A 54,930-nucleotide genomic window follows, 5' to 3' on the forward strand; every position below is an offset into this window, starting at 1 on the left:
ACCCATGGAAGATGCGGCCGAAGACGCCGATCCGCTTTTTCGCGGAGCCTTCATCCTGTCCGACGGGGCCCGGTTCTACACGGTCGTCCCGGTGGTGCCTGCCGACGGGCGCCTGCCGATCCTGCTGTTTCCCGAAAACATGCCGCCCGCCAATCGCGAGATGACGATCGTGCAGGCCAGCCAGCGTATCCTGCCGCCGGTGGGGGAGACCCTGCCGGCGGTGATCTGCTTCACGCCGGGCACGCGGATCCGTACCGAAAACGGCGATATGACCATCGAGGATCTGGGCCCCGGCGACAGGGTGCTGACCCGGGATGACGGCCCGCAGGAGGTGCTCTGGTCCGGCCATCGGCGCATGTCGGGCGCGCGGCTTTTCGCAATGCCGGAGCAGCGGCCGATCCGGATGCGCGTGGGCGCGCTTGGCGTGGATCGTCCCGATGACGATCTGATCGTCTCCCCCGAACATCGGGTTCTGGTCAAGGGCCGTGCCGCGCAGGACCTCTGGGGCGAGCCCGAGGTTCTGGTGCGCGCCGCCGATCTTGTCGGGGACCGGTTCATCACTGTCGATCATTCGCTGCGCGAAACCCATTATGTGCATCTGATGCTGGACCGGCATCAGGTGATCTGGGCCAACGGGCTGGAGGTCGAGACCTTTCATCCCGGCTTCATGGGGTTGGATCATCTGGAACCCCGGCAGCGGGATCTGCTGATCGAGATGCGCCCCGACCTGTTGCAGGATCCCCACAATTACGGCCCCTCGGCCCGGCGGATGGTCAGCCGGGCGGAGGCTGCGATCCTGATGCATACCACGCGAGGGCATTGACACCGCTCCGGCATTGAGTAAAAGCACCCATTCCCGGCGGTCACCTGCCGGGGTTTTCATTGGTGTTGGTGGTCCCCGCAAGGGGAGACCTGTCAGGCTTCTGCCAGAGGACAACGCCCTTCATAGCCGCCATCGGGCGGCGCATCGGAAGGAGACCAGCCGTGACCAAACGCACGTCTGCCAAGTACAAAATCGACCGCCGGATGGGCGAAAACATCTGGGGTCGTCCGAAATCCCCGGTCAACCGCCGCGAATATGGCCCCGGCCAGCACGGTCAGCGCCGCAAGGGTAAGCTGTCCGACTTCGGCATCCAGCTTCGCGCCAAGCAAAAGCTGAAGGGCTACTATGGCGATCTGACCGAAAAGCAGTTCCGCCGCATCTATGCCGAGGCCGAGCGGGTCAAGGGCGATACCGGTGAAAACCTGATCGGCCTGCTGGAGCGCCGTCTGGACGCCGTGGTCTACCGCGCGAAATTCGTGCCGACCGTCTTTGCCGCGCGTCAGTTCGTGAACCACGGCCATGTGCTGGTGAACGGCGAGCGCGTCAACATCCCCTCCTACCGCGTGAAAGAGGGCGACGTGATCGAGGTGCGCGAGAAGTCCAAGCAGATGGCCGCGATTCTGGAGGCCACTCAATTGGCCGAGCGCGATGTGCCCGACTATATCGACGTCGACCACAACAAGCTGACCGCCAGCTTCGTGCGGACCCCGACCCTCGGCGATGTGCCCTATCCGGTGCATATGGAGCCGAATCTGGTCGTGGAATACTACGCCAAGAACTGAGCGTTTCGACGCCGGAGGATCAGGGGCCGCGCCATGCCATGCGCGGCCCTTTTGCTTTGGTCATGGGAGTGCGCGCCCGCGCCGCCCGGTCGGGCGGCTTCGGGGCGACGGGCGCGTGATCAGATGATCTCGTCCTCGTCGAACAGCGGATCTTCTTCCAGCTGGCTGGCCAGATCGTCGATCGCGGCTTCGGCGACATCGACGGATTTCACCGTCGCGATATGGAACAGGGCATCGCCCTCATGCACGATGGGCATGACCGCCCGGCCGACGATGATGCCGCTGTATTCCGCCGCCACCTCTGTTTCGACTTCGCCGAACGGGTCCGCGATGGCGGCGATTATCTCGCCTTCCTTGATCACATCGCCTTCGCTTTTGAACATGCGCAGCAGGCCGCCGACGGGCGCGCGCATCCAGTGGCTGTCCGAACACAAAACCGACCGGGCGCTGGCCTTTGCAATGCCTTTCGGCGGCAGCATCTCAAGGCTCTTCAGAACCCTCAGGATGCCGGCAACACCGGCGCGGACGGACATTTCATCGAACCGCATCCCTTCGCCCGCCTCGTAAAGCAGCATGTCGACGCCAAGCTTCTGCGCCTCGGCCCGCAAGCTGCCGGGGCGCAGGCTGCTGGTCAGGATCACCGGCGCGCCGAACACCTGCGCCAGTTGCAAGGCATTGCGATTTCGGGCGGATACACGGATCTGCGGCAGGTTGGTCCGGTGGATCGCCGCCGAATGCAGATCGATCCCGAGCGAACAGTGCGAGACGATTTCCTTCAGGAAGATATGCGCCAGCCGTGACGCAAGCGACCCGTGGGGCGAACCGGGGAAACAGCGGTTGAGATCCCGCCGGTCAGGCAGATAGCGCGAATGGTTGAGAAAGCCGAAAGTGTTCACGATCGGCACAACGATCAGGGTGCCGCGCAAGGATTTGAGGGTTCGGGCCCGCAGCAGCCGGCGCACGATCTCGACACCGATCACCTCGTCCCCGTGAATGCCCGCGCTGACAAAGACCGTCGGGCCTTCGCGGCGACCATGGATGACATGGGCCGAGATGGCGACCGGCGTATGATCGGACAGCGTGCTGACCGGAAGCTGTACCGTCTTTCGGCTTCCGGCGTCGATGATCTCGCCGGCGATCCCGAAGCTTGCGCGTCTGATCATCCCTTGCCTTTGGTCTTCGTGGCGCCGGGTTTGGCATTCTTCTCGATGTATTCGATGATCTTGCCGGCCACGTCCAGCCCGGTGGCCTTTTCCACGCCTTCCAGCCCGGGGGAGGAGTTCACCTCCATCACCACCGGCCCGTGATTGGCGCGCAACATGTCGACGCCGCAGACATTGAGACCCATCGCCCGGGCCGCGCGGACAGCGGTCGAGCGTTCCTCCGGCGACAGTTTGATAAGCTCCGCCGAGCCGCCCCGGTGCAGGTTCGAGCGGAAGTCCCCCGCTGCGCCCGTGCGTTTCATCGCGGCGATGACCCTGCCGCCCACCACTATGGCGCGGATATCGGTGCCGCCAGCTTCCTTGATGAACTCCTGCAGCAGGATGTTCACACCCGCGCCGCGAAACGCCTCCACCACCGATTTGGCCGATCGTTTGGTATCGGCCAGAACCACCCCGATGCCCTGTGTGCCTTCGAGCAGCTTGATCACCACGGGCGCGCCGCCCGCAAGCTCCAGCACCTCTTCGGTCTGCTTCGGATCATGGGCGAATGTGGTCACCGGAAGGCCGATCCCGTCCCGCGCCAGAAGCTGCATGGATCGCAGCTTGTCCCGGGAGCGCCCGATGGCGACACTTTCGTTCAGCGGATAGACGCCCTGCATCTCGAACTGCCGCAGGACGGCCATTCCGTAAAAGGTGACCGATGCGCCGATCCGCGGGATGACGGCGTCATACCCCACAAGCTTCTCGCCATTGTAGAAAACCTCGGGCCTCCGCGAGGCGATGTTCATGTAGCACCGCAAAGTGTTTATGATATCGAGCGAATGGCCCCGTGCTTCCGCTGCTTCCGCCAGACGCCGGTGAGAGTAAAGCGTGGGGTTTCTGGCAAGCATGGCGATTTTCATAGGTGTGTTCCTTTGAAACGGGGTTTCGAGCTGACGAGGTAGGATCGACCGGGATGAACCGCGATATTGTGCCCGCGAAGCGCCCGCCGCCCGAGAATAAGCGGAAATCGCATGGAGCCGCGATCGGCCAGGGAAATGTCTATATGCCACTTCCGCCGCGCAATCACCATCGGTGTGTGGATCACGATCCGGGTCTCGGGCACGCCGCTGGTATTTGTGATGTCCCGGATCGTATGGATCGGGCATTCGACCTGAGCGGGGGTCAGCCCATTGACCTCCGGCGGCTGAAACCTGACCCAATCACGGCCATCTCTGCGAAACGTCTCGATATCGGATGCGTGGAGCGCCGTTGTCTTGGCCCCGGTATCGACCTTGACGGCGAAGTTTCTCAACCCAAGCTCCGGCAGGCTTATGCATTCGTGCCAGCCGATCACCATCAGGGCACGCGATGATTTTGAAGGCGTTTGGGTCATTCAGGTCAGATCCGTCGAACAGTGCAGATGGAGGACCCTATCGTGATCCCCGGGCGGGATACCAGTTGTCTCGGGCTCTTGGCGCGGCTTTTCCGCACCGGGTGCGCGGATTGCGCCCGGGTGTCATCCGCGCCAGTTTGCAACGACAGGTCTCTGCGCGTATGAGCACCGCAAACCAAGTCAGCCCGGAGCCCGCGCCCCATGTCCCATCCCGTTTATGCCCGCATCGATGGCCCGATCCTGATGATCGGTTTCGGTTCCATCGGCAAAGGCACGCTGCCGCTGATCCAGCGCCATTTCGACCATGACGCCGACAAGCTGACGGTGATCGAGCCGTCCGCCGACGCCGCGCTGTTTCTCAAACAGCACCGGATCGCGCATCGGCAAGTGGCGCTGACCCGTGAGAACTACCGGGAAATCCTGGGTGAGATGCTGGAGCCGGGCAAGGGCTTCGTCGTCAACCTTTCCGTCGACACCTCGTCGCTGGATCTGATGAAGTTCTGCCGCGAACTTCGAGTGCCCTATATCGACACGGTGGTCGAACCCTGGGCGGGGTTCTACTTCGAAACGAGCGACAATGCGCAGCGGACGAATTACGCGCTGAGGCAGGCGGTGCGCGACGAAAAGGCAGCCAATCCCGGCGGCTCGACCGCGGTAAGCTGCTGTGGCGCCAATCCCGGCATGGTCAGCTGGTTCGTGAAAGAAGCGCTTTTGACCCTTGCGCGGGACACCGGCCAGGACGCGACCGTGCCTTCGGACCGTGCCGGGTGGGGGCGGCTGATGCAGGGGCTTGGCGTTCAGGGCATTCATATCGCCGAGCGGGATACGCAGGTCCGTCCCAAGCCGCGGCCCCGGAATGTGTTCGTCAACACCTGGTCTGTGGAAGGGTTCATTGCCGAAGGCTTCCAGCCCGCAGAACTGGGCTGGGGCACACATGAACCCTGGTTCCCCGAAAACGGGTACCGGCATGAAACCGGCTGCCAGGCGGGCATCTGGCTGGACCGTCCGGGCGCGATCACGCGCGTTCATACCTGGTGCCCCACACCGGGCCCGCAATTCGGCTTCCTCGTCACCCATAACGAGGCGATTTCCATCGCCGACTATTACACGGTGGGCGCGGGGGCATCGCCCGAGTTCCGCCCGACCTGCCATTACGCCTATCATCCCTGCGACGACGCGGTCCTTTCGCTGCATGAGATGTTCGGTGCCGGCCGTCAGCAGAGCAAACATGAAATCCTCGATGTGGACGAGATCGTCGGCGGCATCGACGAGCTGGGCGTACTGCTTTACGGCCACGCCAAGAACGCGCTCTGGTTCGGCTCGCGGCTGTCGAATGCGGAAACCCGCGACCTTGCGCCGTTTCAGAACGCGACCGGGCTGCAGGTTACCTCCGCCGTTCTGGCGGGCATGGTCTGGGCGCTGGAGAACCCCGATGCAGGCATCGTGGAGACCGACGAGATGGACCACGCCCGCTGCCTTGAGGTGCAGCGCCCGTATCTGGGCCCGGTGGAGGCTCACTACACGGACTGGACCCCGCTTCAGGATCGTTGGGAGCATTTCCCCGAGGATATTGATCCGACCATGCCCTGGGCGTTTCGCAACGTGTTGGCGACCTGACAGCAGGCTGACAAGGGGCGGGGCCCGGACTCAGCCCTGCCCGGGCTGCTGTCAGGTCGCCAACGGGTGCGAAAGCTACGCTATGGCCTCAGATCGCGCGGGCAAGGTACCCGCGGCTGGTGCGCGACGGCGGGCCTGCGGGAAAGTCGTAGATGTCGTCCAGCGCCCATCCGGCCCGTTCCAGCATCAGGGCGACCTCCGATGGCTCGAAGGTCCGATGCCGCCATTGCAGCCAGATGATCGCGTTGCACCAATGGGGTTTGGAGGCGACCAGCCAGAGCCGCGCGCCCGTCCGGACAAGCCCGCGCATATCCGCCAGCGCTGCGCCCGGATCGGGGCAATGCTCGATCACATGGGCCGCAAGCAGATGGTCGAACGGAGCGGGCGGCTGGTAGCTTTCCAGTATCCCTTGCGCCGGTTCCGCCCGAAGGCCGCGCCGCGCAAGTACGGCTTCCGCCCGGGCCAGCATCGGGGCGGACGGGTCCAGCAAGGTGATATCGACCCCGCTCCCGTGGATCGCCGCCCAGGCCTCGGCAAAGGCTCCGCTGCCGCAGCCGATATCCAGAATGCGCGCCTCAGATCCGGGCCGCGGCAATTGCGAGGAAAGAAACCCGAGATAGGCGTCGTAATAGCCGAGGCTTCGCATCTTGTCGCGCCAGACGCCGGCAAGCCGGTCGTAGCGGTCGGTCAGATGGGTGTTATCGCGGGTCTCGGCCTGGCTCATGGCTCAATCTGACATATCCGGCCCCCCGGGAGAAGTGTCTCGGCGGGGAACCCGATTTGATGCGGTGCGTCCGCCTGGTGCTCAGGAAGATCCGATCCTCACCGCGACCGGCCGGGCGGCGGCTTGGGGCCTTTGGCTCTCGCCAAACCGGCCCGACAGGCGTAAAGCCAAGCCCATGGCGCTTGGCGATACCTTCAACACCCTGACGCTTGAACAGGCGAAATCGCTGCCGCGATGGCGGCGCCCGCAGGCATTGCTGTTCCTGATGGCCTTCGCGATGCCGATCGCCTTTGCCACATGGTCCGCCCTGCTCAACAACTTCGTGGTCGAAATGGCCGGGTTCGACGGCGCCGATATCGGCTGGCTGCACACGGTGCGCGAGATCCCGGGGTTTCTGGCCATCGGTGTGATCGCGTTGATCATCTTCATCCGCGAGCAGGTTCTGGGGCTGATCTCGCTTATGCTGCTTGGCGTGGCCACCGCGATGACGGCGCAGTTCCCCTCGCTAGGCGGGCTTCTCTTTGTCACGCTGCTCAGCTCCATCGGGTTTCACTATTATGAAACGGTTAACCAGTCGCTGCAGTTGCAGTGGATCGACAAGAAGAAGGCGCCGCAGACCCTTGGGTGGCTGCTCTCCATGGGGTCGGCCGCGACGCTGGTAGCCTATGTGCTGATCGTGCTCACGTGGCGGGCCTATGATCTCAGCTATGATCTGGTCTACTGGCTGGCCGGCGGCACAACGGCGGCGATCGCGCTTTTTGCGTTTCTCGCCTATCCGCAGTTCGAAAGCCCCAACCCGCAGACCAAGAAGATGGTCCTTCGGAAACGCTACTGGCTTTATTATGCGCTGCAATTCATGTCCGGCGCGCGGCGGCAGATCTTTGTCGTCTTCGCGGGGTTCATGATGGTGGAGCGCTATGGCTACGAGGTTCACCAGATCACCGCATTGTTCATGGTGACGCTGCTGACCAACATGATCGTCGCACCGCTTCTGGGCCGGGCGGTATCGTTCTTTGGCGAACGGGCGGCGCTGGTCTTCGAATATGCCGGGCTGACGATGGTTTTCGTTCTCTATGCCGGCCTCTACCACTTTGACTGGGGCCCCTGGATGGCGGCCAGCCTCTATGTGATCAACCACATCTTCTTTTCGCTCGCGCTTGCCATCAAGACCTATTTCCAGAAAATCGCCGAGCCCGGGGATATCGCGCCGACCGCGGCCGTGGCCTTCACGATCAACCATATCGCGGCGGTGTTCCTGCCCGCGGCACTGGGGTATCTCTGGCTCACCTCCCCGATGGGGGTGTTCGTGCTGGCGGCCTGCATGGCGGTGGTGTCCCTTCTGCTCAGCCTGCTGATCCCCCGCCACCCCGAGGCCGGGCAGGAAACGGTTTTGGCCCGCCCCCTGCCGACCGCGGCAGAATAGGACTGCGCCGATGCCCACTTTTACCGCGTTGACCACCTTGCCGGGCAAGGCTGCCGCCGATGCACTGGGCGCGGCGCTGGAGGCGCTTGAGCCGACCGGGGTCGGTGTTTTCGAGATGGAGGACGGATCGGGGCTCTGGGAAGTCGGTGCCTACTTCGAGACCCGGCCCGATGCGGTGGCACTGGCGCTTCTGGCCGCGGCGCATGGGGCACGAGATTTCGCGGTGTCCGAATTGCCCGAAACCGATTGGGTGGCCGAGGTGCGGCGTGAATTGCACCCGGTCGTCGCGGGGCGGTTTTTCGTCTATGGCAGCCATGATGCGGACAACCTGCCCGATGATGCCGTGGGCCTTCTGATCGAGGCGGCGATGGCGTTCGGCACGGGCCATCACGGCACCACGCAGGGCTGCCTTGAGGCGCTGGACGCCCTGATCGATCAGGGCTTCGTGGCGCACAACACCGCCGATATCGGCTGCGGCACCGCCGTTCTGGCTCTGGCGGCCGCGAGGACTTGGGCGTCACCGGTTCTGGCCAGCGACATCGACGAGGTTGCCGTTGATGTGGCCCGCGCCAACGCCGCGGCCAACGGCCTGGCCGATCGCGTCATCTGTCTGGAGGCGGCCGGGTTCGATCATCCCGATCTAGCCGCAAAATCTCCTTTTGACCTCATTTTCGCCAATATCCTGAAGGGTCCGCTGATCGACCTTGCCCCGGACATGGCCCGGCATTCGGCCCGCGGCGGGCGCCTGATCCTGTCCGGCCTCCTTGTGGATCAGGCCGATGAGGTGATCGCGGTGTATGAAGGCGCCGGATTCGCACTGATCCGCCGGGCCGAGCTTGGTGACTGGGCGACCCTGACGCTAGGTCACTGAAAAATGTGGCGATATGTCACAAATTCTGCTAAATTGGATAAAGGTGGGGGCAACACGGTTCACGGGTTGCCGATATGAATCATCAAATTCGCCTTTTTAACAATCGGGTTAGCCGGATTGAACAGGCTTATGCGACGCGAATCCCGAATGCATATGCGATTACCTCCGATGGGCTTGTGGTGCCGCGCTCCCGTCGTCGGCTGCGCTTTCGCTTCCCGCTTCGGGCGCTGATTTACGGGTTCGCCTGCGCCGTTCTCCTGAAGGGGTTCCTGATCTATCACCTGGGGCAGGAAAGCTACAGCGCCCGCATCGACACGTTGCTGGCCGGCTCCACCTATGACCAGTTCGCAGCCCGGGTGTTGATGCCCGAACCGGCTTCCCTCTGGCTGGCGGAAAAATATGCCCTGGCGGTGAACTTCGTCCGTCAGCCCTGAGATCACCGACAGGGGGGTGACACGGATGGAAAAGGCCGCGCCGATCCCTCGAGCGCGGCCTTTGCCGTGATCTTTGATTGGGCCGTCTAGCGGCGGAACGTGCCTGCTGCGATGTCGTCGATATCACCACGGACAAGGCCCAGATCGTCCAGTTCGCGATCGCTGAGCCGCGACAGGCTGGTACGGGTCACACGGGCGTCGTTCCATGCGGTAATCTTTGCCACAAGACCGGCAATAAAGGTGATAGCGCTGAAACCAGCGCCAAGGGGGCGGTTTGCAATGAATGCCATCTGAGTCGTCCTTTCCGATCTCGTAAGATGTTCTCTACGAGCGTCCTGCTCTGAACCGCACCTAGGCCCCCTCCAACGCCCTCGCAAGCATCTTTTTTTGCATGGGACGCATGCAATTTCAGCATAGCTGGATTCCAGGTTAAAACCCTATAAATTATGGCAAAATTACGATTTCAGGACGTCGTTTTTGATGTCCGCAGTGGCGCTTTTCGACCACCTGTTCACCCCGGCTTCGAAAACCGACATTGCGCGGATGGTTTTCGACCTCGCGCTGGCCAATGTTCGCGTTTCGTGCTAGTGATGCGCAAAAGACGCAGAAACAGGCGGTAACGGGCGGTGATACGGGTAATCGGAATTGATCCGGGGCTTCGATGTCTTGGATGGGGTGTGATCGGGGTCGATGGCGCGCGACTCAGTCACATCGCAAACGGGCAATGCGTCAGTTCCGGTGGCGATCTGGCCGCCCGGCTTCTGTCCCTGCACCAGCAGCTCACCGCGGTTCTCATGGCGCATCGGCCCACGCATGCGGCGGTGGAGCAGACTTTCGTGAACCGCGACGGGGCGGGAACTCTGAAACTGGGTCAGGCCCGTGGCATCGCGATGCTGGTGCCCGCGCAGTTCGGACTGCCGGTTGCCGAATATGCCCCGAATGCCGTGAAGAAGGCGGTCGTCGGTGTGGGCCACGCGGACAAGCGCCAGATCGGGCATATGGTGCGGATGCAATTGCCCGGCGCCGTGCCTGCCGGCGACGATGCCGCCGATGCGCTGGCCATCGCCATCTGCCACGCTTTTCACGCGCAGACCGCCGGGCGTCTGGCCCGCGCGATCAAGGCCGCGTCATGATCGGGAAGCTGACAGGCCGGGTCGACCACCGTGCGGGCGATCACGTGCTCCTGGATGTGAACGGGGTGGGATACATCGTTTATTGCTCCGATCGGACATTGGCCGCGCTTCCGCCGGCAGGCCAGATGGCGGCACTTTACACCGAATTGCTGGTGCGGGAGGACCTGCTGCAACTGTTCGGCTTTCTCACGCTTTACGAGCGCGAATGGCACCGTTTGCTGATTTCGGTTCAGGGGATCGGCGCCAAGGCCTCCATGGCCATCCTCGGCACGCTTGGGGCCGAAGGCATCGCGCGGGCCATTGCCATCGGGGACTGGGCCTCAGTCAAGGCCGCCCCGGGTGTCGGGCCCAAGATTGCACAGCGCGTGGTCAATGAACTGAAGGACAAGGCGCCCGCCGTCATGGCGCTTGGCGGGACCGTTCATGAAGCGCTTGGCGATGCGCCCGTGGAGGTGATCGACACGACCACACCCGCAGATGCGCCGCGTGCACCCGTCCACAGCACTGCGTCCGCGCAGGCGGAGGCCCTGTCGGCATTGCAGAACCTGGGCTACGCGCCATCCGAAGCTGCCAGCGCCGTGGCGACCGCCGCGGGCGACGCGGGCGAGGCCGATACACCCGCCCTGATCCGCGCGGCCCTGCGGCTTCTGGCCCCGAGGGAATGAGCGGCCATGGGCAAGGCCGCCTCTGGCGGAATTTCCACGCCTCAGCCATAACCGATGCAGATGTCTGAACCCGATCCGACCCTCCGCCCCGACCGCCAACCCGGCGAGGACAGCCCCGACCGGGCGCTGCGCCCGCAGATATTGGCCGAGTTCATCGGGCAGGAGGAGGCGCGCGCCAATCTCGCGGTCTTCATCGAAAGCGCGAGGCGCCGGGGGGAGGCGATGGACCATGTGCTCTTTCACGGCCCCCCCGGGCTGGGCAAGACCACGCTGGCACAGATCATGGCGCGCGAACTGGGTGTGAATTTCCGCATGACATCCGGCCCGGTTCTGGCGCGCGCCGGAGATCTGGCCGCGATCCTGACAAATCTGGAACCGCGTGACGTGCTGTTCATCGACGAGATCCACCGGCTGAACCCGGCGGTGGAGGAGGTGCTGTATCCCGCGCTTGAGGATTTCGAGCTGGATCTGGTGATCGGCGAGGGCCCCGCCGCACGGACCGTGCGTATCGAGTTGCAGCCCTTCACTCTGGTGGGGGCGACCACGCGGCTTGGCCTGTTGACGACACCGCTGCGCGACCGGTTCGGCATTCCCACCCGGCTGCAATTCTACACCGTGGCGGAACTGCACGAGATCGTCACCCGGGGCGCGCGCCTGCTGGCGATTTCCACCGAAGCTGACGGGGCGCTTGAAATCGCCCGCCGGGCGCGGGGCACACCCCGGATCGCGGGGCGGCTTTTGCGGCGCGTCGTCGATTTCGCGCTGGTCGAAGGGGATGGCACGCTGACGCGGAGCATCGCCGACAGCGCGCTGACCCGGCTGGGGGTCGATCATCTGGGTCTGGACGGGGCCGACCGGCGGTATCTGCGGTTGATGGCGGAGAATTACGCGGGCGGACCTGTGGGGGTCGAAACGCTGTCGGCCGCCTTGTCGGAAAGCCGCGATGCGATCGAGGAGGTGATCGAGCCGTTCCTGCTGCAACAGGGGCTGATCGCCCGGACGCCGCGCGGGCGCATGCTGGCGCATAAAGGCTGGGCGCATCTGGGGCTTGAGGCCCCGAGACGCCCGGATCAGACCGATTTGTTCGAGGGATAGTTCGGATGCATCCGGCGTCGATATCGCAAAAGCAGGGAGACGGATATGTCCGGGGATCCTAGCGCGCCGACCGCCGAAGCCGTCAGGGCGCTTTTCACCCGGTCGGACGGGCAATATCTTTTCGCGCGGTGGGGCCGGCCGATCGCGCCCGTGGTTTTCGGTGTGGATGACGCCACAGTGGCGGTGTTCAAGGGCGCGGTCGAGGCGATCGTGACGCTGGCTAACCATCGGATGGCCGAAACCGACCCGGAACTGGGCGCCAATCTGATGGTGTTCTTTCTGCGTGAATGGGGTGAACTGACGGCGACCCCGAATCTGGACCGTCTGATCCCCGATCTGGGCCCGCTGGTGGCGCGGCTTGAAGAGGCCGATGCAAACCAGTACCGCAGTTTTCGCTTCGACGAGGGCGGGGCAATCAAGGCCGCCTTCGTCTTCATCCGGATGGACGCCGCAATGCGGGAGGCCGCCGCCGAAACCATCGCCTTGTCGCAGATGGTGCAGACCATCGTTTTGTGGTCGGATACCGCCTTTGTCGGAACATCGCCCCTTGCGATCCTGCGCCCGGGCGGCCCGGCATTGCTCAAACCCGGGATCGCCGGGGTGATCCGCGCAAGCTATGACCCGGTGATGCCACAGATGTCCGCCGATCCCTCTCACGCCCTGCGCCTTGCCGCGCGTATCGGAGCCGCCCAATGATCCATCGCTGGCCCATCCGCGTCTATTACGAAGACACCGATCTTGCGGGTCTGGTCTATTACGCCAATTACCTGAAATTCATCGAACGGGCCCGGTCCGAAATGGTGCGCGAGGCGGGGATCGACCAGGCGGAGATGAAGCGCGCGCAGGGTATCGTTTTCGCCGTGCGCCGGGTCGAGGCGGATTACCTTGCCGCCGCGCATTACGACGATGAACTCGTGGTCGAAACCACGCTCGACGGTGTGACCGGCGCTCGGTTCGACATGCCGCAGACTGTGCTGCGCGGCGATCAGCTGATCTTTCAGGCCCGGGTCAGCGTGGTCTGCATCGGACCTGCGGGGCGGGCGACGCGCCTCCCGGCGGATATTCGCCAAAAGCTTGAAACAATTTCAGTGCTCACGCGGGGGTGACGCACAATCATTGGTGTTCCCCCTTACAAGTTGTTAATGTGAGACCTTAATGAGGCGCAATCGACAACCGCGCCCGAACCGGGCTGGGGCAAGCAGGAAGACCAGGCAATGGAAACCGAGACGCTAAGCATGGCGCAGGAGGCGGATTTTACCCTTCTGGCGCTTTTCTTTCGTGCAACCTTGACCGTCCAACTCGTGATGGTGGCCCTGATGGTGGCCTCTGTCTGGGTTTGGGCGATTACCTTTTCCAAATACGCGCTGTACCGGAAGGCGCGCAGCAACGCCGCAGCGTTCGACGCGGCATTCTGGTCGGGGGAGCCGCTGGACGAGCTTTACGACCAAGTGGCCGACCAGCCGCGCAGCGCGTCGGAACGGGTGTTCGTGGCCGGGATGACGGAATGGCGCCGGTCCCTCCGGGACGATGGCGCGCTGATCCCCGGTGTTCAGCAGCGGGTGGATCGCTCGATGGATGTGGCCATCGCGCGGGAAAACGAACGCCTGACCTCGGGGCTGAACTTTCTGGCCACGACCGGGGCGACGGCACCTTTCGTGGGCCTGTTCGGCACGGTCTGGGGCATAATGCGGTCGTTTCAGGAGATTGCCATTTCGGGCAATACCTCGCTCGCCGTGGTCGCACCGGGCATCGCGGAGGCGCTTCTGGCGACGGGGCTTGGCCTTCTGGCGGCCATCCCGGCGGTCATTTTCTACAACAAGCTCTCGTCCGATGCGGACCGGCTGATCGGCGGCTACGAAGGCTTTGCCGATGAGTTCTCCACGCTTCTCTCACGGCAGTTGGATTGAGCCATGGGCGCGCATGTCGCAACGAAGGGATCGGGCGGGCGCAGGCGGGGCCGCCGGGGCGGCGGCTCGAAGCCGATGTCCGAGATCAACGTCACGCCTTTTGTGGACGTGATGCTGTGTTTGCTGATCATCTTCATGGTGGCGGCCCCCCTGATGACGGTCGGCGTCCCGGTCGAACTGCCGGAAACGGCGGCGGAGGCGTTGCCCGGCGATGAGGAGGAGCCGCTGTCGATCACGCTGGCCGCGGATGGCCGGGTGATGATCCAAACCACCGAGGTGCCGCTTGCGGATCTGATCCCGCGGCTGCAGGCGATTGCCGCGGAACGTGATGGCAATCAGGTCTTTCTTCGTGCCGACGGATCGATCCCCTATGAACAGGTGATGCAGGTCATGGGCGCGCTCAATGCCGGAGGTTTCCGCGAGATCGGGCTTGTCACCGATGCCGGTGGCCCCGCGCTCGACGGGTCGGGGGGGTGATGTGGCGATGCGCCGGTCCCTCTACGCCTCCGCTGGCATGCATATTGGCCTTATCGTCTGGGTGGCGATCGGCGGCATCGTGCGCGAAAGCGACCCTGTGGAGTTTCAGGTGACCGGTGTCAGCATCATCAGCACGTCGGAATTCGATGCGATGACACGCCCGCAAACCGCGCCTGCGGCCCCGGTGACCGATACGCCCGCCGCGCCCGAGGTGACGAGCCCGACGCCCACCCCCCGCCCGCCAGAGGCCGAAGCGCCGGCGCCCGAGGTGGCCCAACCCGCCGAAACCGCGCCGCCCGAGGCCGAGGCCACCCCGGATGTCGCAGATCTGCAGACGCCTCAGGCCGAGGTGACCGACGATATCGCCGCGCTGCCGAGCCCGCCGCAGGGCGACCCGACCGCCGCGCCCTCCGCCACGCCGACGCCGCAGGAGGCGCCGCGCGTCGCACCCACACCCGCGCCCGTGCCGGAGCCAGAGGTCGAAACGGCGCCCGACGTCGTGGAACAGCCGACAACGCCCGAGCCCTCCGATGCTCCGGTGGAGGAGGTCACGCCGAGCGCGCCCGAGGAGGCGACGACAGAGATCGTGACCGAGGCGGAAGAGCCTTCGGCGGGCAGCATCGCGCCGCAGGCCTCCGTCCGCCCCACGGCGCGGCCCGATCGCCCGGCCTCTGTCGAAACCGCCGCCCCCGCACCCGCCGAGACGGCCCCGCCCGTGGCCGAAGAAGATCCGCTTGCTGCCGCCATCGCCGATGCGGTGGCCGAGGCGGCCAGCGCACCCGCCCCGACAGGGTCTGCGCAGCCCGCCGGCCCGCCGCTGACCGCCGGTCAGCGCGACGGCTTCCGGATCGCGGTGCAGCAATGCTGGAATGTCGGCTCGCTGTCGTCCGACGCGTTGCAGACCACCGTGGTGGTTGGCGTCGACATGGCGCGCGACGGACGCCCGGAGACAGGCTCGATCCGTCTGATCGAGGCGACGGGCGGCACCAACTCGGGGGCCAATCAGGCGTTCGAGGCCGCGCGCCGGGCGATCATCCGCTGCGGGGCGAACGGATTTGATCTGCCGGAGGAAAGCTATGACCACTGGCGGAGCGTAGAAATGGTATTTAATCCTGAAGGAATGAGGTTGCGATGATCCGCTTTCTGATCACCTGTCTGGCCGTAGGTCTGGCACTTGCCACATCCGCCATGGCTCAGAGCAGCCCCGGCCCGCTGCGCATCGAAATCACCGAAGGCGTGATCGAACCGCTGCCCTTCGCGGCCCCGGTGTTCATCGCCGAAAACGCAGCTGCCGCCGACGTGGCGCAGGATATCACCCGTGTGATCTCCGCCGATCTGCGAGGCACCGGGCTGTTCCGGGAGATCCCGTCCAGCGCGTACATCTCCACCATCACCAGCTTCGACAGCCCGGTTCAATATGCGGACTGGAAGGCGATCAACGCGCAGGCGCTGATCACCGGATCTGTCGAACAGACCGCCAATGGGCAACTTATGGTGCGGTTCCGGCTGTTCGACGTGTTCGCCGACCAGCAACTGGGCGAGGGGCTGCAATTCGTGGGGTCCCCGGACAGCTGGCGGCGGATGGCCCATAACGTGGCCGATCAGGTCTATGAACGGATCACCGGCGAGGGTGGGTATTTCGACACCCGTGTCGCCTTCATTTCCGAAACCGGCCCCAAGAATGCCCGTCTGAAGCGGCTCGCGATCATGGATTACGATGGTGCGAATGTGCAGTATCTGACCGACAGCCGGAACATCGTGCTGGCCCCGCGCTTTTCGCCCAATGGCGACCGGGTGATCTTCACCAGCTACGAAAGCGGCTTTCCGCGCGTCTACCTGCTTGATGTGGCCACGGTGCAGCGCCGCCAGCTCGAAGGGCTGCCGGATACCATGTCGTTCGCCCCGCGCTTTTCTCCGGATGGCAACAGGATCGTCTATTCCGAGGAATCGGGCGGCAACACCGATATCTATCTCTACGATCTCAACACCGGCCAGCGAACGCGGCTGACCGAGGCGCCGTCGATCGAGACCGCGCCCAGCTTTTCCCCCGATGGCAGCCAGATCGTGTTCGAAAGCGACCGTTCGGGCCGCCAGCAGATCTATGTGATGCCCGCCAGCGGTGGCGAGGCGCGCCGGATCAGCCAGGGCCAGGTCGGGCGCTATGGCACACCCGTCTGGTCCCCGCGCGGGGATCTGATCGCATTCACTTTCCAGAACGCGGGCCGGTTCCATATCGGCGTGATGCGCACCGACGGGTCCGAGGAACGGTTGCTGACCGCGTCTTTCCTCGACGAAGGCCCGACCTGGGCGCCGAATGGCCGGGTGATCATGTTCACTCGCGAAACGGCCGGCGCCGATGGTGCGCCCGCGCTTTATTCCGTCGATATCTCGGGGCGCAACCTGCAAAGGGTGGCGACGCCGGGCATGGCCTCCGATCCGGCATGGTCGCCTCTTTTGCCCTAGCCGGCATGACCTGCCGGGCAGGTCGCCCAATCTGCTCTGCGGCGGTGACGGGGGGCATGCACGCCTGCTGAGTTGCCACCTTAGCCGTTGCCCAGCAACTCCATCAGCGTCAGCGCCATGACCTTGGCGCTGTCGGCCATGTCATCGATGCCGATCCATTCATCGGGTTGATGAGCCAGATCGAGAATACCGGGCCCGTATGCGATACAGTTTTTCAGCCGGCCGATCCGGTCGATATGTTTCTGGTCATACGTTCCGGGGGAAACCACGAACTCAGCCTGTTTCGACAGCACCTTTTCGATGGCGGCCTGCACGGTTCTGACCACCGGGGCATTTTCGTCCGTCATTGTCGGCTGGACCTCGAACAGGTCGCGGATCTCATAGCTGAACTTCGGACGTTCCGCCTTGATCTTCTCCAGCATTGCGGTGATTTCGGCTCTCACCTCCGAGATATCCTCTTCTATGAGGAAGCGGCGATCTATGGTGATCCGGCACCGATCCGGCACGCAGGGAGAGGGGAAGCCTGTGTAGCCTTCCTCCTGCACCGGCTCGCCGCCATGGATCGCATTGATGTTGAGCGTGGACTGCCGGGCCCCGTCCGGCACCACCGGCATCGCCGTGCGCTTGCTGGCCAGAAGCGGGAACAGATGCCGCTCCATCTCTTCGAGAACCGCGCCCATGTGGCGAACCGCGCAGTCGCCCAGAAACGGCATCGAGCCATGGGCGATCCGGCCATGGGTTTCGATCTCCGCCCACCAGACGCCCCGGTGGCCAAGGCAGATCCGATCCTTGTTGAGCGGCTCGGGGATAATCACATGCTGCACCCGTGACGGGTCGAAATATCCCTGTTCGGCCAGATACGCGACACCGCCGAAGCCGCCCGATTCCTCATCCGCCGTCGCGCTGATCTCGATGGCTCCGCGATAGTCCGGACAGGCCGCAATGAACGCCTCCGCGGCGATGATCGAGGTGGCGAGCCCGCCTTTCATGTCACAGGCGCCGCGCCCGTAGATCCGGCCATCCTTCATCTGGCCGCCAAAGGGTTCCATCGTCCAGCCATGGCCGATCTCGACCACGTCATGGTGGGAGTTGAAATGAACGCAGTCCCCGGGCGTTCGCCCCTCGTGGCGGGCGACGAGGTTCCAGCGCGGATGGGTTTCGCTATCCGCCGGCGCGCCGACGGCGCGGATCAGTTCGACGGCAAAGCCCGAACGGCTCAACCGCGCGGAGAGATAGTCGCAAATCTCCCGGTAGTTGCGACCGGGCGGGTTCAGCGTGGGAATGCGGATCAGATCCTGGGTCAGTGCGATCAGATCGTCACGGCGGGCGGCGATTTCGTCGAAAAGGCGGGTGCTGTCGGTCATTTTTGCAACTTGCGCTGATGAGACTTGCGCCGCAAGCCCTGCCAAAGCCCTTTCGGGCCCCCATATAAGGGGTTATGAAAACGCGCGAGACCGGGAGTGCCGCATGCTGAATATCGGCCGGATGGCGATCATCCTTATTGTTGTGCTGACATTGGTGTATGTCTGCGTGTTCCTCTACTGGCGTTCGGGCGTGCGCGAACGGCTTGAGGAAGACTGGGTGATGGAAGGTCGGCCGGGTGACCGGGATACATGGGTCGACGAGCGCGTGGCCCCCAAGGCGCGACGGATCAGCAGGTGGCTGATCCTCTTCGTCTACGTGCTGCCGATCACCGCGCTGAGCGTGTTTGTGTACGTTACCAATTGAACGAGGGGCACTGAGCCATGCGCTGGCCGCGAATAATCTTTCTGCTGATTTTGGCGCTGATCATCGGCGGCTTCATGCATTACACGCTACCGGGCCGTGACATCGCGCGGATCACCGACACGGAGATCATCCGGCAGGATTTTTCGGGCTGGAACAGGATTTTCTACGCCCAACCCGACAGCGGCAACGCCGATAGCGGCAATCGCGATCTGAGGCTGATCAACACGATCCGGGAAGACGGGTCGGTCATGGTCTATCGAAACGAGGATACCGGATTTGGCTGGCCGCCATATTTCAAGCTGGACAGTGCCGACCTGCAGGCCGAGGCCAGCAATCTGAGCTCGACGGCGGCTGACCCGCAATGGGTCGCCATCACCCACTACGGCTGGCGGTCGCGGTTTCTGTCCACCTATCCCAATGCCGTCGCGCTGAGACCGGTGGACGGCCCCGATGTCAGCCTGTTCCCGTGGCTCAATGTCATCATTCTGGCGCTTCTGGCGCTGCTCCTATTCTTCATCTGGCGCATGTGGGAACGGTTCGAGGACCGGGTGATCGAACCGACGGTGGATCGAACCGCCGTGCGCTGGGCAAAGCTGCGAGACTGGATGGCCGGGCGCCGGTGACGCAGGGCCGGGTACGACGGCTGGGCAGGGTTTCCATCGGTTCGCTGCGTCACGGATAGCCCGGCCGGAGATGGCCGTCCCGGCTGGGCAGGATTTCCGTCGCTCCGGTATCTTACTCGCCGTAGGGCACCCAGATCGTCTTGACCTCTGTGGCGGCCTGCAGGAAGCGCCTGCCTTCGCCCGATTTGCCCATCCAGTCGATCCCACGCCCGTCATGCACCCAGCTTCGTTTGAGATTGGAGGCGGAGGCTTTTTCGACGGCCTCGGCCCCGACATGGGGCGTGAAGGCCCAGATCGCGTCCACGTCCATGTGACCGGCAAGCGGTTCGGCCAGATCGGCTGGGTCGCCGGTCACGATGTTGACCACACCGCCGGGCAGATCCGACGTGTCGAGCACCTGATAGAGATCGGTGGCGGCAAGCGGGGCCGCATAGCTGGGCACCAGGACGATCCGGTTGCCCATGGCGATGGCGGGCGCGATAAGGGAAAGCGCCCCCAGAAGCGGCGCATCGTCGGGTGCCAGAGCGCCGATCACACCGACCGGTTCGGTCATCGCCAGCGCGATACCCCGGATCGGGACGGATTTCGCAGTGCCGTCGAACTTGTCGGCCCATGCCGCGTAGGTGAAGAGCCGGTCGATGGCCACATCCACCTCTGCGTCGGCGGTTTTAGCATTCACGCCGGTCAGGTCGCGGATGCGGGCCGCGAATTCCGCTGACCGTGCGGACAGGTTCTCGCCGATGTAATAGAGGATCTGCGCGCGAAGATGGCCCGTGGTTCGGGCCCATCCCGCCGCGCCGCGGGCGGCCTCCACCGCGTTGCGGATGTCCTTGCGATTGCCCAGCCCCATATGGCCAAGAAGCCTGCCCTTGGCGGACCAGACCGGTTGCGAATATCCGCCATCGGGCCGGGCCTGTTTGCCGCCGACATACATCTTGGCGGTGCGGTCGAGACCGGGGGCATCGGGCGTGTCCGGAGCCGGAACGGGATCGACCGGCTTCAACGGCTTCGTTTTCAGGGCAGGTTCGAGATAGGCCAGCAGCCCCTCCCATCCGCCTTCGCGGCCAAAGCCGCTTTCGCGCACACCGCCGAAGGGCGCGGCCGCGTCGAAGAGATTGGTGGCATTCACCCAGACCACGCCGGCGGCCAGTCTCGGCGCCACGTCAAGCGCGAGGTTCAGGTTTTCGGTCCAGACCGTGGCGGCCAGCCCGTAGCGGGTGTTGTTGGCAATCTCCACGGCTTCCGACGGGGTGCGGAAGGTGGTGGAGACCAGCACGGGGCCAAAGATTTCCTCCTGCATCAGCGGGGCGGCGGGCGACAGGCCGGTGATCAGCGTCGGCGGATAGAAACAGCCCTGTTCCGGCACCGGTGTGGCCGCGCGGTAGGTTTCGCCTTCGGTGTTGCGGTCGACCAGCCGGGTGATCGTGGCGTGTTGGACCGGATCCACAACCGCGCCCACATCGATGGATTTGTCCAGCGGATCGCCAAGGCGCAGCTTGTCCATCCTGGCCTTGAGCCTAGCATGGAAATCCGCGGCGATACCTTCTTGCACAAGAAGTCGGGATCCTGCGCAGCAGACCTGGCCCTGGTTGAACCAGATGGCATCCACCAGCCCCTCGATGGCGCTGTCGATATCTGCATCGTCGAAAACGATGTAAGGGGATTTCCCGCCCAGTTCGAGCGTCAGCGATTTGCCGGACCCCGCCGTGGCCTGCCTGATCCGGCGACCAACCTCGGTGGACCCGGTGAAGGCGACCTTGTTCACATCCGGGTGGGTGGTCAGCGCCTCGCCTGTTCGCCCATCGCCGGTCACGATGTTGACCACGCCTTTGGGCAGGCCGGCCTCCCGGCAGATATCGGCAAACAGCAACGCGGTGAGAGAGGTGTATTCAGCCGGTTTGAGAACGACCGTATTGCCGGCGGCCAGCGCCGGCGCAATCTTCCACGACAGCATGAGCAGCGGGAAGTTCCATGGGATGACCTGCCCGCAGACGCCAAGCGGGGCGTGGTCGGGCATTTCGTCGTCAAGCAGCTGGGCGAGACCGGCGTGGTAGTAGAAATGCCGCTGGGCCAGCGGCACGTCGATGTCGCGCGCCTCACGGATCGGCTTGCCGTTGTCGAGTGTTTCGAGCACGGCGAAAAGGCGCGCATGTTTTTGCAGAAGGCGCGCCAGTGCATAGAGGTGGCGGGCCCGCTGGTGGCCGCTGAGTTTCGACCATCCGGGAAAGGCCCGCCGCGCGGCGGCAACGGCTTTGTCCACGTCCTCGGTGGAGCTTTGGGTGATCCGGGCCAGTTCGGCGCCCGTGGCCGGGTTTCTGGTTGCGAATGTCTCGCCCGGTTTCGCGAAGACGCCATCGATGAACGCCCCGAAGGCAGGGCCCTTCCCGGCGATCCAGGCGCGGGCTTCGGTATCGGATTCGGGGGCGGGACCGTAGTCCATCGTCTCGAAGATTTCGCGGGTGGTCATGTCAGGGCCCCATGAAGAGGAAGATGAAAAGGACGGCGATCAGGATGACGATTGCGGCTGTCTTGCGGATGCGCGCGCGCTGCGCAAGGACGGCATGGGCGCGGATGTCATCGGCATACTCCTCCGGCGGGCGCCCGAAGGTATAGGCCTCGTTGAAGCGTTTCAGTTGCGCATCGTTCAGCGACGCGGCGGAGGTTTTTTCCTTGCGATACTCGGAAAACCCCATCCAGATCACGTAGAGTGTCAGCAGGATCAGGATGACCGTGTTGAAGCTGAACATCATGGCGGATCAGGCCATCGGATGCCGGTAGGACGCGGAATAGGCGCCGGTCGCGTGGTGTTCCAGCTGCCGCTCGATATCGCCCAGAAGGCTGCTTGCGCCGAAGCGGAAGAGGTCGGGCTGGAGCCAGCGGTTGCCCAGTTCCTCTTTCATCAGCGCCATGTAGACAAGCGCGTCCTTGGCCTTGGAAATCCCGCCCGCCGGTTTGTAGCCCACCTTGATGCCGGTCGCGGCCTCATAGGCGCGGATCGCGCGGATCATGGTCAAGGACACCGGCAGGGTTGCGTTGACGCTTTCCTTGCCGGTGGAGGTCTTGATGAAATCGGCCCCCGCCATCATGCAGACAAGCGAGGCGCGGGCGACGTTGCGCAGCGTGCCAAGCTCCCCTGTGGCGAGGATCGCCTTGACATGCGCTTCGCCGCAGGCGGCGCGGAACTCCTTCATCTCATCATAGAGCGCCTGCCAGTTGCCGGTCAGGACATGGCGGCGGGAGATGACGATGTCGATCTCGGCAGCGCCTGCCTTCACGCTTTCCGTGATCTCGGCCACCCGCAGATGGAAGGGCGACAGCCCGGCGGGAAAGCCGGTGGATACGGCGGCGACCGGAATGCCGGAGCCCTGCAGCGCCTCGACGGCGGTTTCGACCATGTCGTGATAGACGCAGACGGCCCCGGTGGTGATCGGCGGCAGACCAAGTGCATCGAGCAGATCGGCCCGGACCGGTTGGCGGGCCTTGGCGCAGAGGCGCCTGACCCGGCCGGGCGTGTCGTCTCCGGCCAGCGTGGTGAGGTCGATCAGGGTAATGGCCTTGGCCAGCCATGCGGCCTGATAGGTCTTCTTGACCGTCCGGCGGCCCGGCAGGCTGGCCGCCCGGCGTTCGATGGCGGACGTGTTGGCCTGCACCCGCGCGACCCAATCCAGATCAAGCGGCATGCCGGCGTTGCGCGGCTCATGGACCTGCGGCAGTTGCGGATCGGTCAAGGTTGTGGCGGTCTGGGTCGGGGCGTGTGTCACGGGAGTAAACTGCAGCCATTGGGGGACGGTTCGGTCAGCGTCTCATGTCGGCGCGGCAAAGACAAGCTTGACCATTTGGTCAAAAATCAGCGGGTCACAGCCGGGAAAGGATCAGCCCGACGGCCACGAAGGCGACGGCGAGGATGCGGGTCCAGCTGATCTCGCGCACTTGCAGGCCAAAGGCGCCGACGGCATCCAGAACGAGCGCTGCGGTCAGTTGCCCGAAGATCAGGGCCGCCACCATCGTGACGACGCCAAGCGCCGACACGCTCCAGACCGCGGCCCAGACATAGATCGCGCCAAGGGCGCCGCCTGTCCAGGCCCACCAGGGCGCATTGGCCATCGCCTGAAGCCCCGGCATCGTGCCCCGTGCCGCAACGATGGAGCCAAGCACCAGAAACCCCACAAGAAACGAGATCGCCGCCGCCGCCACCGGATCGCCCACATGTCCGGCAAGCCGGCTGTTTATCGGGGCCTGGACGGCAATCGCGACGCCGCCCAGTGCAATGGTGGCAAGGGCCATCCAAGGTGCCAGATTCATCATGGGTCCCCGCGTGTTGTCCGGTGTCACCGTGGCCGCTCCGCGACGTTTGGGCAAGGGGCGTGACAGCCCCGCCGCACCGCGTTAACAGGAAGGCGCTGTCAGAGATAAGGACCCGCCGCCCATGCCCTTCGACCGTTCGATCAAAATCGCACCGTCCATCCTGTCCGCGGATTTCGCCAATCTGGGTGCAGAGATCCGCGCGGTGGAGACCGAAGGTGCGGACTGGATCCACGTGGACCCGATGGATGGGCATTTCGTGCCGAACCTGACCATCGGGCCGAATGTCGTGGCCGCGATCCGGCCTCATGTGACGACATTCATGGATGTGCATCTGATGATTGCACCGGCTGACCCCTATATCGAGGCCTTCGCCAAGGCGGGTTCGGACATGATCACCGTGCATGCGGAGGCCGGGCCGCATCTGCACCGCACCCTGCAGAGCATTCGCGACCACGGGGCCAAGGCCGGAGTGGCGCTGAACATGACCACACCGCTGAGCCATATCGCCCATATTCTGGATGCGGTCGACCTGATCCTTGTGATGACGATCAACCCCGGGTTCGGCGGGCAGAAATTCACCCGTTCGATGGTGGAAAAGGTCGCACAGGCCCGTGCCATGGTGGGCGACAGACCGATCCATATCGAGGTGGATGGCGGGATCGACCCCGTCACCGCGCCTCTTGTCGCCGGTGCGGGGGCGGATGTGCTGGTGGCGGGATCCGCCGTGTTCAAGGGCGGTTCGGTCGAGCGGCCGGAGGTTTATGGCGAGAACATCCGCGCGATCCGGGCGGCGGCTGGCTAACCCGGTATCGGGCCGCAGAGAATGCCATGGTCGGCCTGCACCCGGTCCAGCACCCTGCGTGCGTGATCGCAGTAGCGCCGCTGGTTCAGCTTGACGTCGATCAGCGCGGCCAGCCTGCGATGCATGGGAAACCAGCGGTCCAGATCCAGCCCGCAGCCGTCCAGCACGCAAAACGGCAGCGCATTCATCAATACGAGGGTGTTGAGAAACGTATGGGTGACGGTGGTGATATGCATCAGCTTGCGGTCGATCCGGCGAAGCGCGTCGATATCCAGCAGATAGAGCGGTGTCTGGCGCAACTGGTCCGTCAGGAACAGATGCGGCAGGAAGTATCCCGCCACGCTACTGAGGAAATGGGTCGCGGCGCGGGACGTGATGGTGAGGATCGTCCGGCCCGGAGACAGGAACGGTTGATCGGGTCGCGCAGCGCGGAGCACGTATCCGGTACAGTTCACAATCACACTGCCCGGCGCGATGGGCATTTTCGCCCCCGAACGCAGCACCAGTTCCGGGCCCCCGCGGCCGTCACACACATCCACGAGATAATCGCCCACAAACGCCTTGACCCCGCGGGCGATGGTCCGGCTTTCCCTTTCGGACAGGATGCCGAAAAGAAACTGTTCGCCCGTGCCCGTCGGGCAGAGCGTATATGTGTCGCGAAAATGGGCAAAAACCTCATCTGCATTCGTGCCGTCGAACCGCATCGCCAGTTCGCGGAATGTGGGCAGGACCAGTTTTCCGCGCCAGTATCGGGGCAGACCGGTGGGTAGCGTGAAGTCGCGGCTGGCAAAAACGGTGCCCATGCCGGTCAGCATTGTGACCGGGCGCCGAGGGTTCCGGGTGATCAGCGCGTGGGCTGTGTCCATTCCTGTCTTGCCGCCGCCGATGACATAGACCGGCGCATCCCCGGCCATGTCGAGGGCCTGAGGCGTCGTCGAGACGACCCGATCCGAAGAGAGGGGCAGCGGCTCCAGCTCCGGGATATCCAGACCGCGAGCGTCGATCAGGCGTCTGGCATCGACCACCCGAGAGGCCCCGCCATCAACCGCCTCAAGGCTGAGCCGGGCCCGCGCGCCGCCATCGGTCGCGATCTCCTCGATCGCGATGCAGTTCTGGCCGTAGAGTTCCGTAACGGCGACCTTGTCGCGGATCTGGTCGAGACAATGAGCAAGATGGGCCGCCACCTCATCCCCGGTTGCCAGATATTCCGGGCGCTTGGACCAGGCCCAGGGGATATTGCCGACCGTGAACATCGGGTGCGGCTGATGCAGCCGGACATGGGGATAGGTCGCGCACCACATGCCGCCGCAGCTTGCCTTTCGGTCGATCAGGAGAACGCGGGCCGTCGGCGGCAGATGCTCGCAGGCCGCGTAAAGCGCGTTCAGCCCCGCAATACCTGCGCCAAGAATACACAGATCCCAAACCGTCTCGTCCCCGGATTGCACGATATCCCGCATGACATTATCCCGCGCCTGTTGTCCGGCGCGACCCTAGCAGGAACGGGTGGGCTGCCAAGCCTTTGACGGCCGGGCGAAATCTGCATTGATGAAAAAAGGCCCGCGACCGGTATGGCGCGGGCCAGGTTTCGCACCTTGTTTCGTTTCAGCTGGCCGTGGGGCCGGCCTCCAGCACGTCCTCCAGCGTCCGCAAACCCGTGCGCGGGGCCTGTACCAGCACCGACATATTGCCGGGCTTGTGTTCGTTCCGCAGCATCTTGGTGTGCGCGTCGGGCAGTTCGGCCCAGGGGAAGACTTCGGACATGCACGGGTCAAGCCGGCGCTCGACCATCAGATTGTTGGCCGAGGCGGCCTGTTTCAGATGGGCGAAATGGCTGCCCTGAAGACGCTTTTGATGCATCCACATATACCGCACATCGAAGGTGCAGTTGAATCCGGTGGTGCCCGCGCAGATCACCACCATGCCGCCCTTCTTGCAGACCAGCGTGGAGACCGGGAAGGTCGCCTCGCCGGGATGCTCGAACACCATGTCCACGTTCACGCCCTTGCCGGTGATGTCCCAGATCGCCTTGCCGAACTTGCGCGCCTCGCTGAACCACTCCTTGTATTCCGGGGTTCCGACGGTGGGGAGTTGCCCCCAGCAATTGAAATCCTTGCGGTTGATGACACCCTTGGCGCCAAGACCGAGAACGTAATCGCGCTTGTCCTCGTCGGAGATGACCGCGATCGCATTGGCGCCTGCCGTTGTGGCAAGCTGGATCGCATAGACGCCCAGCCCGCCGGAGGCGCCCCAGACCAGCACGTTCTGCCCCGGCTTCAACTCGTGCGGATGATGGCCGAAAAGCATGCGGTACGCGGTGGCCAGCGTCAGCGTGTAGCAGGCGCTTTCTTCCCAAGTCAGGTGCTTGGGCCGCGGCATGAGCTGCTGCGCCTGAACGCGGGTGAACTGCGAGAACGCGCCATCGGGGGTCTCATAGCCCCAGATCCGCTGCGTGGGGGAGAACATCGGATCGCCGCCGTTGCATTCCTCGTCATTGCCATCGTCCTGGTTGCAATGCACCACGACCTCGTCGCCGACCTTCCAGTTCTTCACCTTGTCGCCCACGGCCCAGACGATGCCTGCGGCGTCGGACCCCGCGATGTGATAGGGTTGGCCATGGCCATCGAAGGGGCTGATCGGCTGGCCAAGCGCGGCCCAGACCCCGTTATAGTTGACGCCTGCGGCCATCACGAGAACGAGCACCTCGTTCGAATCGATCTGGTGGGTATCCACGACTTCCAGCTCAAACGCCGTGTCCGGGTTTCCGTGGCGCTCACGGCGGATCGCCCAGGCATGCATTTTGGCGGGAACATGGCCCATGGGGGGCATTTCGCCCATCTCGTAAAGGTCCTTCACCGGCGCCTCGTAAGGGGCCGCGGGGGCTTGGGTGTCCAGGGCCATCGTGCTCTCCGTCATGCTCAGTCCTTTGCGGGCAATGCCGCGCTGCGGAATCAATTGCTGCTCATGCGAGATTTATTTGCCGGTGCGCAAGAAAGCAACACGAAAGTATGATATTTCGTAATTTTATGTCGCATGTGCTGGGGTTGCCGGGGTGCGACGCCCCCGAAACTCCGGGCCAATCTGCGCCGGAGGGCCAGCACAGTCGGCGTTCACTCCGCGGCATCCTCCAGCGCCGGCCTGTCCAGCAAATGCGCCACCGACGCCGCATAAAACGCGACCAGTGCGGCACCTTCCGGGTTCAGCACGAAGCCGTCCGGCCCATCGCTCAGCATACCGCGTTCGATCAGCGCGCGCAGACCGACCTCGACCGTGTAGTCCAGATCGTTTCTTGGGATATGCACCGCCGTACCGCGGCTTTTGGCCTCGCTGACCTGGCGCCCGACCAGATCGCGAAGCTCGGCGCGGTTTCTGGCACCATCCCGCAGGCCATGGGCAACCAGAGGCACCGGAACGACGGGCATGACCTGCCCGATCCGCGCCATCAGTTCGACGCCCAGAGCGGCGGGGCGATCCTCGTGATCCAGCGCCATGAAATCGGTCAGGCTCAGGGGCGAACCAAAGCTGACGGCGGCGTAGCCATAGCGATGGAAACGCCCCGTGATGCGGTGCCATGTCTGCCGCCAGACGTAACGCCAGATCGGTTTCAGACTGAACCGGAAGCGGCGGGTGCCGTTGGCATGCGCCTCGATCAGGGTGCGGTCCTCCATGACCCGGTCGTAGTTCAGCGCCACGGGGACAAAAACCACGTCGCGGGAACTGCCGGGGACAAACCCGTCGAGAATGTAGGAGATCAGACCGAGCTTGGGTTTGCCCATGGCCCCGGTCTGGGACAGGCCCCCCTCGGGGAAAACGGCCTGGGTCACGCCTGCCTCGGTCGCCATTTGCACGTAGCGGGCCAGTACCTTGCGGTAGAGCGGGTTGTTGTGCCGTCGCCGGATGAAATAGCCCCCCATCGCGCGCACGAGTTGCCGAAGCGGCCAGACCCGGGCCCATTCGCCCACGGCATAGGCCAATGCGGACCGCTCCGCCGCCAACCATGTGACCAGCACGTAATCCATGTTCGAGCGGTGGTTCATGACGAAAATCACCGTGGCCTCGGGGTCGATTGCCTCCAGCGCGGCATCGTTGCCGTGAGCCAGCCTGACACGGTAGAGTGACTGGCTGAGAAACTTTGCGGCTCGGATCGCAAAGCCGAAATAGGCGAAGGCCGAAAAACCCGGAACGATCTCGCGCGCATAACGTTCGGCGGTCTGGGCGGCGACATCCTCGCGCATGCCGTTCGCCTTGGCATGCTCGACGATCGCGCGGGCGACCTGCGGGTCGTAGATCAGCCGCAGGACGGTATCGTTGCGGCGCGCGAGCTTGAAAGGCTGGATCGGTCGGGTCAGCCTTGTGTTCAACTGCTCCACCGCCCGCTCAAGGCGGCGGCGCAGGAACCAACGCACCGATGGCACAAGCACATTGTTCAAGGCCGCGACCGCTGCGAAGGCCAGGATCAGGATCAGGGCCCAGACGGGCAGTTCTACGGTCGCCATCATTGCAGGGAAGCCTGACAGGAAAGCCGCCTGCGCACAATCATTCCAAATGCCGCGACGCAGCGAATTGACATCGACATAAAGTTATCAATATATGCCCGTGAGCGGAAGAAAATTACCGCGTCTGATTCAGGAGGCCTGCCCCGTGACCGCCCAGAAAGACCGCCCCTGGCTTATCCGGACCTATGCCGGCCATTCCACCGCCCAGGCCTCCAACGCGCTTTACCGCGGAAATCTGGCCAAGGGCCAGACCGGTCTTTCGGTGGCCTTCGATCTGCCGACCCAGACGGGGTATGACAGCGACCATGAACTGGCTCGTGGCGAGGTCGGCAAAGTCGGTGTTCCCGTGGCGCATCTGGGCGACATGCGCACGCTCTTCGACCAGATCCCGCTGGAGCAGATGAACACGTCGATGACGATCAATGCGACCGCCCCCTGGCTTCTGGCGCTCTATATCGCCGTGGCCGAGGAGCAGGGCGCGGATATCTCCCTGTTGCAGGGCACGGTGCAGAACGACCTGATCAAGGAATATCTTTCCCGCGGAACCTATATCTGCCCGCCGAAGCCGAGCCTGAAGATGATCGCGGATGTGGCCGAGTATTGCTACACGCATGTCCCGAAATGGAACCCGATGAATGTGTGTTCCTATCATTTGCAGGAAGCCGGTGCCACGCCGGAACAGGAATTGGCCTTTGCGCTGGCCACGGCAACGGCCGTGCTTGACGCATTGAAGCCGCGGGTACCGGCGGAGGATTTCCCCGCCCTTGTCGGGCGGATCTCGTTTTTCGTGAATGCCGGGATCCGCTTTGTGACCGAGATGTGCAAAATGCGCGCTTTCGTGGACCTCTGGGACGAAATCTGCGCCGAGCGCTATGGCGTCGAAGATCCGAAATACCGCCGGTTCCGCTATGGAGTGCAGGTCAACTCCCTCGGCCTGACGGAACAGCAGCCGGAAAACAACGTCTACCGCATCCTGATCGAAATGCTGGCGGTCACACTCAGCAAGAATGCCCGCGCCCGCGCCGTGCAGTTGCCCGCCTGGAACGAGGCATTGGGCCTGCCGCGCCCATGGGATCAGCAATGGTCGATGCGGATGCAGCAGATTATGGCGTTCGAAACCGATCTTCTGGAATATGGCGATCTGTTTGACGGCAATCCGGTGGTCGCGGCCAAGGTCGACGCGCTGAAAGACGGAGCGCTTGCGGAATTGGCCAATCTGGAATCGATGGGCGGGACGATCGCGGCAATCGATTACATGAAAGGCCGGCTTGTGGAGTCCAATGCAGACCGCGTCAACGGGATCGAAAAGGGCGAGACGGTCGTCGTCGGTGTGAACAGGTTCACCACGACGGAGCCATCGCCCCTGATGGATGCCGATGGCGGCATCATGATGGTGGACGAGGCGGTGGAGGCCGAGCAGATTGCGCGGCTGAACGACTGGCGGAGTCTGCGCGATGCGGATGCCGTTGCATCGAGCCTCGATGCCCTGCGGCGCGCCGCAGAGAAGGGCGAGAACATCATGCCGCCGTCGATTGCGGCAGCGAAGGCCGGGGTGACCACGGGCGAATGGGCAGGCATCATGCGCGCGGTTCATGGCGAATACCGCGGGCCTACGGGCGTTTCGCGCAATCCCTCCAACAAGACGGACGGGCTTGACGAGATACGGCAGGCGGTGGATGCCGCCAGTGACCGGCTTGGCCGGAGATTGAAGTTTCTGGTCGGAAAGCCCGGATTGGACGGGCATTCGAACGGGGCGGAGCAGATCGCGTTCCGCGCGCGGGATTGCGGAATGGATATCGCCTATGAGGGCATTCGATTGACGCCGGAAGAAATCGTTTCAGCCGCAAAGGCCGGGGAGGTCCACGTTATTGGCCTGTCGATCCTGTCCGGTAGCCACGTTCCTCTGATCCAGGAGGTCATGACAAGATTGCGGGCCGAAAACATGGATCACATTCCGGTGGCCGTCGGGGGCATTATTCCGGAGGAAGACGCAGAGAAATTGCGGAGCTTCGGGGTGGCGAAAGTCTACACGCCAAAGGATTTCGAGCTCAATCGAATCATGATGGATATTGTTCACCTGGTCGACCCGAAGCCGGTCGCCGCCGAATAAACCCTGAAAAACATGGTCTCATAGGTCGAAACCTGCCTAAAAAGACATGTCCATAAATAGTTCCTATTGCATGCATGAGTGTACAGGCTTAGCACCAATGCACCAAAAATAGGGACACCCGAAATGACGAAGAAATTGAGTAACATGACGCGGCAGGAACTGCTGGACCTGCAAAAGGAAGTCGACGCCGCGCTGAAAGACTACGCGAAACGCAAAAAGAAGGAAGCCCTGGCTGCTGCGCAAAAGGCGGCACTTGAACACGGGTTTTCGTTGGACGAGGTTCTTGGCGGCAAATCCACATCCGGCCCGAAATCGCCTCCCAAATATGCCAATCCGAAAGATCCGAGCCAGACATGGACAGGTCGTGGCCGCCAGCCCGGTTGGATCAAGGAGGCGCTTGCATCCGGAAAATCTCTCGACGATATGGCGATCTGAGCGCAGAAGATGACCGTTCACATTGGGGCAAAGCCCGGAGAGATTGCCGAAACGGTTTTGATGCCGGGCGACCCGCTCCGGGCGAAATGGGCCGCTGAAAGGTTTCTGGAAAACCCCGTCTGCGTCAACGAAGTGCGCGGCATGCTGGGGTTTACCGGAACCTGGAAGGGCAATCGCGTCACGATTCATGGGTCGGGTATGGGGATGCCCAGCCTCTCGATCTATGCCAATGAGTTGATCCGCGACTTTGGTGCGCAAACCCTGATCCGCATCGGATCGGCGGGCGCCATGCAGGACAACGTCAAGATCCGGGATGTGGTGCTGGCGATGACGTCGTCCACGATGTCCACGCCATCGCGCGGGATATTCAGGGACCTGAGTTTTGCGCCATGTGCGGATTACGGGTTGTTGCAGGCGGCTTACAAGGCGGCCCAATCCAGGGGCAGCGCGATCCATGTGGGCGGCATCTACTCGTCGGACGTGTTTTACGACGAGCGTCCGGACCTGACTGAGCAGATGACCCGCCACGGTATCCTCGCGGTGGAAATGGAAGCGGCGGAGCTTTATACCCTTGCTGCCCGGTACGGCCGCAGGGCTCTGGCGGTTCTGACCATCTCCGACCACCTGATCACGGGCGAGGCGTTGCCATCGGAAGACCGGCAATCCAGTTTTGCCGATATGGTGGAGATTGCGCTGGAAGCGGCCTTCACCTGAGCAAAGGGCCCCGGTTTCGGGGCCCTTGCCATGTCAGATCACGATCACATCCAGCGGCGGGAACCCGTTGAAGCCCACCGAGCTGTAGCTCGACGTATAGGCCCCGCAATTGCGGATCACGATCCTGTCGCCGCTTTTGAGGCCGACAGGCAAGGCCACGGGGCGTTTTTCATAAAGCACATCGGCGCTGTCGCAGGACGGGCCCGCAAGGATGCAGGGGCCGGTGTCTTCATGGTCGCGATCGGTGGTGAACTGATACCGGATCGCCTCGTCGATGGTTTCGGCCAGACCGGAAAACTTGCCGATGTCGAGGAACACCCAACGGCAGAGGTCGTCATCGGATTTCCGCGACACCAGCAGCACCTCGGCGGCGATCACACCGGCTTCGGCCACCAGCCCGCGGCCGGGCTCGGCCATCACGCGGGGCGCGTCGCCGAAGCGGGCGCGAACCATTTGCATCACCGTTGCGGCATAATCGGTCGGGTGGGCGATCTCGTCGCCGTAGAAGGCGGGAAAGCCGCCGCCGATATTGAGAAGGCTCAAATCATGGCCTGCATCCAGCGCTTCGGCCCAGATTGCGGCCACCTGATCGAGCGTATCGGCCCACATCTCGGGTTTGCGGGTCTGGGAGCCCACATGGAAGGAAACGCCAACGGGTGCGAGACCCAGATCGCGGGTCATGTTCATCAGACGCACGGCCTTGTCGCGGCTGGTGCCGAATTTGCGGGTCAGCGGCCAGTCGGCGCCGGAGGCCTCCACGATAAGACGGATGTAAACCTGCGCCCCGGGTGCATTTTCCGCAATTTTTTCAAGCTCTTCTTCCGCGTCGGCGGCGAAGATCCCGATCCCGGCCTGATGCGCGAAAGCGATGTCCGACGCGCGTTTGACGGTGTTGCCGAACGAGATTTGCGCCGGGTCCGCACCAAGCGAGAGGCAGAGCTCGATTTCGCCCCGCGATGCGGCGTCGAAATGCGAGCCAAGCGCCACCAGACGTTCGATGATCTGGCGTGCCGGGTTCGCCTTCACGGCATAATGGATATCGGCGGAGGAGAGACCTGCGGCCAGCGCGTGATACTGCGCCTCGACCCGGTCGATATCGAGCACGAGGGTCGGTTTGTCGAAGCGGTTGGCTGCGACGAAGGCATCGAGGCGGGAGGAGGGTACGACGGCAGAAGCCGCCGAAAAATCGGCGTGGGTTACGTGCATTGGTCATCTCCATAAGACCCGGCCATTCCGGTGTCCCGGCGCAGACCGCTCACTTCAAAGGGAGACGTTACCGTCGCTACGTAACCGCGTGGGTGTTGAGCCCACCTCGACAGAGGCGCGTGCGTTGGCGTCTATGGGCGCCAAGTAGGACCGGGACGGATTCGATTCAAGGGAAATCTCGGGGTGATTTTCGCAATCCGGGCCCGTGGTTTTTGAGACACAGTCAGCGCCCGTGGGTCCGATCATACCCGTTGACCGGGGGAGGCGTGTAACCGGGTGTCGCCGCGCTGTCGAACACCTCGACCAGCAGCGGGAAACAGGGTGCCGTATCGCTGGAATGGGTCGCGCCGCAATCGCCGCCGGGGCACGCGGAAAGGGCGCCGACAAGATCTATTTCTGCCAGAAAATCAATGTGATCACCTGGCCGTACAGGGCTCGCTTTCATGAAGTACTGACCGGTATCGCGAGTGAAGCCGGTGCACATGAAAACGTTCAGGACATCGTGGACATGCGGCTCGGCTTCGGCAAGAGGGAGACCGGTTTCCTCGGCCAGCGCACGGGTAAGATTGGAGTGGCAGCAATGGTGATAGTGCCCGTCTGACAGCAGGTTGTGGGTATATGGGTCGCACCGGGTTCCGATCACGTCGTGAACGCCGCCGCCATGGGCATCAAGCCCGTACCAGCCCAGAGTATCCTCGACGATCGTCGCCATCGGGCGAAGATAGGGAAGGCTGGACCAGAGCCGGTCCCCGGTCGTTACATGGGTGCCGTGAAGCGCACGGGTCTTGCCGGAGAAAAAGCGTTCGGTCAGATCGGCGGCATTCCAGAGATTGAGGTCGCCAACCTGTGGGCCCTTGATGCTGGTGATGCGGAAGGTCTGGCCTGCCCTGACATGGAAGCTGCGCGCCTCGCGGGGAGGAACGGTCACCTCGTGCCGCTTCTGCAGCGTTTCGGTTGCCGCGCGCATCACCGCTGCGTCCGGCTGTGGGAGCGTATCGGTCGGATAGCAGATGACAGGAGCGATGGCGCGGCGTTGGGCGGCGTCTGCGGGCTCGGACATGGGTATCTCCGGGGTAAATGAGTCTATGTGCAGGTGATGCTGAGGGTTTTACAGGTTCCGGGTTCGGTTCCGCAAACCGCCGTCGGGCTGGGTGGCCGCCTCAAGCGGAGTTCGGCAAAACCGTTGCTTTCCGGGCTCACAAGGGGTTGTGGCAAGGCCGGGCATCCACGTTCTGCATCGCGACGTCCCGCCGGTCAGACATGCTCCCCCACAACCTTGCCGGAATAGATACACCCGCCCAGAAAGGTGCCCTCAAGCGCGTTATAGCCGTGGTAGCCGCCACCGCCGAAGCCCGCCACCTCGCCGGCCGCGAAGAGCCCGGAAAAGGGCGTGCCATCGGGGCGGAGAACCTGACCGCTGAGATCCGTATGCAGCCCGCCGAGCGATTTCCGCGTTAGAATGCTGAGACGGACGGCGATGAGGGGGCCGTTTTTCGGGTCGAGGATCGCATGCGGTTTGGCGGTGCGGATCAGTTTGTCGCCCAGATAGGCGCGGGCGCCGCGAATGGCGGTGATCTGGGCATCCTTGGAGACCGCGTTGCCCAGTTGCGCATCCCGTGCGGCGATCTGGTCGCGGATATGGGCGAGCCTGAGCGGGACTTGCGGAGTGATCCTGTTCATCCCCTCGACCAGCGTCGCCAGATCGGGGGCGACGACAAAATCCTCCCCATGCGTCTTGAATGCCTCAACCGCACGGGTCGCCCCCTTGCCAAGGCGTTCCTTCAGAACCGCCGACCATTTGCCGGAGGTCAGGTCCGGGTTCTGCTCAGAGCCGGAAAGGGCAAACTCCTTTTCGATGATCTTCTGGGTCAGGATGAACCATGAATACTCATGACCGGTGGCCATAATACGCTTGAGCGTGGCCAGCGTGTCGAAGCCGGGGAAGCAGGGCGCGGTCATCCGGTCGCCGTTTGCATCGAACCACATCGACGACGGGCCGGGCAGGATGCGGATGCCGTGATTGGGCCAGATCGGGTTCCAGTTGGCCAGACCCTCGCAATAATGCCACATCCGGTCCTTGTTGATGACCTGCGCGCCCGCCGCCTCCACCGTCTGCTGCATCTGTCCGTCCACATAGTCGGGAACGCCGGAAATCATCCTGATCGGCGGCGGCCCAAGACGCTCGCGCGGCCAGTAATCGCGGACGAGATCGTGATTGGCGCCGATGCCGCCTGTCGTCACGATGACGGTATCGGCGGCATAGTCGAAGGGCACGGCGGCCCGGCGGTTGGTGGGCGCCCCGCGGGGCGCCGGATCGTCGACAAGAATGTCGCCCTCTACGCCTTTCAGCAGGCCCCCTTCGAGCGTGAGCCCGGTGACCCGGTGGCGGAAATGCAGTTCGATCCTGGGGTGGGTTCGGACGCGTTCGGCATAGGGTTTCACCACACCGGTGCCGGTGCCCCATGTGACGTGAAACCGCGGGATGGAATTGCCGTGACCGGGGGCAAGCGATCCGCCACGTTCGGCCCACCCCACCACCGGAAACCAGCGCATGCCCAGATCATGCAGGTAACCGCGCATGGGGCCGGCGGCGAAATCCAGATAGGCATCGGCCCATCTGCGGGGGTTTTCATCCTCGGGCCGGTCGAAGCCCGCCGCCCCGAACCAGTCGGCCGCCGCCAGATCCCGGCTGTCCCTGAGGCCCATTCGCCGCTGTTCGGGCGTGTTCACCATGAACAGCCCGCCAAGCGACCACCAGGCCTGCCCGCCAAGCGATTGCGGGCCTTCCTGATCCAGAATGGCGACCTTGCGGCCACGTTCGGCCGCGTGAAAGGCGGCCACAAGGCCAGATAGACCCGCACCGATGACGATTGTATCGACCTTGATCATGGTTCCGTCTCCTCCGCCTTGGGAGTGTAAACCGGGTCATCTCCACTTGTCCCGCGCCGACGTTGCGTCGCGTTGCACGGGCCGCATGGCAGCGTTGTGCAGATACGCGGTGCTCAAATCGCGATCCGCACGTATCTTCGATGCAAGGGAGGACAGAGCTGACCCAGAAGAGGTTGATATGTCCAAACGTGAGACTGAGCAGAAGAGCGACGAGGCCCTGAAATGTCTGGAAGACGCCTGGGCCTATTACACAGAGTTGCCATACCCTGTGGATAAGACCCCGGAATACTACGAATATGTGAAGGCGGCCTGACGCAAGGCGCGCTTGCCGGAGGGGTTTGAGCAGGAGGATCGCCTTCATGCAGGGGGCGGTCCCTTTGCCTTCCGCCGCCGCCTGACGAGGGCGGATGCGGCATCTTTGCCCCGTGCAGGTTGCCGCGGCGAGGACTGCCCCGGCCCTCACGGAGTTCGGCGCTGCGCCGGACGTCTGCGAAATCCCTTTCCGGCGATACAGATCACACCCGGCCAGCGCATGATTGGCGCGTCCGGATACGTCGGCCCCCGGAGAATGATTGCCGCCGCACATGACCGCGGCCCTGCGAGATACCGGCCCGGGATCAGTGCGCCCGTTCCACCATCATCTGCTTGATCGAGGCAATCGCCTTGGCCGGGTTCAGACCCTTCGGGCAGGTCTTGGTGCAGTTCATGATCGTGTGGCAGCGGTAGAGTTTGAACGGATCTTCCAGATCGTCCAACCGCTCGCCCGTGGCCTCATCGCGGCTGTCGATGATCCAGCGATAGGCATGCAGCAGCGCGGCGGGCCCGAGATAGCGGTCCCCGTTCCACCAGTAGGACGGGCAGGACGTCGAACAGCAGGCGCACATCACACATTCATACAACCCATCGAGTTTTTTGCGGTCATCGATAGATTGGCGCCACTCATGTTCAGGATTTTGGGTCTTGGTCTCCAGCCAAGGCATCACTGCGGCGTGTTGGGCGTAGAAATGGGTGAGATCGGGGATCAGGTCCTTGACCACGGGCATGTGGGGCAGGGGGTAGATCTTCACGTCGCCCTTGATCTCGTCCATGCCGTAGATGCAGGCCAGCGTGTTGATCCCGTCGATATTCATCGCGCAGGAGCCGCAGATCCCCTCGCGGCAGGAGCGGCGGAAGGTCAGCGTGGGGTCGATCTCGTTCTTGATCTTGATCAGCGCGTCAAGAACCATGGGCCCGCAGCTGTCCATATCGACGAAATAGGTGTCGACACGCGGGTTCTCGCCATCATCGGGGTTCCAGCGATAGATGCTGAACTTCCGCACATTCGTGGCGCCCTCCGGCTTGGGCCAGGTCTTGCCCGTGCGGATGCGGGAGTTCTTGGGGAGCGTCAGTTCAACCATGGTTGTCTCCGGTTCCTTGTACGAAGGATAATATGTCCTGCCATGCGCGTTTGCCAGCGCTGGCAGATGAAAGGGTGATGAGGTCAGGCATGATGCATCTCCGCCAGCCAGCGGGTCGGATGGGGTTCATAGCCGAGGCGGACCAGCGCCGCGCCATAGCGTTCCGCATATATCTCGGCCACACGCCGGGGCAGGGCCTGCCGCCACTGGTCGGGGCGCCCTGACATGATATGCGCATCGACCCGTTTGGCCCGCGGCGTCGCCCCGGAAAGTCCGCCGAACAGGCTGTGTTTCCAGAAGACCCGCCTGCCCAGGGCCGTTTCCTCCTCCGAAAACCCGAGAAAGCTGAGGGCTTCGACGAACCGCTGACAGCTGGTGTCGCGGATCAGCTCTTCGTAGCGCATCTCGACCGCGTTGGCGCGCGTGTAGTCCCATGCCAGCATCTGGTCGAGCGTTTCGCGGTGCTTGTGTTCCATTTCGAACAGTAGCCGCTCCTCGTCATCCGGCAGGTTCTGCAAATGCTCCTGATAACTGCGGTTGTTCAGTTCCGGCCGCGGGCGATGCAGGAATTTCTCGTCCCGGGTGACAGAGCGCAGATGATACCGCATCCCCGAGACAAGCACATCGCGGGGGTCGCGGATCAGATGCAGAATCCGCGCATCGGGCCTGTCCATGACCGGCTTGGGCAGTTTCGAGGACCAGTTGTACAGTATAGCGCGACCGGCGTCGCAATGCTTGCCCTCGTGCCAGTTGGCGAAGCCATAGACAAAGGCCAGCTTCAACCGCCGGGCGATGATCCGGAACACGCGGCGCATCCAGATCGTGCCGGTCTTGTGATGGGTGCCGATGCAGATGAAGCGAGGCTCGATAAGCTCTGTCATGCCGGGCCGCGCTCAGAGGATCAGGGGCCGGGTCGGACCGGCGCCTGTAAGCTGACGGAAGCAACGGTCATAGACCAGTTGCGGATCGCGCCCGGCCAGGTAGTCGGACGTGATCCCGACCTCAAGCCGGGCGGTCGGCCCGCCCGATCCCACGCCGACGCCGATGCTGCCCGTGGGCCCCGCCGCGGCACGGGCGCGTTCGCTGCAGGTCTGATAGGCGCGTTCGGGCGACATCGGCCCGCAGGCCGCCAGCAGAGTGAGGACGGCGAGGGCAAGGTGCGGTCTCGGCCTCATGCGAACTCCTCTAGGGAGACAAGCGCGTTGCGGCTGATGCAAAGGACCGTATCGGGACGCTGCAGAATGCCGGAGACGGTGCGGCTGGTCTGCTCGGTCACGCCGGTGATGGCGGCGCCGGCCACGATGAGGATTTCCTGCGCCGAGGCGTTGTCGATCACGCAATCGGTCACCGGCGTGGCATCGATGCCGGGAAACCGTTCCGCGACCACGTCATTCACCACGCCCCGCGCCTGATCGCGGGCGATGATGTCGGCAGTGCCCTGCGCGATGTTGCAGGCGGCCAGCGTGGTGAGCATCATCGCCAACCCCAGATGGCGGAGAGCTGCGGACAGGCGCACGGGGGCTGCTGCCTCCGCCCGGGATGCCGGCGGCGCCGGTTCATCTCTGTCTCCCATGGGCCTGGTTCGGAGTGGCATCAGCTCTGTGTCTCTCCTCAATACACGCGCGCCTTGGGCGCGATTTTCTTCATGTCGATCCCGCCCTCGTTATGGCCGAGAAGCGGGTTGAGATGCACCGGGCGATAATCCAGGGTCGTCTTGCTGCCATTGACCACGGCAAGGCTGTGCTTGCGCCAGTTCTCGTCATCCCGGTCAGGATAATCCTCATGCGCATGGGCGCCACGGCTTTCCTTTCGCGCCTCGGCGGCAACGATCGTGGCCAGCGCGTTGGGCATCAGATTGGTCAGCTCCAGCGTTTCCATCAGGTCGGAGTTCCAGATCAGGCTCCGGTCGGTGACGTGCAGATCGTCGATCTTGGCCGCAATGGCCTCCATCTTGGTCACACCCTCGGCCAGCGTCTTGTCGGTGCGGAACACCGCGGCATCGGATTGCATGGCCTGCTGCATCTCCAGCCTCAGCTCGGCGGTGGGCGTGCCCCCGTCGGCATGGCGGATATCGTCGAACCGGGCGATTGCCTTGTCGAGCGAAGCCTGGTTCAGCGCCGGGTTCGACGCGTCCGGGTCCACCACTTCGCCTGCCTTGATCGCGGCCGCACGGCCGAACACCACGAGGTCGATCAGGCTGTTGGAGCCAAGCCGGTTCGCCCCGTGCACCGAGGCGCAGCCCGCTTCGCCCACGGCCATCAGGCCCGGCACGATCGCATCGGGGTTCTTCTTGGTCGGGTTCAGCACCTCGCCCCAGTAATTGGTCGGGATGCCGCCCATGTTGTAATGCACCGTCGGCAGAACCGGGATCGGCTCTTTCGTCAGATCCACACCGGCGAAGATGCGCGCGCTTTCGGAGATACCCGGCAGGCGCAGGTCCAGTGTCTCCGGCGGAAGATGGTTCAGGTGCAGGTGGATATGATCCTTGTTCTCGCCCACACCGCGCCCTTCGCGGATCTCCATCGTCATGCAGCGGGACACCACATCGCGGCTGGCAAGATCCTTGTAGGTCGGCGCGTAGCGTTCCATGAACCGCTCGCCTTCGGAATTGGTCAGGTAGCCGCCTTCGCCGCGCGCGCCCTCGGTGATCAGGCAGCCCGCGCCATAGATGCCGGTCGGGTGAAACTGCACGAATTCCATGTCCTGAAGCGGCAGCCCCTGCCGCGCCACCATGCCGCCGCCGTCGCCTGTGCAGGTATGGGCCGATGTGGCCGAGAAATAGGCCCGCCCATAGCCACCGGTGGCTAGCACCGTGGTCTTGGCGTTGAAGACATGCATCGTGCCGTCTTCCAGCTTCCAGGCGACGACACCCTGGCACTGGCCATCCTCGGACATGATCAGGTCGGTCGCGAAATACTCGATATAGAATTCCGCGTTGTGCTTGAGGCTCTGGCCATAAAGCGTGTGCAGGATGGCGTGCCCGGTCCGGTCGGCGGCGGCGCAGGTGCGTTGCACCGGCGGGCCCTCGCCGAACTCCGTCGTATGGCCGCCGAAGGGACGCTGATAGATCTTGCCCTCTTCCGTGCGGGAAAATGGCACACCGTAATGCTCCAGCTCGTACACGGCCTTGGGCGCCTCGCGGGCGAGGTATTCCATCGCGTCCGTGTCGCCCAGCCAGTCGGACCCTTTCACCGTGTCGTACATGTGCCACTGCCAGTGGTCCGGGCCCATATTGCCAAGCGAGGCCGCGATGCCTCCCTGCGCCGCGACAGTGTGAGAGCGGGTCGGGAACACCTTTGAAATGCAGGCGGTCTTGAGGCCCTGCTCTGCCATGCCAAGGGTGGCCCTGAGGCCGGAGCCGCCAGCGCCCACGACGACAACGTCGTAGGTGTGATGGGTGATATCGTAGGAAGCCGTCATGTCTGAAATTGCTCCTGTCTGCTCAGAGCGCGATTTTTGCGATGGCGAAAAGGCCCGTGGCGGCAAGGCCATAGCTGATGAGGGTCATGGCGATGATGGCCAACCTGCCTGCCGGGCCATGCACGTAATCCTCGATCAGCGTGGTGACGCCCAGTCGGAAATGATGAAAGCCCACGATCAGCATCAGGGCGGTTACGATGGCGGTGAACGGGCGCGAGAGCCCCGCGATGACCTCCGCATGAGGTTCGCCAAGCAGCGGGCCGACCGAGAACAGGAAGATCGGGGTCAGGATCAGAAGGGCGATCGAGGTGACCGTCATCGAATAGAAATGCTGGGTGCCGCTTCTGGCGGAGCCGAGCCCCTCGACGCGCTTGCGGTCGGTCAGAAATGCCATGTCTGTTGCCCCCCTAGATTGCGATGATGGTGAGAAAGGTGAACGCGACCGACCCGATGATCATGCCCCAGCCCATCTTGTCGGCGGTGTCCACCTCAAGACCGTAGCCCTGATCCCAGATCAGGTGGCGAAGACCGCCGAGCGCATGATACCAGAGCGCCCAGACCGATCCGAGCATCACCAGATCGCCCAGGACCGAGGTGATCAGACCGTCGACCGTGGTGAAGTAGCTTTCGCCGGTCGCCGCGGCCAGAAGCCACCACACGATGAGCAGCGCGCCCACCAACAGGGCGTTGCCGCTGATCCGCACCAGAATCGAGGTGATCGAATTGAGTTGCGGCCGATAAATCGTCAGGTGCGGGGACAGAGGCCTGTTGCCCCGGTTCACGTCTGCCATGGCGGACACCCTTTCAGGTTGAGCTTGGACTGTTTTCGTCACGACAATGCATAGCGGGTTTTTTGCCGCTGTCACGTGGTGCGACGTTGAAAATGCGCCCAATTCTGGGTCCTAACGCCGCAGCGCCCCTTCTTGTGATCACAGTATCGTGGGCCGTGATCACAAAAGATATCTCCCAAAAGTGTCCAAAGGCACTCTCGTTTTTGCCTCAGAACTGCCTTATTGGGGACCTAGCCACGTCGATGATTTAGTGTGACAGGTTGTGAGGAATAGATGGTGCGACATAAACTGGCTTTTACAGTCGACAGGGATCGGGCCCAGTTGCTGGCCTGGATGGTGGAATGCCCGGATCCGAATCTGTGGCACGAGATCGTGGTCGGCCTGGATCTGACCACCGGACTCGGACTGGACTCGGCGCTCTGGATCGTTCAGCAGCCCGAATGCGACATGGCCACCGCAGCCGCGGCCCTCGTCCGGCTTGAGGCCTGGGAATACATCATCGTGCCGACCGAAAAGAAGCGCTATGCCGACGCGCGTATCTTCGAGATTGCGCGGGCGGTCTGCATGCGGTCGCAGACTGACGGATATCAGCGCAATCGCATCGGCTGGGATCACAGCCGCCTGCATCATTCGCCCAAGGTCCTCTTGCACCATATCTACGCCTTCTGCGAACAGAAGGGGCTGGCGCATGACCAGACCTATCTGCCCATTCCGGTCAGCTTGCTGTCGGGTGATTTCGACAAGGCGCTTCCGCTACAGGAGTATATCGCCGATGAATCCGGCCTGACCCATGTGTCGGCGCTTGATCCGGTGACGCAGAAGGGGATGGGGTACACGCTCCACTGAGCGTCCCGGTCCCTATTCCGGGACCAGGGCCCAGTAATCCAGATCCAGCAGGATGTCGGGCAGATACCTGCCATCCTCCCCCTTCAATGTGCCGGCGGCGCCACCCTTCGTTGCGACCAGCCGCAGGCGAAGCGCGCCGACGCTGGGAGCGGAGGTTTCGGCCTTGTCCAGAACTTCGGACCATGCCCTGACCGTATCGCTCGCAAAGGCCGGGTTGGCATGGGCCCCGGCATTGATGCCGGCGATCATTTGCGCGTTGGCCAGCCCGTTGAAGCTGAGCGCGCGGGCAAGGCTGATGATGTGGCCGCCATAGATCAGGCGCTTGCCATCCTCCCGCGCAGTCGCATCGAAATGCACCTTGGCCGTGTTCTGCCAGAGCCGGGTGGCCATCATGTGTTCGGCCTCGCTGAGCGTGACACCGTCCACATGATCGATCACCTCGCCGATCTGATAATCCGACCAGCGATGCGGCTCTCCGGCAAGATCGAAATCATAATGGGAAAAATCCAGCCCTTCGGGGATGAACAACGTGTCGGGCGGGACAACCGGGCTCGGTTCGGGCAGATGGGTTTCGGGCGCGGGCGCGTCGGGATCGCGTTTGCGCACCATCACCCAACGGATGTAGTCCAGCACGATCGTTCCGTGCTGGTTCACACCTTCGGTCCGCACGTAAACGACACCGGATTTGCCGTTTGAGTTCTGTTTCAGGCCGATGATCTCCGATCTGCCGCGCAGCGTATCGCCAGGCCAGACCGGCACGTGAAACCGCCCCTCCGCATATCCCAGGTTCGCAATCGCGTTCAGGGAGATGTCGGGCACGCTTTTGCCAAAGACCGTGTGAAACGTGATCAGATCGTCCAGGGGGCTGGCATGAAGACCCGAGGCGCGGGCAAACTCGTCGGATGAATGAAGCGCGTGCCGCGCCGGATAAAGGGCGTGATAGAGCGCCCTTTCGGCTCCCTGAAGCGTGCGCGGCGTGGCGTGGTCTATGACCTGCCCTAGACTGTAATCCTCGAAGAAATTGCCGGAACCGGTTTTGGGCATTCAGAGATCTCCGAGTTTCAGGGCGGAGGTGTAGGTGCCGTCGACCTCCTTGGTTACAGCCTGCCCGCAGCGCATGACGCCGCGGGCTGCATCGAACGCATATGTCGGCGGGCCATACAGAACCCAGCCTGCGTTCAGCGCCTCGCTCACCTTGTGGCAGAAGGCCGACGTGTCGTCTTCGGAGAGGAAGCGATAGATCTGCATCAGGCCGGGAACGGGTAGTAGCCAAGCCAGCTGTGGATGAACGCCACGACAACAAAGGCCACCAGCCCCGCGACGAAGGCCAGCCCGTCGTTTTTGAGCGATGCATTGGCCGGGCGTTCCCATGTGGGTTCGGCCTTGTTGATCATGATCACGCTGCCCACGGCCCAGCCCAGCAGACCGCCGAACAACAGGATCGAGGCCAGATCGCCATTCACCAGCAAATGCGAGATGGCCCAGGTCTTGGTCGCCGTCAGTTGCTTGTGGCGAATGCGCGCCGAGATCGTTCCCTGGATGACGCTCAGCGCGAAGAGCCAGAACGCGATGACCATCAGCAGGTTCGCCACATGGATCAGGAAGAACGGGGGGAACCAGACATTCACATAGGCCGCGCTGCGGTAGCCGATCACCATCAGGACGATGCCGGCAAGGATGCCAAGCGCGACCAGACCTTTGCCGGGATCGCCCATGGCCGCACGCCGGGCGGGCATCAGCCGCTTGAACCAATGTGATCCCATGAACAGCGCGAGGCCGAGGATGAGGAGGATGTAACCCATTATGCTTGCTCCAACTTGCTGATGGCTGCCGCCTTGGCCAAGGTGGCCCTAGCGCTCTCCACATGCAAGTTCTCCACGATACGGCCATCCACGACGGCCACGCCCTGCCCGGCGGCCGTGGCCGCATCGAAGGCTTCGATCTGGCGGCGCGCGAGGTCGATCTCCTCCGCCGACGGGGCGAAAGCCGCATTCGCGATGGCCACCTGCGCGGGGTGGATCAGGGTTTTGCCGTCAAATCCCATGTCGCGGCCTTGCCTGCACTCGCGGCCGAGCCCCTCGTCGTCCTTGAAGGCGTTATAGACCCCGTCGACACATACGAGGCGATGGGCGCGGGCGGCCAGCAGGCAGAGCTGAAGCGCGGTCAGAAGCGGTTCGCGGTCCGCATGCTGCCGGGTGCCCAGATCCTTGGCCAGATCGTTTGTGCCCATCACGAAGCCCGCCATGCGCGGCGCAGCGGCGATCTGGGCGGCGTTCAGGATGCCGAGGGGCGTTTCCATCATCGCCCAGATCGTGGTTTGCGCCGTTTCCGCCCGGGCGTCCAGCCGGGTGGCAAGAGCCTCGATATCGGCGGCAGAGTTGACTTTGGGAAGCAGGATCGCCTGCGGCGAGATCGCGGCGATCGTGTCGAGATCCTGCGCGCCCCAATCGGTATCGAACCCGTTGATCCGGACGATCTGCGCCCGCGGATCATATCCTGCGGCGGCCAGTGTCTCGGCCAAGAGCGTTCGCGCGACGGCTTTCTCGTCGATGGCGACCGCATCCTCAAGGTCGAAGATGATGGCGTCGACAGGCAGGGAACGGGCCTTGTCCAACGCGCGCGGCTTGGAGCCGGGGATGTAAAGAACCGAGCGGTAGGGGCGCGCGCGATGATCCATGGGAAGCCTTTCGATCCGTGTCGGACTGGCAAGAATCATGCCTGCCGCGCGAACGCAAGTTCCGTTATGCCGCAGCATGGCGAAACTATGTTGCGCCGGAACCCGCTATAATTCCGGCTCAGCTGCGGGATCCTGTCACGGTCGGATGACGGTTTTTCCCGGGAGTTAACGGAATTTTTGTCATCTTTTCCGATACAGGACAGATGGCGCCCGAACCTTCGGGCAAATGACCAGACAGCAAAAGGGGGAGCCAGGCGGTCGCACGCTCACCCTCTTGCGGACTGCTTTTCTCCGCCCCCCATCCGCAGATGAAAGGCAGGACCATGACCAGAATGAACAGGATTGTCGGGGCCGCGCTGACGCTCGCCTCTCTGACGTTTCCCGCCGGGGCGCAATCGAACGGACAGGCGATTTGCGGTCAGCGCGATGCGATCATCGGGACATTGAGCAGCCGGTACGGCGAAACCGCGCGGTCCATCGGGATGGGCCCGGGCAACCGTATCGTCGAGGTCTATGCCTCGGACGAGACCGGGACATGGACGATCACCGTGACAAGCGCGGACGGGATGACCTGCCTGATGGCCTCCGGCGCGTCCTACGTGACATTGGTGCAGCCCGCGCCCGGGGAACCGCTCTGAACAGAGACGTGCCCGGGGCGTTTTCCATGCCGGCCCGCCGGTCAGAATCGCGTGTGGAAAGCGGGCCGGGGAGCAGGAAATCGCCGGCCCGAACGGTCACTTTGGCGGAATCCGCGCGGCGCGCACCGTGCCGGAAATTCAGGTGGAGTGGCTGATTTTCTCTTGTTTCGAGCGGCTTGGCGGTGCTGCACTGCCGCGTGGGTCTTTCCGCCGCGCGCGCGCAGGCTTGCGCCGAAGGGGGCGGGCGGATAGGCCCGTCGCCAATATCAACGAGGTACCTGGAGATCACTCTCATGGCCAGACCCAAGATTGCGCTTATCGGCGCGGGACAGATCGGGGGCACCCTTGCCCATCTTGCAGCGCTGAAAGAACTGGGGGACGTCATCCTGTTCGACATCGCCGAGGGCATTCCACAGGGAAAGGCGCTGGATATCGCCGAATCCGGTCCGTCGGAAAAGTTCGACGCCAAGCTGAAGGGCACGAATGACTATGCGGATATCGCGGGTGCGGATGTGTGCATCGTCACCGCCGGCGTGCCGCGCAAACCGGGGATGAGCCGGGACGACCTTCTGGGGATCAACCTGAAAGTCATGAAATCCGTGGGCGAGGGCATCCGCGATCACGCGCCGAATGCATTCGTGATCTGCATCACCAACCCGCTCGATGCGATGGTCTGGGCGCTGCGCGAGTTTTCGGGTCTGCCGCATGAAAAGGTCTGCGGGATGGCCGGGGTGCTGGACAGCGCGCGGTTCCGCCATTTCCTGGCCGAAGAGTTCGAGGTCTCCATGAAGGATGTGACCGCTTTCGTTCTGGGCGGGCATGGTGACACGATGGTGCCGCTGACGCGCTATTCCACCGTGGCGGGTATTCCCTTGCCCGATCTGGTGGCGATGGGCTGGACCACGCAGGAGAAGCTGGAGGCGATTGTGCAGCGCACGCGCGATGGCGGCGCCGAGATCGTCGGCCTGCTGAAAACCGGCAGCGCCTTCTATGCGCCCGCGACATCGGCGATCGAAATGGCCGAAGCCTACCTGAAGGACCAGAAGCGGGTTCTGCCCTGTGCCGCCTATTGCGATGGCCAGTTCGGGCTGAAGGGCATGTATGTGGGCGTGCCGACCGTGATCGGCGCAGGGGGTATCGAACGGATCGTCGATGTGAAGCTTTCCAAGGAAGAGCAGGCCATGTTCGACAATTCCGTGGCTGCCGTGAAAGGCCTTGTCGACGCCTGCAAGGGGATCGACGACAGCCTGGCGTGAACGGTCACGCATCTGCAAGTTGGAATGGCGGCCCGCCCGGCCGCCATTTTCTTTTTCCCGATGGCGACAGATCCTCGCAAGACAGGTAGACGGTAGATAGCTGAACGGGCGCAGAGTTTGGATTTGGGCGGATAATGGGCGATGTGAGTTGGGGTGTCGTGATGACGGTCCGGGAGCCGCCGGTGCTGGTTCAGGCCAATGTCGCCTGGCATCTGGCGAGCGGCGCATCGGAAATTCACGTCTATCTGGACGACCCGCACGACCCGGCCTTCTACCTGTTGAAATCGATGCCGGGCTGCCGCGTCGTCAGGTGCACTCTGGATCACTGGAGAACACAGGCCAAGCGGCGCGCAAGGCCCGCGTCGCAGGTGCGGCGGCAGTCGCTGAATGCAAACCACGCCTTGTCGCGAACCGCATGCGATTGGCTCATCCATCTGGATGCGGACGAGTTTCTGCTTCAGGAGCGCCCGATTGCCGGAGAGATGGCCGCCTTGAACGGAACCGCCATGGCGCTGCAACTGCCGGTTTGGGAGCGCATTTATCTGCCCGGATCGGCCCCGGAAACCCTTTTCGAAGGCGGTTTCATGCCCGCGCTGACAGCCCCCGGTGACGCCAGGAGCGAAAACCGCGCCGTCGCGCGGCGGGTGTTCGGCGCGGATCGGGGCTATCGGCGGCTTGGGCTTTTGGGCCATGCCGCGGGCAAGGTTGCGGTGCCCGTGGGCCAGGGGTTTTCCCTGTCGATCCATACCGCGTTTCTTGACCGCGGGGGAGAACGCGCCCGGGCGCGGTTGCGGCGCTCCACATCTGCCCGGATCCTGCATTTCGACGGTCTGACGCCGCTCCACTGGATTTTGAAGCTCTTGCGATACGCAAGCTATGACCCCGAAATTCTCGACCGGATCGTGACCCGCCACCGGCGGAGCCAGATTGCGGACGCGGCGGCCTGTGCGGGACATGCGCCGGGGCTGAGGGCGTTTCACGACAGGCTGAGATATCTCACGCCGCGCCAGATGGGCGATCTTCAGGCGCTTGGCCTTCTCGATTGCCGCGCGTTTGATCCGACCACCGGGCGCAGCAACCTCGCCCTTGATCTGACGGTCGGGGCTTTTGACGCTGTTTTGCAGGAGCGGGAGCGCACGCTCCTTGAAAGTTCGGGCCTTTCGCAATCGCTTTCCGAGTTCGGATCCCGGCCCCGCGCCTGATTTTGTGATCACACTTTTTCTGGCTGTGATCACAAATGTCGCTTTTTAGGCAGAATTCCCCATACTGCGTCAGATTGACGTTTTATTGTGTGCAATTCTTGTGCTTAGTCCCAAGCAGATAACACCAATCATGGGACAGTTTCGTGAATATTCATGAATACCAGGCGAAGGCGTTGCTTCGCGATTATGGCGCGCCGGTCAGCGATGGCCGGGTGGTGATGCGGGCTGAAGAGGCAAAAACCGCCGCTGGGGCGCTGGACGGCCCGCTTTGGGTCGTGAAGGCGCAGATCCACGCAGGCGGGCGTGGCAAGGGCAGCTTCAAGGAAGCGGATGCCGGTGAAAAGGGCGGTGTGCGCCTTGCCAAATCGGTCGAAGAGGCCGCGGACGAGGCCAAGCGGATGCTGGGCCGTACCCTGGTGACCCATCAGACGGGCCCCGCGGGAAAGCAGGTCAACCGGATCTATATCGAAGATGGCTCGGGCATCCAGACGGAGATGTATCTGGCCCTTCTGGTGGATCGCCAGACCAGTCGTATCTCGTTCGTCTGCTCCACCGAGGGTGGGATGGATATCGAGGAGGTCGCGGCTGCGACGCCCGAGAAGATCCTGTCTTTCAGCGTCGACCCGGCGACGGGGTATCAGGGGTTCCATGGCCGCCGGGTTGCCTTCGCCCTCAGTCTCGAAGGCCAGCAGGTCAAGCAATGCGTCCGCCTGATGGGGCTTCTTTACCAGGCCTTCACCGAGAAGGACATGGAGATGCTGGAGATCAACCCGCTGATCGTGACCGATAGCGGCGATCTGAAAGTGCTGGATGCCAAGGTCGGCTTCGATGGCAATGCCGTTTACCGCCACGCCGATATCGCGGCGCTGCGCGATGAGACGGAAGAGGACCCGAAGGAACTCGCCGCCTCGAAATACGATCTGAACTACATCGCGCTCGACGGGGAAATCGGCTGCATGGTCAACGGCGCGGGCCTTGCCATGGCGACGATGGACATCATCAAGCTCTACGGCTCGGAACCCGCCAATTTCCTCGACGTGGGCGGCGGCGCGACCAAGGAGAAGGTGACCGAGGCCTTCAAGATCATCACCTCCGACCCGCAGGTCAAAGGCATTCTGGTCAACATCTTCGGTGGCATCATGCGCTGCGATATCATTGCCGAAGGCGTGATCGCCGCCGTGCAGGAGGTGGGTCTTGAGGTGCCGCTCGTGGTGCGTCTGGAAGGCACGAATGTTGAAAAGGGCAAGGAGATCATCCGCAATTCCGGCCTGAACGTGATCGCGGCGGATGACCTGAAGGACGGCGCTGAAAAGATCGTGGCGGCGGTGAAGGGCTAGGGCGACGGGGCGATGAAATCCCTTTCCTTGTGGCAGATCATTCATGGCCTCGGCATCGTGCTGCTCATCGGGGTCGGCCCGGGCAGGGCGGTTGCGGCGCAGACGCCCCTGGCCGCCGATCTTGTCCAGCCCGCCTTCGCCGCAACCGAAGCCATGGAGTTCGGTCAGGTCCGCGATCTCCGTACTGTGCTTGATGTGGACACACGCCCGGCTCCGGGAAGACCGGAGGTGGTCGTGAATCTGGAACGCCTGCCGCCTGCAGGTGGACTTCAAGGTGGGGATCAATGATGAAAGGCTGGCCAAGCATGATTGGTTTCGATCGCCGCACGTATCTGGCGACGGGGTTGCGTCGGCTCTTCATCATTGCCTTTTGCGGTGGTCTTGCGGCCTGCGTGTCCACGGCCCCGGTGACCCCCACGGCCCCCGCGACGCAGGGGCTCGTCTCGACGCCCGATGCCGCGCCCGGAGAGGCGCTGGCCCCGCCACGGACAGCCGCGTCCCTGATGCAGACTGTATGCGCATCCTCGAACCGGGATGCTGCCGCGGCGGCCAACGGGTTTGTCCGCAACAGCCGGACGGGCACCCTTTTCCATCAGCGCTACAACCTGTCGATCCGGGCCGATGGCCCGTGCTCGCTGGTGTTTGTCAGCCGCTCCTCCCAGGCAGAGATTGCGGCGGCGCTGTCTTCGGTGCCGGCCGTGTTGGGCGTCGCGCGTCAAAGCCCGTTTGATCGAAATGAAACCTATTACTCAGCCCTTTATGGCTCAGCGACTTAATCGAGAAGGAACAGGCATATGGCCGTACTCGTAGATGAAAACACCAAGGTGATCTGTCAGGGTTTCACCGGAAGCCAGGGCACGTTCCATTCCGAACAGGCCATCGCCTACGGTACGAAAATGGTGGGCGGGGTGACGCCGGGCAAAGGTGGCATGACGCATCTGGATCTGCCGGTCTTCAACTCCGTGCATGAGGCGAAGGCGGTGACCGGGGCGAATGCGAGCGTCATCTATGTGCCACCGCCCTTTGCCGCGGACTCGATCCTGGAAGCGATCGATGCGGAGATGCAGCTGATCTGCTGCATCACCGAGGGCATTCCGGTCCTCGACATGATGCGGGTCAAACGTGCGCTGGAAGGCTCCGGCAGCATCCTGATCGGGCCGAACTGCCCGGGTGTCATCACCCCGGATGCCTGCAAGATCGGCATCATGCCCGGCCATATCCACAAACGCGGGTCCTGTGGCGTGGTCTCCCGTTCGGGCACGCTGACCTATGAGGCCGTGAAACAGACCTCCGATGTGGGTCTGGGCCAGTCGACCTGCGTCGGCATCGGCGGCGACCCCATCAAGGGAACCGAACATATCGATGTGCTTGAATGGTTTCTGGCCGATGACGAGACGGAAAGCATCATCATGATTGGCGAGATCGGCGGCAGCGCCGAGGAAGAAGCGGCGCAGTTCCTGGCCGATGAGAAGAAAAAGGGCCGCTGGAAGCCCACCGCCGGCTTCATCGCAGGCCGCACCGCCCCTCCGGGCCGCCGCATGGGCCACGCCGGTGCCATCGTCGCCGGTGGCAAGGGCGGCGCCGAGGACAAGATCGAAGCGATGCAGAGCGCAGGCATCGTGGTGGCCGAAAGCCCCGCAGGCCTGGGCGAGGCTGTGCTGAAGGCGATTGGGTGATGCTTCCCGGGCAACGCATGGACGGCGCAGCGCGGACGCGCAAGTGTCTGGCGCGCCATCAGACCGGCCATTGGTCCGGGGCGGTCCTGGCCCTGGCTGTCGCCCTCGGCGTGTCAAGCCTTGCAACTCCCGCCGAGGCCTTCACCGGTCAGATCGCCGAGGTGCAGCAGAACGTCTATTTTCTGCGCACAAATCCGGATCGAGGCGTGTTCATCAATCAACCCGCTGGTGTATTCGATATCGGTAACCGCAGTGGCGGCTACAGAATCCGTTTCAACTCTCAGCGAATAGACATCGGCGGTGTTCAAGCCCTTGCGGCAGAGATATGTGGCCATTTGGGTCGCCAAAGCTCCACTCTTCAGATCAGCGGTGCCGGGCCTCGAAACCAACGTGCTGACTTTGCCTGCCAATAGACCTTGCTCCGGGAGGACCACGTAATGACCGACCAATCCCCGAACGACCAGTTCCACGCGTCGAGCTTCATGCAAGGCCACAATGCCGAGTATCTGGAGCAGCTTTACGCCCGATACGCCAATGACCCGAACGCCGTCGATGCGGCCTGGCAGGAGTTCTTCCGGGCGCTTGGCGATGCGGAGATGGAGGTGAAAGCCGAAGCCTCCGGCCCGTCCTGGGCGCGGAGCGACTGGCCGCCCCAACCCGCCGACGAGATGACCCATGCGCTGACCGGGGAGTGGCCGGCGGCAGCCGAGGAGATGAAAGGCGCAGGCGACAAGATCAGGGGCAAGGCGACGGAGAAGGGCGTCTCGCTGAGCGATGATCAGGTGCAGCGCGCCGTGCTCGATTCGATCCGGGCGCTGATGCTGATCCGCGCCTACCGCATCCGGGGCCATCTGGTGGCCGATCTCGACCCGCTCGGCATGCGCGACCAGACCCCGCACCCGGAACTGGACCCGAAATCCTACGGCTTCACCGAAGCCGACATGGACCGGCCGATCTTCATCGACAATGTGCTCGGCCTGCAAATGGCCTCGATGCGCCAGATCGTCGACATCGTGAAGCGGACGTATTGCGGCACCTTCGCGCTGCAATACATGCATATCTCGAACCCGACCGAAGCCGCATGGCTGAAGGAGCGGATCGAAGGCTTCGGCAAAGAGGTGGCCTTCACCCGCGAAGGGCGCCGGGCGATCCTCAACAAGATGGTCGAGGCGGAGGGCTTCGAGAAGTTCCTCCATGTCAAATACATGGGCACCAAGCGGTTCGGTCTGGATGGAGGTGAAAGCCTGATCCCGGCGATGGAGCAGATCATCAAGCGCGGCGGTGCCTTGGGTGTGAAAGACATTATCGTCGGCATGCCGCACCGGGGACGGCTGAGTGTGCTGGCCAATGTCATGGCCAAACCGTACCGCGCGATTTTCAACGAGTTTCAGGGCGGCTCCTTCAAGCCGGAAGACGTCGATGGCTCGGGCGACGTGAAGTACCATCTGGGCGCGTCGAGCGACCGGGAATTCGACGGGAACTCCGTCCATCTGTCCCTGACGGCCAACCCGTCCCATCTGGAAGCCGTGAACCCGGTCGTTCTGGGCAAGGCCCGCGCGAAACAGGACCAGAACAACGATCCGGAACGCACCAGCGTTCTGCCGATCCTGCTCCATGGTGACGCGGCCTTTGCGGGGCAGGGCGTGGTGGCCGAATGCTTCGGCCTGTCCGGCCTGCGCGGGCATCGCACCGGTGGTACGATGCATATCGTCGTGAACAACCAGATCGGCTTCACGACGGCGCCGCATTTCAGCCGCTCCAGCCCGTACCCCACCGATATCGCGCTGATGGTGGAGGCCCCGATCTTCCACGTGAACGGCGACGATCCGGAAGCCGTGGTGCATGCGGCCAAGGTGGCTACCGAATTCAGACAGATGTTCCACAAGGACGTCGTCATCGACATCTTCTGCTATCGGCGGTTCGGTCATAACGAGGGTGATGAACCCATGTTCACCAACCCGATCATGTACAAGAAGATCAAGAAGCAGAAGACGACGCTTCAGCTTTATACCGAACGTCTGGTGAAGGACGGTCTGATCCCCGAAGGTGAAATCGAGGATATGAAGGCCGCGTTCCAGGCCCATCTGAACGAAGAGTTCGAAGCGGGCAAAGATTACAAGCCCAACAAGGCCGATTGGCTGGATGGCCGCTGGTCCCATCTGGACCGCGAGGGGGAGGAGTACCAGCGCGGCGAGACGGCGATCAACCCGGAAACCTTCGAACAGGTCGGCGCCGCTCTTGCGCGCGCGCCCAATGGCTTCAAGCTGCACAAGACCGTGGGCCGCCTGCTCGAAAGCAAGAAGCAGATGTTCGACAGCGGCACCGGGTTCGACTGGGCAACGGCGGAGGCGCTGGCCTTCGGCTCGCTGCTGACCGAGGGCTATCCGGTGCGTCTGGCCGGTCAGGATTCGACGCGCGGCACGTTCAGCCAGCGCCATTCCGCGCTGATCGATCAGGAAACCGAAGAACGGTATTACCCGCTCAACCACGTCCGTGAAGGGCAGGCGCGGTATGAAGTGATCGACTCGATGCTGTCGGAATACGCGGTTCTGGGGTTCGAGTACGGCTATTCTCTGGCGGAACCCAATGCGCTGGTGATGTGGGAGGCGCAGTTCGGCGATTTCGCCAATGGCGCCCAGATCATGTTCGACCAGTTCATCTCGTCGGGCGAACGCAAATGGCTGCGGATGTCGGGTCTGGTGATGCTGCTGCCGCATGGTTTCGAAGGGCAGGGGCCGGAGCATTCCTCCGCCCGGCTGGAGCGCTTCCTGCAGATGTGTGCGGAAGACAACTGGATCGTCGCCAACTGCACCACGCCCGCGAACTACTTTCACATCCTGCGCCGGCAGATCCATCGCAGTTTCCGCAAACCGCTGGTCCTGATGACGCCGAAATCGCTGCTCCGGCACAAGCTGGCGGTCAGCGAGACCGAGGATTTCACGACCGGATCCAGCTTTCACCGGGTGCTTTGGGATGATGCGCAGAAGGGCCATTCCGAGACCGAGCTGCAACCCGATGACAAGATCAAGCGGGTCGTGCTGTGTTCGGGCAAGGTGTATTACGACCTGCTGGAAGAGCGCGATGCGCGCGGTATCGACGATATCTATCTGCTGCGGCTGGAGCAGTTCTACCCGTTCCCGGCCCTTGCCCTGATGAAGGAGCTTGAACGCTTCAAGGGGGCGGAGATGTACTGGTGCCAGGAAGAACCCAAGAACCAGGGTGGGTGGAGTTTCGTCGAACCGAACCTTGAATGGGTCCTGACGCGCCTGAAAGCCAAGCACAAGCGGCCGGTCTATGTCGGGCGACAGGCCTCCGCGTCGCCGGCGACAGGATTGGCGAGCCAACACAAAGCACAACAAGCCGCGCTCGTGAATGATGCGCTGACGATCGAAGGGAAATAAGCGATGTCCGTTGAAGTGCGCGTACCCACCCT

The 54,930-nt window shown here is 63.3% G+C and carries 60 protein-coding genes (1 of these 60 only partly in view); 32 read left to right on the forward strand and 28 right to left on the reverse strand.

Translation table 11 applies throughout. The features are described from left to right. Positions 1-823, forward strand: an 823-nt coding sequence (locus ACQ651_RS00005) for a Hint domain-containing protein (protein WP_430447749.1), incomplete at its 5' end; no start/stop codon positions are given. Between the two features lie 161 nt (positions 824-984). After that, positions 985-1,605, forward strand: coding sequence for a 30S ribosomal protein S4 (gene rpsD / locus ACQ651_RS00010; RefSeq protein ID WP_121896491.1), 621 nt, complete (start codon positions 985-987; stop codon positions 1,603-1,605). Between the two features lie 119 nt (positions 1,606-1,724). On the opposite strand, the gene ACQ651_RS00015 is transcribed toward rpsD, so the two are convergent. The 3 genes from ACQ651_RS00015 to ACQ651_RS00025 are packed head-to-tail and all read right to left on the reverse strand — an operon-like array spanning position 1,725 to position 4,143. Then, positions 1,725-2,768 carry a succinylglutamate desuccinylase/aspartoacylase family protein gene (locus tag ACQ651_RS00015; protein WP_430447751.1) on the reverse strand — a complete coding sequence of 348 codons (1,044 nt, stop codon included), beginning with the start codon at positions 2,766-2,768 and terminating at the stop codon, positions 1,725-1,727. Continuing rightward, a complete protein-coding gene (gene rimK / locus ACQ651_RS00020; RefSeq protein WP_227284423.1) occupies positions 2,765-3,670 on the reverse strand; it encodes a 30S ribosomal protein S6--L-glutamate ligase in 906 nt (301 codons plus the stop codon). Before rimK ends, ACQ651_RS00015 begins: the two co-directional genes overlap by 4 nt. Next, positions 3,667-4,143 (reverse strand): ATP-dependent zinc protease family protein, encoded by a 477-nt coding sequence (locus ACQ651_RS00025; RefSeq protein WP_227284422.1) that lies wholly within the window; start codon positions 4,141-4,143, stop codon positions 3,667-3,669. Before ACQ651_RS00025 ends, rimK begins: the two co-directional genes overlap by 4 nt. Positions 4,144-4,344: 201 nt before the next feature. Here ACQ651_RS00025 and ACQ651_RS00030 point away from each other — a divergent pair, with 201 nt between their 5' ends. Continuing rightward, positions 4,345-5,760, forward strand: a complete 1,416-nt coding sequence (locus ACQ651_RS00030; protein WP_227284421.1) for a homospermidine synthase — start codon at positions 4,345-4,347, stop codon at positions 5,758-5,760. Positions 5,761-5,848: 88 nt separating this feature from the next. Here ACQ651_RS00030 and ACQ651_RS00035 read toward each other — a convergent pair whose 3' ends face one another. Beyond that, on the reverse strand, positions 5,849-6,484 hold the full coding sequence (locus tag ACQ651_RS00035) for a class I SAM-dependent methyltransferase (protein ID WP_430447752.1): 636 nt from the start codon (positions 6,482-6,484) through the stop codon (positions 5,849-5,851). Between the two features lie 175 nt (positions 6,485-6,659). Between ACQ651_RS00035 and ACQ651_RS00040 the strand changes: the two genes are divergently transcribed. The 3 genes from ACQ651_RS00040 to ACQ651_RS00050 all read left to right on the forward strand — a co-directional run bounded on the left by ACQ651_RS00040 (position 6,660) and on the right by ACQ651_RS00050 (position 9,212). After that, the gene (locus tag ACQ651_RS00040) at positions 6,660-7,907 is read left to right on the forward strand and encodes an MFS transporter (protein ID WP_430447753.1); all 1,248 of its coding nucleotides are present in this window, start codon (positions 6,660-6,662) and stop codon (positions 7,905-7,907) included. A gap of 10 nt (positions 7,908-7,917) precedes the next feature. Continuing rightward, a complete protein-coding gene (locus ACQ651_RS00045) occupies positions 7,918-8,778 on the forward strand; it encodes a 50S ribosomal protein L11 methyltransferase (RefSeq protein WP_227284418.1) in 861 nt (286 codons plus the stop codon). A gap of 179 nt (positions 8,779-8,957) precedes the next feature. Further along, positions 8,958-9,212 carry a hypothetical protein gene (locus ACQ651_RS00050; protein WP_227284417.1) on the forward strand — a complete coding sequence of 85 codons (255 nt, stop codon included), beginning with the start codon at positions 8,958-8,960 and terminating at the stop codon, positions 9,210-9,212. A gap of 86 nt (positions 9,213-9,298) precedes the next feature. Here the strand turns inward: ACQ651_RS00050 and ACQ651_RS00055 are convergent, their stop codons facing one another. Further along, positions 9,299-9,502, reverse strand: a complete 204-nt coding sequence (locus tag ACQ651_RS00055; RefSeq protein ID WP_121896498.1) for a DUF1127 domain-containing protein — start codon at positions 9,500-9,502, stop codon at positions 9,299-9,301. A 336-nt stretch (positions 9,503-9,838) separates the two neighbouring features. Between ACQ651_RS00055 and ruvC the strand changes: the two genes are divergently transcribed. The 9 genes from ruvC to tolB all read left to right on the forward strand — a co-directional run bounded on the left by ruvC (position 9,839) and on the right by tolB (position 16,952). Continuing rightward, the gene (gene ruvC / locus ACQ651_RS00060) at positions 9,839-10,345 is read left to right on the forward strand and encodes a crossover junction endodeoxyribonuclease RuvC (RefSeq protein WP_227284416.1); all 507 of its coding nucleotides are present in this window, start codon (positions 9,839-9,841) and stop codon (positions 10,343-10,345) included. Continuing rightward, a complete protein-coding gene (gene ruvA / locus ACQ651_RS00065) occupies positions 10,342-11,010 on the forward strand; it encodes a Holliday junction branch migration protein RuvA (protein WP_430447755.1) in 669 nt (222 codons plus the stop codon). Before ruvC ends, ruvA begins: the two co-directional genes overlap by 4 nt. A 60-nt stretch (positions 11,011-11,070) precedes the next feature. Continuing rightward, entirely contained in the window at positions 11,071-12,105 is a 1,035-nt protein-coding gene (gene ruvB, locus ACQ651_RS00070) for a Holliday junction branch migration DNA helicase RuvB (RefSeq protein ID WP_227284414.1), read from the forward strand. 45 nt (positions 12,106-12,150) lie between these two features. Beyond that, complete coding sequence (locus ACQ651_RS00075) at positions 12,151-12,801, forward strand: hypothetical protein (RefSeq protein ID WP_227284413.1); 651 nt, start codon at positions 12,151-12,153, stop codon at positions 12,799-12,801. Next, entirely contained in the window at positions 12,798-13,211 is a 414-nt protein-coding gene (gene ybgC, locus ACQ651_RS00080) for a tol-pal system-associated acyl-CoA thioesterase (RefSeq protein ID WP_227284412.1), read from the forward strand. The genes ACQ651_RS00075 and ybgC overlap by 4 nt, the downstream gene beginning before the upstream one ends. A 108-nt stretch (positions 13,212-13,319) precedes the next feature. Then, positions 13,320-14,012, forward strand: a complete 693-nt coding sequence (gene tolQ, locus ACQ651_RS00085) for a protein TolQ (protein WP_121896503.1) — start codon at positions 13,320-13,322, stop codon at positions 14,010-14,012. 3 nt (positions 14,013-14,015) lie between these two features. Further along, on the forward strand, positions 14,016-14,489 hold the full coding sequence (locus ACQ651_RS00090; protein WP_227284411.1) for an ExbD/TolR family protein: 474 nt from the start codon (positions 14,016-14,018) through the stop codon (positions 14,487-14,489). A gap of 37 nt (positions 14,490-14,526) precedes the next feature. Continuing rightward, a complete protein-coding gene (locus ACQ651_RS00095; RefSeq protein ID WP_430447756.1) occupies positions 14,527-15,624 on the forward strand; it encodes an energy transducer TonB in 1,098 nt (365 codons plus the stop codon). Continuing rightward, entirely contained in the window at positions 15,621-16,952 is a 1,332-nt protein-coding gene (gene tolB, locus ACQ651_RS00100; RefSeq protein ID WP_430447757.1) for a Tol-Pal system beta propeller repeat protein TolB, read from the forward strand. The genes ACQ651_RS00095 and tolB overlap by 4 nt, the downstream gene beginning before the upstream one ends. A gap of 80 nt (positions 16,953-17,032) precedes the next feature. Here the strand turns inward: tolB and ACQ651_RS00105 are convergent, their stop codons facing one another. After that, a complete protein-coding gene (locus ACQ651_RS00105) occupies positions 17,033-18,316 on the reverse strand; it encodes an acetylornithine deacetylase/succinyl-diaminopimelate desuccinylase family protein (protein ID WP_227284409.1) in 1,284 nt (427 codons plus the stop codon). Between the two features lie 103 nt (positions 18,317-18,419). Between ACQ651_RS00105 and ACQ651_RS00110 the strand changes: the two genes are divergently transcribed. Both ACQ651_RS00110 and ACQ651_RS00115 read left to right on the forward strand, forming a co-directional pair. Then, a complete protein-coding gene (locus ACQ651_RS00110; RefSeq protein WP_121896507.1) occupies positions 18,420-18,680 on the forward strand; it encodes a hypothetical protein in 261 nt (86 codons plus the stop codon). A 17-nt stretch (positions 18,681-18,697) separates the two neighbouring features. Beyond that, a complete protein-coding gene (locus tag ACQ651_RS00115) occupies positions 18,698-19,303 on the forward strand; it encodes a DUF1523 family protein (RefSeq protein ID WP_227284408.1) in 606 nt (201 codons plus the stop codon). A 112-nt stretch (positions 19,304-19,415) separates the two neighbouring features. Here ACQ651_RS00115 and ACQ651_RS00120 read toward each other — a convergent pair whose 3' ends face one another. The 4 genes from ACQ651_RS00120 to ACQ651_RS00135 all read right to left on the reverse strand — a co-directional run bounded on the left by ACQ651_RS00120 (position 19,416) and on the right by ACQ651_RS00135 (position 23,605). Next, positions 19,416-21,770: an aldehyde dehydrogenase family protein gene (locus tag ACQ651_RS00120; protein WP_430447759.1), complete on the reverse strand. Its 2,355-nt coding sequence runs from the start codon at positions 21,768-21,770 to the stop codon at positions 19,416-19,418. A gap of 1 nt (position 21,771) precedes the next feature. Next, positions 21,772-22,053: a hypothetical protein gene (locus tag ACQ651_RS00125; RefSeq protein WP_227284406.1), complete on the reverse strand. Its 282-nt coding sequence runs from the start codon at positions 22,051-22,053 to the stop codon at positions 21,772-21,774. 6 nt (positions 22,054-22,059) lie between these two features. Beyond that, a complete protein-coding gene (gene deoC / locus ACQ651_RS00130; protein WP_430447761.1) occupies positions 22,060-23,064 on the reverse strand; it encodes a deoxyribose-phosphate aldolase in 1,005 nt (334 codons plus the stop codon). 94 nt (positions 23,065-23,158) lie between these two features. After that, a complete protein-coding gene (locus ACQ651_RS00135) occupies positions 23,159-23,605 on the reverse strand; it encodes a DMT family transporter (RefSeq protein ID WP_430447763.1) in 447 nt (148 codons plus the stop codon). A 124-nt stretch (positions 23,606-23,729) separates the two neighbouring features. Between ACQ651_RS00135 and rpe the strand changes: the two genes are divergently transcribed. Then, positions 23,730-24,410: a ribulose-phosphate 3-epimerase gene (rpe, locus tag ACQ651_RS00140; protein ID WP_430447765.1), complete on the forward strand. Its 681-nt coding sequence runs from the start codon at positions 23,730-23,732 to the stop codon at positions 24,408-24,410. On the opposite strand, the gene ACQ651_RS00145 is transcribed toward rpe, so the two are convergent. From ACQ651_RS00145 to ACQ651_RS00155, 3 genes are all read right to left on the reverse strand, one after another. Further along, positions 24,407-25,867 carry an NAD(P)-binding protein gene (locus tag ACQ651_RS00145; RefSeq protein WP_430447767.1) on the reverse strand — a complete coding sequence of 487 codons (1,461 nt, stop codon included), beginning with the start codon at positions 25,865-25,867 and terminating at the stop codon, positions 24,407-24,409. The genes rpe and ACQ651_RS00145 overlap by 4 nt on opposite strands. Positions 25,868-26,012: 145 nt before the next feature. Then, positions 26,013-27,308, reverse strand: a complete 1,296-nt coding sequence (ccrA, locus tag ACQ651_RS00150) for a crotonyl-CoA carboxylase/reductase (protein ID WP_227284611.1) — start codon at positions 27,306-27,308, stop codon at positions 26,013-26,015. A 209-nt stretch (positions 27,309-27,517) separates the two neighbouring features. Next, the gene (locus ACQ651_RS00155; protein ID WP_430447769.1) at positions 27,518-28,906 is read right to left on the reverse strand and encodes a 1-acyl-sn-glycerol-3-phosphate acyltransferase; all 1,389 of its coding nucleotides are present in this window, start codon (positions 28,904-28,906) and stop codon (positions 27,518-27,520) included. Positions 28,907-29,048: 142 nt separating this feature from the next. On the opposite strand from ACQ651_RS00155, the gene ACQ651_RS00160 reads away from it, so the two are divergent. The 3 genes from ACQ651_RS00160 (at position 29,049) to deoD (ending at position 32,162) form a co-directional block, all read left to right on the forward strand. Further along, a complete protein-coding gene (locus ACQ651_RS00160; protein ID WP_430447770.1) occupies positions 29,049-31,013 on the forward strand; it encodes a protein meaA in 1,965 nt (654 codons plus the stop codon). Between the two features lie 123 nt (positions 31,014-31,136). Next, positions 31,137-31,448, forward strand: a complete 312-nt coding sequence (locus ACQ651_RS00165) for an H-NS family nucleoid-associated regulatory protein (RefSeq protein ID WP_227284399.1) — start codon at positions 31,137-31,139, stop codon at positions 31,446-31,448. 9 nt (positions 31,449-31,457) lie between these two features. After that, positions 31,458-32,162: a purine-nucleoside phosphorylase gene (deoD, locus tag ACQ651_RS00170; RefSeq protein WP_227284398.1), complete on the forward strand. Its 705-nt coding sequence runs from the start codon at positions 31,458-31,460 to the stop codon at positions 32,160-32,162. Between the two features lie 33 nt (positions 32,163-32,195). Here the strand turns inward: deoD and ACQ651_RS00175 are convergent, their stop codons facing one another. The 3 genes from ACQ651_RS00175 to ACQ651_RS00185 all read right to left on the reverse strand — a co-directional run bounded on the left by ACQ651_RS00175 (position 32,196) and on the right by ACQ651_RS00185 (position 36,257). Next, on the reverse strand, positions 32,196-33,368 hold the full coding sequence (locus ACQ651_RS00175; protein ID WP_430447772.1) for a type III PLP-dependent enzyme: 1,173 nt from the start codon (positions 33,366-33,368) through the stop codon (positions 32,196-32,198). A 223-nt stretch (positions 33,369-33,591) separates the two neighbouring features. After that, a complete protein-coding gene (locus tag ACQ651_RS00180; RefSeq protein WP_430447774.1) occupies positions 33,592-34,428 on the reverse strand; it encodes an urea carboxylase-associated family protein in 837 nt (278 codons plus the stop codon). 194 nt (positions 34,429-34,622) lie between these two features. Further along, the gene (locus tag ACQ651_RS00185; protein WP_227284395.1) at positions 34,623-36,257 is read right to left on the reverse strand and encodes an FAD-binding dehydrogenase; all 1,635 of its coding nucleotides are present in this window, start codon (positions 36,255-36,257) and stop codon (positions 34,623-34,625) included. Between the two features lie 178 nt (positions 36,258-36,435). On the opposite strand from ACQ651_RS00185, the gene ACQ651_RS00190 reads away from it, so the two are divergent. Then, a complete protein-coding gene (locus ACQ651_RS00190; RefSeq protein ID WP_286193232.1) occupies positions 36,436-36,570 on the forward strand; it encodes a hypothetical protein in 135 nt (44 codons plus the stop codon). Between the two features lie 304 nt (positions 36,571-36,874). On the opposite strand, the gene ACQ651_RS00195 is transcribed toward ACQ651_RS00190, so the two are convergent. The 7 genes from ACQ651_RS00195 to sdhC form a co-directional block, all read right to left on the reverse strand. Further along, positions 36,875-37,654, reverse strand: a complete 780-nt coding sequence (locus ACQ651_RS00195) for a succinate dehydrogenase iron-sulfur subunit (protein WP_227284394.1) — start codon at positions 37,652-37,654, stop codon at positions 36,875-36,877. Positions 37,655-37,737: 83 nt separating this feature from the next. After that, positions 37,738-38,535 carry a sulfotransferase domain-containing protein gene (locus ACQ651_RS00200; protein WP_430447776.1) on the reverse strand — a complete coding sequence of 266 codons (798 nt, stop codon included), beginning with the start codon at positions 38,533-38,535 and terminating at the stop codon, positions 37,738-37,740. A 12-nt stretch (positions 38,536-38,547) separates the two neighbouring features. Continuing rightward, positions 38,548-38,829 carry a hypothetical protein gene (locus tag ACQ651_RS00205; protein WP_430447778.1) on the reverse strand — a complete coding sequence of 94 codons (282 nt, stop codon included), beginning with the start codon at positions 38,827-38,829 and terminating at the stop codon, positions 38,548-38,550. Continuing rightward, entirely contained in the window at positions 38,826-39,170 is a 345-nt protein-coding gene (locus tag ACQ651_RS00210; protein ID WP_430447779.1) for a succinate dehydrogenase, read from the reverse strand. The genes ACQ651_RS00205 and ACQ651_RS00210 overlap by 4 nt, the downstream gene beginning before the upstream one ends. A 95-nt stretch (positions 39,171-39,265) precedes the next feature. Further along, positions 39,266-41,074: a succinate dehydrogenase flavoprotein subunit gene (gene sdhA / locus ACQ651_RS00215; protein WP_430447781.1), complete on the reverse strand. Its 1,809-nt coding sequence runs from the start codon at positions 41,072-41,074 to the stop codon at positions 39,266-39,268. Between the two features lie 22 nt (positions 41,075-41,096). Further along, complete coding sequence (sdhD, locus tag ACQ651_RS00220; protein WP_227284390.1) at positions 41,097-41,468, reverse strand: succinate dehydrogenase, hydrophobic membrane anchor protein; 372 nt, start codon at positions 41,466-41,468, stop codon at positions 41,097-41,099. 13 nt (positions 41,469-41,481) lie between these two features. Further along, complete coding sequence (gene sdhC / locus ACQ651_RS00225) at positions 41,482-41,865, reverse strand: succinate dehydrogenase, cytochrome b556 subunit (protein WP_227284389.1); 384 nt, start codon at positions 41,863-41,865, stop codon at positions 41,482-41,484. A gap of 273 nt (positions 41,866-42,138) precedes the next feature. Here sdhC and ACQ651_RS00230 point away from each other — a divergent pair, with 273 nt between their 5' ends. Then, the gene (locus ACQ651_RS00230; protein WP_227284388.1) at positions 42,139-42,711 is read left to right on the forward strand and encodes a hypothetical protein; all 573 of its coding nucleotides are present in this window, start codon (positions 42,139-42,141) and stop codon (positions 42,709-42,711) included. Positions 42,712-42,723: 12 nt separating this feature from the next. Here the strand turns inward: ACQ651_RS00230 and ACQ651_RS00235 are convergent, their stop codons facing one another. The 4 genes from ACQ651_RS00235 to ACQ651_RS00250 are packed head-to-tail and all read right to left on the reverse strand — an operon-like array spanning position 42,724 to position 45,388. Beyond that, positions 42,724-43,755 (reverse strand): MaoC family dehydratase, encoded by a 1,032-nt coding sequence (locus tag ACQ651_RS00235; RefSeq protein ID WP_430447782.1) that lies wholly within the window; start codon positions 43,753-43,755, stop codon positions 42,724-42,726. Continuing rightward, the gene (locus ACQ651_RS00240; protein WP_227284386.1) at positions 43,756-43,959 is read right to left on the reverse strand and encodes a DUF1737 domain-containing protein; all 204 of its coding nucleotides are present in this window, start codon (positions 43,957-43,959) and stop codon (positions 43,756-43,758) included. Next, the gene (locus tag ACQ651_RS00245; protein ID WP_227284385.1) at positions 43,959-44,513 is read right to left on the reverse strand and encodes an NnrU family protein; all 555 of its coding nucleotides are present in this window, start codon (positions 44,511-44,513) and stop codon (positions 43,959-43,961) included. Before ACQ651_RS00245 ends, ACQ651_RS00240 begins: the two co-directional genes overlap by 1 nt. Continuing rightward, on the reverse strand, positions 44,513-45,388 hold the full coding sequence (locus ACQ651_RS00250; RefSeq protein WP_227284384.1) for an HpcH/HpaI aldolase/citrate lyase family protein: 876 nt from the start codon (positions 45,386-45,388) through the stop codon (positions 44,513-44,515). The genes ACQ651_RS00245 and ACQ651_RS00250 overlap by 1 nt, the downstream gene beginning before the upstream one ends. A gap of 323 nt (positions 45,389-45,711) precedes the next feature. Here ACQ651_RS00250 and ACQ651_RS00255 point away from each other — a divergent pair, with 323 nt between their 5' ends. The 7 genes from ACQ651_RS00255 (at position 45,712) to sucD (ending at position 51,497) form a co-directional block, all read left to right on the forward strand. Continuing rightward, positions 45,712-46,026, forward strand: coding sequence for a hypothetical protein (locus ACQ651_RS00255; protein ID WP_227284383.1), 315 nt, complete (start codon positions 45,712-45,714; stop codon positions 46,024-46,026). A gap of 293 nt (positions 46,027-46,319) precedes the next feature. After that, complete coding sequence (gene mdh / locus ACQ651_RS00260; protein ID WP_227284382.1) at positions 46,320-47,282, forward strand: malate dehydrogenase; 963 nt, start codon at positions 46,320-46,322, stop codon at positions 47,280-47,282. Between the two features lie 134 nt (positions 47,283-47,416). Further along, positions 47,417-48,484: a glycosyltransferase family 2 protein gene (locus ACQ651_RS00265; protein ID WP_227284381.1), complete on the forward strand. Its 1,068-nt coding sequence runs from the start codon at positions 47,417-47,419 to the stop codon at positions 48,482-48,484. A 143-nt stretch (positions 48,485-48,627) separates the two neighbouring features. Next, positions 48,628-49,821: an ADP-forming succinate--CoA ligase subunit beta gene (gene sucC, locus ACQ651_RS00270; RefSeq protein WP_430447784.1), complete on the forward strand. Its 1,194-nt coding sequence runs from the start codon at positions 48,628-48,630 to the stop codon at positions 49,819-49,821. A gap of 12 nt (positions 49,822-49,833) precedes the next feature. Further along, positions 49,834-50,109, forward strand: coding sequence for a hypothetical protein (locus ACQ651_RS00275; protein ID WP_430447785.1), 276 nt, complete (start codon positions 49,834-49,836; stop codon positions 50,107-50,109). Positions 50,110-50,126: 17 nt separating this feature from the next. Next, positions 50,127-50,597, forward strand: a complete 471-nt coding sequence (locus ACQ651_RS00280; RefSeq protein ID WP_227284379.1) for a hypothetical protein — start codon at positions 50,127-50,129, stop codon at positions 50,595-50,597. An 18-nt stretch (positions 50,598-50,615) separates the two neighbouring features. After that, positions 50,616-51,497 carry a succinate--CoA ligase subunit alpha gene (sucD, locus tag ACQ651_RS00285; protein ID WP_430447787.1) on the forward strand — a complete coding sequence of 294 codons (882 nt, stop codon included), beginning with the start codon at positions 50,616-50,618 and terminating at the stop codon, positions 51,495-51,497. Positions 51,498-51,610: 113 nt separating this feature from the next. Here sucD and ACQ651_RS00290 read toward each other — a convergent pair whose 3' ends face one another. Beyond that, on the reverse strand, positions 51,611-51,832 hold the full coding sequence (locus ACQ651_RS00290; protein WP_430447789.1) for a hypothetical protein: 222 nt from the start codon (positions 51,830-51,832) through the stop codon (positions 51,611-51,613). 102 nt (positions 51,833-51,934) lie between these two features. Between ACQ651_RS00290 and ACQ651_RS00295 the strand changes: the two genes are divergently transcribed. Continuing rightward, on the forward strand, positions 51,935-54,898 hold the full coding sequence (locus ACQ651_RS00295; RefSeq protein WP_430447790.1) for a 2-oxoglutarate dehydrogenase E1 component: 2,964 nt from the start codon (positions 51,935-51,937) through the stop codon (positions 54,896-54,898). Between the two features lie 3 nt (positions 54,899-54,901). Beyond that, positions 54,902-54,930 carry the 5' end (the start) of a 2-oxoglutarate dehydrogenase complex dihydrolipoyllysine-residue succinyltransferase gene (gene odhB / locus ACQ651_RS00300; protein WP_430447792.1) on the forward strand. The gene runs 1,531 nt beyond the window's last position, so 29 of the gene's 1,560 nt are visible here — the first part of the coding sequence; it begins with the start codon at positions 54,902-54,904; its stop codon lies beyond the right edge, outside the window.

The sequence above is a fragment of the Rhodophyticola sp. genome, assembly GCF_965284195.1.
Classification (GTDB): Bacteria; Pseudomonadota; Alphaproteobacteria; order Rhodobacterales; family Rhodobacteraceae; genus Rhodophyticola.

Excerpts from the sequence above, each read along its gene's own strand:
- ACQ651_RS00195 (WP_227284394.1), bottom strand. The coding sequence starts at position 37,654 with ATGGTTGAACTGACGCTCCCCAAGAACTCCCGCATCCGCACGGGCAAG.
- ACQ651_RS00265 (WP_227284381.1), top strand. The coding sequence starts at position 47,417 with ATGGGCGATGTGAGTTGGGGTGTCGTGATGACGGTCCGGGAGCCGCCG.
- ACQ651_RS00275 (WP_430447785.1), top strand. The coding sequence starts at position 49,834 with ATGAAATCCCTTTCCTTGTGGCAGATCATTCATGGCCTCGGCATCGTG.
- sucD (WP_430447787.1), top strand. The coding sequence starts at position 50,616 with ATGGCCGTACTCGTAGATGAAAACACCAAGGTGATCTGTCAGGGTTTC.
- ACQ651_RS00110 (WP_121896507.1), top strand. The coding sequence starts at position 18,420 with ATGCTGAATATCGGCCGGATGGCGATCATCCTTATTGTTGTGCTGACA.
- ACQ651_RS00165 (WP_227284399.1), top strand. The coding sequence starts at position 31,137 with ATGACGAAGAAATTGAGTAACATGACGCGGCAGGAACTGCTGGACCTG.
- ACQ651_RS00045 (WP_227284418.1), top strand. The coding sequence starts at position 7,918 with ATGCCCACTTTTACCGCGTTGACCACCTTGCCGGGCAAGGCTGCCGCC.
- ACQ651_RS00250 (WP_227284384.1), bottom strand. The coding sequence starts at position 45,388 with ATGGATCATCGCGCGCGCCCCTACCGCTCGGTTCTTTACATCCCCGGC.
- ACQ651_RS00240 (WP_227284386.1), bottom strand. The coding sequence starts at position 43,959 with ATGCAGATCTATCGCTTCCTCTCCGAAGACGACACGTCGGCCTTCTGC.
- ACQ651_RS00055 (WP_121896498.1), bottom strand. The coding sequence starts at position 9,502 with ATGGCATTCATTGCAAACCGCCCCCTTGGCGCTGGTTTCAGCGCTATC.
- ACQ651_RS00175 (WP_430447772.1), bottom strand. The coding sequence starts at position 33,368 with ATGCACGTAACCCACGCCGATTTTTCGGCGGCTTCTGCCGTCGTACCC.
- ACQ651_RS00185 (WP_227284395.1), bottom strand. The coding sequence starts at position 36,257 with ATGATCAAGGTCGATACAATCGTCATCGGTGCGGGTCTATCTGGCCTT.
- tolB (WP_430447757.1), top strand. The coding sequence starts at position 15,621 with ATGATCCGCTTTCTGATCACCTGTCTGGCCGTAGGTCTGGCACTTGCC.
- ACQ651_RS00030 (WP_227284421.1), top strand. The coding sequence starts at position 4,345 with ATGTCCCATCCCGTTTATGCCCGCATCGATGGCCCGATCCTGATGATC.
- ACQ651_RS00095 (WP_430447756.1), top strand. The coding sequence starts at position 14,527 with ATGCATATTGGCCTTATCGTCTGGGTGGCGATCGGCGGCATCGTGCGC.
- ACQ651_RS00035 (WP_430447752.1), bottom strand. The coding sequence starts at position 6,484 with ATGAGCCAGGCCGAGACCCGCGATAACACCCATCTGACCGACCGCTAC.
- ACQ651_RS00190 (WP_286193232.1), top strand. The coding sequence starts at position 36,436 with ATGTCCAAACGTGAGACTGAGCAGAAGAGCGACGAGGCCCTGAAATGT.
- sdhC (WP_227284389.1), bottom strand. The coding sequence starts at position 41,865 with ATGGCAGACGTGAACCGGGGCAACAGGCCTCTGTCCCCGCACCTGACG.
- ACQ651_RS00290 (WP_430447789.1), bottom strand. The coding sequence starts at position 51,832 with ATGGCCACATATCTCTGCCGCAAGGGCTTGAACACCGCCGATGTCTAT.
- ACQ651_RS00040 (WP_430447753.1), top strand. The coding sequence starts at position 6,660 with ATGGCGCTTGGCGATACCTTCAACACCCTGACGCTTGAACAGGCGAAA.
- ACQ651_RS00230 (WP_227284388.1), top strand. The coding sequence starts at position 42,139 with ATGGTGCGACATAAACTGGCTTTTACAGTCGACAGGGATCGGGCCCAG.
- ACQ651_RS00255 (WP_227284383.1), top strand. The coding sequence starts at position 45,712 with ATGACCAGAATGAACAGGATTGTCGGGGCCGCGCTGACGCTCGCCTCT.
- ACQ651_RS00090 (WP_227284411.1), top strand. The coding sequence starts at position 14,016 with ATGGGCGCGCATGTCGCAACGAAGGGATCGGGCGGGCGCAGGCGGGGC.
- rpe (WP_430447765.1), top strand. The coding sequence starts at position 23,730 with ATGCCCTTCGACCGTTCGATCAAAATCGCACCGTCCATCCTGTCCGCG.
- ACQ651_RS00235 (WP_430447782.1), bottom strand. The coding sequence starts at position 43,755 with ATGCCCAAAACCGGTTCCGGCAATTTCTTCGAGGATTACAGTCTAGGG.
- ybgC (WP_227284412.1), top strand. The coding sequence starts at position 12,798 with ATGATCCATCGCTGGCCCATCCGCGTCTATTACGAAGACACCGATCTT.
- sdhA (WP_430447781.1), bottom strand. The coding sequence starts at position 41,074 with ATGACGGCTTCCTACGATATCACCCATCACACCTACGACGTTGTCGTC.
- ACQ651_RS00135 (WP_430447763.1), bottom strand. The coding sequence starts at position 23,605 with ATGAATCTGGCACCTTGGATGGCCCTTGCCACCATTGCACTGGGCGGC.
- mdh (WP_227284382.1), top strand. The coding sequence starts at position 46,320 with ATGGCCAGACCCAAGATTGCGCTTATCGGCGCGGGACAGATCGGGGGC.
- ACQ651_RS00105 (WP_227284409.1), bottom strand. The coding sequence starts at position 18,316 with ATGACCGACAGCACCCGCCTTTTCGACGAAATCGCCGCCCGCCGTGAC.
- ccrA (WP_227284611.1), bottom strand. The coding sequence starts at position 27,308 with ATGGCCCTGGACACCCAAGCCCCCGCGGCCCCTTACGAGGCGCCGGTG.
- ACQ651_RS00075 (WP_227284413.1), top strand. The coding sequence starts at position 12,151 with ATGTCCGGGGATCCTAGCGCGCCGACCGCCGAAGCCGTCAGGGCGCTT.
- sdhD (WP_227284390.1), bottom strand. The coding sequence starts at position 41,468 with ATGGCATTTCTGACCGACCGCAAGCGCGTCGAGGGGCTCGGCTCCGCC.
- ACQ651_RS00280 (WP_227284379.1), top strand. The coding sequence starts at position 50,127 with ATGATTGGTTTCGATCGCCGCACGTATCTGGCGACGGGGTTGCGTCGG.
- ACQ651_RS00295 (WP_430447790.1), top strand. The coding sequence starts at position 51,935 with ATGACCGACCAATCCCCGAACGACCAGTTCCACGCGTCGAGCTTCATG.
- ACQ651_RS00115 (WP_227284408.1), top strand. The coding sequence starts at position 18,698 with ATGCGCTGGCCGCGAATAATCTTTCTGCTGATTTTGGCGCTGATCATC.
- ACQ651_RS00155 (WP_430447769.1), bottom strand. The coding sequence starts at position 28,906 with ATGATGGCGACCGTAGAACTGCCCGTCTGGGCCCTGATCCTGATCCTG.
- ACQ651_RS00125 (WP_227284406.1), bottom strand. The coding sequence starts at position 22,053 with ATGATGTTCAGCTTCAACACGGTCATCCTGATCCTGCTGACACTCTAC.
- ACQ651_RS00015 (WP_430447751.1), bottom strand. The coding sequence starts at position 2,768 with ATGATCAGACGCGCAAGCTTCGGGATCGCCGGCGAGATCATCGACGCC.
- ACQ651_RS00025 (WP_227284422.1), bottom strand. The coding sequence starts at position 4,143 with ATGACCCAAACGCCTTCAAAATCATCGCGTGCCCTGATGGTGATCGGC.
- ACQ651_RS00145 (WP_430447767.1), bottom strand. The coding sequence starts at position 25,867 with ATGCGGGATATCGTGCAATCCGGGGACGAGACGGTTTGGGATCTGTGT.
- ruvB (WP_227284414.1), top strand. The coding sequence starts at position 11,071 with ATGTCTGAACCCGATCCGACCCTCCGCCCCGACCGCCAACCCGGCGAG.
- ruvA (WP_430447755.1), top strand. The coding sequence starts at position 10,342 with ATGATCGGGAAGCTGACAGGCCGGGTCGACCACCGTGCGGGCGATCAC.
- ACQ651_RS00120 (WP_430447759.1), bottom strand. The coding sequence starts at position 21,770 with ATGACCACCCGCGAAATCTTCGAGACGATGGACTACGGTCCCGCCCCC.
- deoD (WP_227284398.1), top strand. The coding sequence starts at position 31,458 with ATGACCGTTCACATTGGGGCAAAGCCCGGAGAGATTGCCGAAACGGTT.
- ACQ651_RS00180 (WP_430447774.1), bottom strand. The coding sequence starts at position 34,428 with ATGTCCGAGCCCGCAGACGCCGCCCAACGCCGCGCCATCGCTCCTGTC.
- ACQ651_RS00245 (WP_227284385.1), bottom strand. The coding sequence starts at position 44,513 with ATGGGTTACATCCTCCTCATCCTCGGCCTCGCGCTGTTCATGGGATCA.
- ACQ651_RS00205 (WP_430447778.1), bottom strand. The coding sequence starts at position 38,829 with ATGAGGCCGAGACCGCACCTTGCCCTCGCCGTCCTCACTCTGCTGGCG.
- ACQ651_RS00200 (WP_430447776.1), bottom strand. The coding sequence starts at position 38,535 with ATGACAGAGCTTATCGAGCCTCGCTTCATCTGCATCGGCACCCATCAC.
- tolQ (WP_121896503.1), top strand. The coding sequence starts at position 13,320 with ATGGAAACCGAGACGCTAAGCATGGCGCAGGAGGCGGATTTTACCCTT.
- rimK (WP_227284423.1), bottom strand. The coding sequence starts at position 3,670 with ATGAAAATCGCCATGCTTGCCAGAAACCCCACGCTTTACTCTCACCGG.